Genomic DNA, 57671 nt, shown 5'->3' with positions numbered 1-57671 from the left:
CCCACAGCCCCCCACCGTCCCCGCACCGCCGCTTCCGCATCGCGGGCGCCGATGTGTCCGCCTCGATCGCGGTCTTCCTGATCGCCCTGCCGCTGTCCCTCGGCATCGCCCTCGCCACCGGCGCGCCCCTCCAGGCCGGTCTCGTCGCCGCCGCCGTCGGCGGGATCGTCGCCGGGTGGGTCGGCGGTGCGCCGCTCCAGGTCAGCGGCCCCGCGGCCGGCCTGACCGTGGTCACCGCGGACCTCATCCAGCGCTACGGCTGGCGGACGACATGCGCCATCACCGTCCTCGCCGGACTCGCCCAGCTGGGTCTCGGCTGTCTGCGCGTGGCGCGCACCGCCCTCGCCGTCAGCCCCGCCATCGTGCACGGCATGCTCGCCGGCATCGGCGTCACCATCGCCGTCGCCCAACTGCACGTCGTCCTCGGCGGCACCCCCCAGAGCTCGGTTCTCGACAATCTCCGCGCTCTGCCCGCCCAGTTGGCCGGACTGCAGCCGGCGGCCGTGGCCGTGAGCGTCCTGACTCTGACCCTGCTGCTGGTCTGGCCTCGTATCCCCGGCCGGGTCGGCCGCCTGGTGCAGCGAGTGCCCGCCGCACTCGTCGCGGTCACCGGCGCCACCGCCACCGCCGCTCTCGCGGGCCTCACCCTGCCCAAGGTGGACCTGCCGTCCTGGAGCAGTCACGCGCTGGCGGGGCTGCCCGAGGGACCGGTGCTCGGACTCATGGCCGCCGTCCTCACCACCACCCTGGTGTGCAGCGTGCAGTCGCTGCTCGGCGCGGTCGCCGTGGACAAGCTCATCGCCTCGCGGCCGGACCTGCTCAGCGCCCGCTCCACCCGCGTCGGCCGCTCCGATCTGGACCGCGAGCTGCTGGGTCAGGGCGCGGCCAACATCGTCTCCGGAGCACTCGGCGGGCTGCCGGTGGCGGGCGTGGCCGTGCGCAGTTCGGCAAATGTCCGAGCCGGTGCCGTGAGCCGGAACTCGACGATGCTGCACGGCGTTCTCGTAGTAGTCGCCGCGCTGCTGATGGTCCCGATCCTGGATCTCATCCCGCTCGCCTCACTCGCCGCCCTGGTGATGGCCGTCGGCATCCAGATGGTGTCCCTGCACCACATTCGCACGGTGACCCGCCACCGTGAGGTGCTGGTGTACGCCGTCACCACCCTCGGCGTGGTCGTCCTCGGCGTCCTGGAGGGCGTGACGCTCGGCATCGCCGTTGCCGTGGCCGTCGCCCTGCACCGCCTCGCCCGCACCCGGATCACACACCACGAGAAGGAAGGAGTCCATCACGTACACGTAAGAGGCCAGCTGACGTTCCTCGCCGTGCCACGGCTGAGCCGCATCCTGCATCTCGTCCCCCAAGCCACCCATGTCGTCGTCGAGTTGGACGGCTCCTTCATGGACCACGCGGCATACGAGGCCCTACAGGACTGGCAGAAGACACACACCGCCCGGGGTGGCTCCGTCGAACTGACCGGCCGCCGCTCCGGCACGGCGCTCGACACCGATACGGACGTCGAGGCGGACACCGAGGCAAGCGTCGGCTCCCGCAGCAGTACCGGCACCGGCGTCAGCGCCGGCCTCGCCACCAGCGCCGGCCTCGCCACCAGCGCCGGCCTCGGCACCGGCACCGGCACCGGCACCGGAGAAGGTGGCTCGACCGCTTCCCCAGCTCTCGATGCGCCTCGCGCCGGCGAGGTTCCGATCGCCGACTGCCGCTGCCGTCCCTGGACACCCTGGCGCAACCACCAGTGCGAAGTACCACGGGAAACGACACAGACCCCACAGACCCCACAAACACCCCAGGCATCGACACCGACACCACCGTCAGAGCAGCCTTCAGAGTCGACCGACGCAGCACGCCCAGCGGAAGCGACAGCTACAGGGGCGCCCGGGACAGCCCAAAGGGGGGAGACGACGGAGTCCACCGAGTCAGCGAAGCCAAGAGAGCCGAAGCAGCCGCAACAGCCGAAGCCTGGCCAGCCTCAACAGCCGGGCCAGCCAGGCCAGCCGGGCGAGGAACGGCGGCCGGGGGTATCCGTCGAGCCGAGTGGGCATCAACTGGTGCGTGGCATCAGCGCGTTCCAGCGCAACACCGCACCGCTCGTGCGGGGAGAGCTGGCGCGGCTGGCCCGGGAGGGGCAGCGACCCACCCAGCTCTTCCTCACCTGCGCCGACTCGCGGCTGGTCACGTCGATGATCACCTCCAGTGGTCCGGGCGACCTGTTCGTGGTGCGCAACGTCGGCAACCTCGTGCCGCCGCCCGGCGAGGAAAGCGGGGACGACTCGGTGGCGGCCGCGATCGAGTACGCGGTGGACGTACTGAAGGTGCGGTCCATCACGGTGTGCGGGCACTCCGGATGCGGCGCCATGCAGGCACTGCTCGACACCGAACCGGGCGGTGCGCGGACCCCGTTGCAGCGGTGGCTGCGGCACGGTGTGCCGAGCCTGGAGCGAATGGCCGACGACGGGCGCCCCCACGCCCGACTGGCCGGGCGGGCGCCGGTGGACGCGGTCGAGCAACTCTGCCTGACCAACGTGGTCCAGCAGTTGGAGCACCTGCGGGCCCACGAGTCGGTGACCCAGGCCCTGCGGAGCGGGGCGCTGGAGCTGCATGGGCTGTACTTCCACGTGGGCGAGGCGCAGACGTACCTGCTCACCGAGGCGGCCTCGGGCGACGGCGAGTTGTTCGGTCATGTGGGAGAGGCGGGCGTGCCGGCCTGAACCGGCGCGACGCCTCCCGATGTATCGCGGCGCGGGCGGGGATGTGAAAGGCGTTACACCGGCTGAACTCCGCCTGTTGCGTGTCCGTGGATACGGATGCCCCCTGGGTAGGCCCAGGGGCATCCCCTGGCCACCATGAATCGGGGTCGAGAAGCTGCGGCCCCGATAGGTCTAAACCAATTTTTGGTCGGGCCTTGTCACCGGACCCCTGGGTCTGATGAGCTGTGGCCTGGGACACAACGGACACGGACACCCTTCGAGAGGGAGATGTCGTGAGCAACGAATCCTTGGCCAACCTGCTCAAGGAAGAGCGCAGGTTCGCGCCGCCCGCCGATCTGGCGGCCGACGCCAACGTCACGGTGGAGGCGTACGAGCAGGCCAAGGCTGACCGGCTCGGTTTCTGGGCCGAGCAGGCGCGTCGGCTGACCTGGGCCAAGGAGCCGACCGAGACGCTGGACTGGTCGAACCCGCCGTTCGCCAAGTGGTTCAAGGACGGCGAGCTCAACGTCGCCTACAACTGCGTCGACCGGCATGTGGAGGCCGGCAACGGGGACCGGGTGGCCATCCACTTCGAGGGCGAGCCCGGCGACAGCCGCGCCATCACCTACGCCGAGCTCAAGGACGAGGTGTCGAAGGCCGCCAACGCCCTGCTGGAGCTGGGGGTGCAGAAGGGCGACCGGGTCGCCGTCTACATGCCGATGATCCCCGAGACGGCGATCGCGATGCTGGCCTGTGCCCGGATCGGCGCCGCGCACTCGGTCGTCTTCGGCGGCTTCTCGGCGGACGCGCTGGCCACCCGTATCCAGGACGCGGACGCCAAGGTCGTCATCACCTCCGACGGCGGATACCGGCGCGGCAAGCCGTCCGCGCTGAAGCCGGCCGTCGACGACGCCGCCGACCGCGCGGGCAACGTCGAGCATGTGCTCGTCGTGCGGCGCACGGGCCAGGACGTGGCCTGGAACGGCGAGCGTGACGTGTGGTGGCACGAGATCGTCGAGCGCCAGTCGGCCGAGCACACCCCCGAGGCGTTCGGCGCGGAGCACCCGCTGTTCATCCTCTACACGTCGGGTACCACGGGTAAGCCGAAGGGCATCCTGCACACCTCCGGCGGCTACCTCACGCAGACCGCCTACACCCACCACGCGGTCTTCGACCTGAAGCCGGAAACGGACGTCTACTGGTGCACGGCTGACGTCGGCTGGGTCACCGGGCACTCCTACATCGTCTACGGGCCGCTGGCCAACGGCGCGACGCAGGTCATGTACGAAGGCACCCCGGACACCCCGCACCAGGGCCGCTTCTGGGAGATCGTGCAGAAGTACGGCGTGACGATCCTCTACACGGCGCCGACCGCGATCCGTACGTTCATGAAGTGGGGCGACGACATCCCCGCCAAGTTCGACCTCTCGTCCCTGCGCGTGCTCGGCTCGGTCGGTGAGCCGATCAACCCCGAGGCCTGGATCTGGTACCGCAAGCACATCGGCGGCGACCGGACCCCGATCGTCGACACCTGGTGGCAGACCGAGACCGGCGCGATGATGATCTCGCCGCTGCCCGGCGTCACCGCCACCAAGCCCGGCTCCGCACAGCGGCCGCTGCCCGGCATCTGCGCCACCGTCGTCGACGACGAGGCCAACGAGGTGCCCGACGGAGGCGGCGGCTACCTCGTCCTCACCGAGCCGTGGCCGTCGATGCTGCGCACCATCTGGGGCGACGACCAGCGCTTCCTCGACACCTACTGGGCACGCTTCGAGGGCAGGTACTTCGCCGGCGACGGCGCGAAGAAGGACGACGACGGCGACATCTGGCTCCTCGGCCGGGTCGACGACGTCATGCTCGTCTCCGGCCACAACATCTCCACCACCGAGGTCGAGTCCGCGCTCGTCTCCCACCCGGCCGTCGCGGAGGCGGCCGTCGTCGGCGCCGCCGACGAAACCACCGGACAGGCCATCGTCGCCTTCGTCATCCTGCGCGGCACGGCCGACGCCGAGGACGAACACCTCGTCGCCGACCTGCGCAACCACGTCGGCACCACCCTCGGCCCGATCGCCAAACCCCAGCGGATCATGCCGGTCGCGGAGCTGCCGAAAACCCGCTCCGGCAAGATCATGCGCCGACTGCTGCGCGACGTCGCCGAGAACCGCCAGCTCGGGGACGTCACCACGCTGACCGACTCCACCGTCATGGACCTCATCCAGGCGAAGCTCCCCGCCGCACCCAGCGAGGACTGAGCAGGTCAGGGAAGGGCACCCGGCGACACCGCGCCGGGTGCCCTTTTCCCCCTTACCGTGGGGATCACCGGACTCCTCCTTGCGTACTTTAGGTAGGCTAAAGAAAAAGGTGCGCCGGGAAGTCTGGTCGGCATGTGCTCAGTGCTGCCCACCGACCGGAGGCCCCCACCGTGTCCGCCCCCCGCAACACCGCCCCCCGCAAGGTCTTCGGACGGCTGTCCCTGCCCGAGCGGAACTTCGTCGCGGAGGCGTTGCGCGCCGAAACCGTCGGCGGTGTGCTGCTGCTCGTCGCCGCCGTCGCGGCGCTGATCTGGGCGAACGCACCCGGGCTGCACGACAGCTACGAGAGCGTCAGCCACTTCCACTTCGGACCCGCGGCCCTCGGACTGAACCTCTCCGTCGCGCACTGGGCGGCCGACGGCCTGCTCGCGATCTTCTTCTTCGTCGCCGGTATCGAACTGAAGCGAGAACTCGTCGCCGGCGACCTCAAGGATCCCAGGGCCGCCGCGCTCCCCATGGCGGCCGCGCTGTGCGGGATGGCCGTACCCGCGCTCGTCTACACGCTCACCAGCCTCAGCGGCGGTGGCTCGTCGGCCGGTTGGGCGGTGCCCACGGCCACCGACATCGCGTTCGCACTCGCCGTGCTCGCCGTCATCGGCACGTCCCTGCCGAGCGCGCTGCGCGCCTTCCTGCTCACTCTCGCGGTCGTCGACGACCTGTTCGCGATCCTGATCATCGCGGTCTTCTTCACGAGCACCATCGACTTCGTGGCGCTGGGCGGCGCGGCCGTCGGCCTCCTCGTGTTCTGGCTGCTGCTGCGCAAGGGCGTGACCGGCTGGTACGTCTACGTACCTCTCGCCCTCGTCATCTGGGCGCTGATGTACAACAGCGGCGTGCACGCCACGATCGCCGGCGTCGCGATGGGCCTGATGCTGCGCTGCACGACGCACGAGGGCGAGAAGCACTCCCCCGGCGAGCGGATCGAGCACCTCGTCCGGCCCCTCTCCGCAGGACTCGCGGTGCCCCTGTTCGCCCTGTTCAGCGCCGGTGTGGCGATCTCGGGGAACGCGATCGGGGACGTCTTCGGCAAGCCGGAGACGCTCGGCGTCGTCCTCGGTCTCGTCGTCGGCAAGACGATCGGCATCTTCGGCGGGACCTGGCTGACCGCCCGCTTCACCCGCGCCTCGCTGAGCGAGGACCTCGCCTGGGCGGACGTCTTCGCCGTCGCGACCCTCGCCGGCATCGGCTTCACCGTCTCGCTGCTGATCGGAGAGCTCGCCTTCGAGGGCGACCCGGCCCTGACCGACGAGGTCAAGGCAGCCGTCCTGCTGGGCTCGCTGATCGCGGCGGCCCTCGCGACGGTCCTGTTGAAGCTGCGCAACGCCGAATACCGCCGGATGTGGGAGGCCGAGGAGCGCGACGACGACCTCGACGGCATCCCGGACGTGTACGAGGAGGACGACCCGGCCTACCACCTGCGGATGGCGGAGATCTACGACCGTAAGGCCGCAGAGCACCGCCGCCGAGCCGAGGACATCGCCCGCGAGAGCGGCCGCGAGGACGCTCTCGGAGAGGCTCAGGGGGAGCCCGGGGAGAAGCCGACACGCGCCACGGGCCTGCCGAAGTGACGGGCGGGGCAGGCGGGGAGGGCAACCGTCCGGCATGATCTGACGGGACGGTACAAAAGAAGCCAGAAGCAGCACCGCAGCAGAAGAGGGAGAACGCGATGAGCGCACCCGACGGCAGCCCGGTCGGCGCCGAACGCAGCATCGGCCAGCTGTTCGCCTCGGCGACGACCGAATTGTCGGCGCTGGTGCACGACGAGATCGCGCTGGCGAAGGCGCAGCTGAAGCAGGACGTCAAACGGGGAGCGACGAGCGGTGGGGCGTTCTCGGTGGCCGGCGCGGTTCTGCTGTTCTCGCTGCCGATGCTCAACTTCGCGCTGGCGTACGGCATTCGGACCTGGAGCGACTGGAACCTGGCGATCTGCTTCCTGCTCTCCTTCGCGGCGAACGTGCTTGTCGCGCTCGTCCTCGTCCTGATCGGCGTGGTCTTCGCGAAGAAGGCGCAGAAGGGCAAGGGACCGCAGAAGGTCGCCGCGTCCATGAAGGCGTCGGCGGGCGTCCTCCAGAACGCCAAGCCGCACCCGCGGCCCGAGCTCCCGCAGGACCGGGTCCCGGAGGCCATCGAGGCTGTGGCACGCTCGTCGTCATGACGGACCCCGCCACTACTCCTCCGGCCCAGCCCGCTTCGGTCGTACGGCCGGACGCCGTCTGCGGCGTGCAGGTCACCCATCGCGAGGTCGCCGCGAACGGTGCCCGCTTCCACATCGCCGAGGTCGGCGACGGTCCGCTGGTCATGCTCGTCCACGGTTTCCCGCAGTTCTGGTGGACGTGGCGGCATCAGCTGGTCGCGCTGGCCGACGCGGGCTTCCGGGCCGTCGCGATGGATCTGCGGGGCGTGGGCGGCAGCGACCGTACGCCGCGCGGCTACGATCCGGCCAACCTCGCCCTCGACATCACCGGTGTGATCCGCTCCCTGGGCGAGCCCGACGCCGCGCTCGTCGGCCACGACCTGGGCGGCTACCTGGCGTGGACTGCGGCCGTGATGCGCCCCAAGCTCGTCCGCAGGCTCGCCGTCGCCTCGATGCCGCATCCCCGGCGCTGGCGCTCGGCGATGCTCGCCGACGTCCGGCAGACGACCGCGAGCTCCCACATCTGGGGGTTCCAGCGGCCGTGGATCCCCGAGCGGCAGCTCACCGCCGACGACGGCGAACTGGTGGGCCGGCTGATCCGGGACTGGTCCGGGCCGCGGCTGCCGGAGGACGAGGCGGTGGCGACCTACCAGCGCGCCATGTGCATCCCCTCCACCGCGCACTGCGCCGTCGAGCCGTACCGGTGGCTGGTGCGCTCGATGGCCCGGCCGGACGGCGTCCAGTTCTACCGGCGCATGAAGCGGCCCGTGCGCGTGCCCACGCTGCATCTGCACGGGTCGCTCGATCCGGTGATGCGCACCCGGAGCGCGGCCGGCTCCGGGGAGTACGTCGAAGCGCCGTACCGCTGGCGGCTGTTCGACGGTCTCGGCCACTTCCCGCACGAAGAGGATCCGGTCGCTTTCTCCACCGAACTGGTCAACTGGCTGAAGGATCCCGAGCCCGATCGGTGACCGATCCATCACGCCCGACGCCCGGTCCTGAACGTCTGTACGACGAACGGCCAAATGCCCGGCGCATAGGCCAATTGGCCGCTCTGAGAACGGTTATCGACCTTGGGGCAGGGGCAGACGTCGGTGTATGGGCTGGACGCACGACTACAGTGACGCACCACGCAACCGCCGCTCGGCCAACGGCCTGAGCCCCCACCAACGAGGTGCCGACCCGCAACTGCCGGGCTCAGACCTCCGGGTGGGTATTCCGCGCATCCTGCGCCGCCGGGCCCGCTGGGTCTCGGTCCGCCTGCGTCACCCTCGAGGCTGACCCGGCAGAGGATCACCGAGGGGGCCCTGTGCGGGCCCCCTCGACTCCCCTCAGGGGAGAGCGTGCTCCCGACGGCTTCTCAAAGGGCGCAGCTGTCGCTGTCCACCTGCTGGCCCGCGCTACGCCCCTCGGTGATGTCCTGCTGGATCTCGTCCGCGGTGAGGGCATAGCCGGTGTCGGCGTCGTCGAGGGACTTCGCGAAGACCACGCCGTACACCTTGCCGTCGGGGGTGAGCAGCGGGCCTCCGGAGTTGCCCTGACGGACCGTCGTGAACAGCGAGTACACGTCACGGCGCACGGTGGTGCGGTGGTAGATGTCCGGCCCGTTGGCCGTGATGCGACCACGCACACGCGCGGCACGGACGTCGTACGACCCGTTCTCCGGGAACCCGGCGATGATCGCGTCGTCGCTGCTCACCGCGTCCTTGGTGGTGAACTGCAGCACGGGCGCGTCCAGATCCGGTACGTCCAGGACGGCGATGTCGCGCTTCCAGTCGTACAGGACGACCGTGGCGTCGTACTTGCGGCCCTCGCCGCCTATCTGGACGGTGGGTTCGTCGACGCCGCCCACCACGTGCGCGTTGGTCATGACACGGCGCTCGCCGAAGACGAAGCCGGTGCCCTCCAGGACCTTGCCGCAGCTCTCCGCGGTGCCCATGACCTTGACGATGGAGCGCTGCGCGCGCTTGGCCACCGCGCTGTTCGCCAGGGCCGGGTCGGGCGGCTGGACGTCGGTGATCGGCTCGTTGGAGAACGGGCTGAAGACCTGCGGGAAGCCGTTCTGCGCGAGGACGGACGAGAAGTCGGCGAACCAGGTGTCGGCCTGGTCGGGCAGCGCGTCGGACACCCCGTGCAGCACCTTGGAGCTACGGACCTCCTTGCCCAGCGTGGGCAGGGTGGTGCCGGCGAGAGCGGACCCGATGAGCCACGCCACCAGCAGCATCGCCACGACGTTGACCAGCGCGCCGCCGGTCGCGTCGAGCGCGCGGGCCGGGGACCAGGTGATGTACCGGCGCAGCTTGTTGCCGAGGTGGGTGGTGAGGGCCTGACCGATCGAGGCGCAGACGATCACGACGATGACCGCGACGACGGCGGCCGTGGTGCTCACCTCTGAGTTGTCGGTCAGCCAGTCCCAGATCACGGGCAGCAGGTAGACGGCGACTAGGCCGCCCCCCAGGAAACCGATCACCGACAGGATGCCGACGACGAAGCCCTGGCGATAGCCGACGACCGCGAACCAGACGGCCGCAACCAACAACAGGATGTCCAGCACGTTCACCGCTTCGCGCCTCGCCTCATCAATTCGCGGTCACCACAGGTCGGCCGGGGGTCCGACCCGCCGCGAAGCGGCGATGGGGCAGAGCTTCCCCCGGGCAGACACAGCACGGTGGACACCCTGTCATGACCGCCAGTCGAGCGGGACCTGCTTCTCGCGGTCCCAGGGGTGCTCCCAGCCCGCGAAGTGCAGCAGGCGGTCGATCACCCCGGCCGTGAAACCCCACACAAGGGCGGATTCGACCAGAAATGCCGGGCCACGGTGGCCGCTGGGGTGCACGGCCATGGCGCGATTCTCCGCATCCGTGAGATCCGCCACGGGAACGGTGAAGACGCGGGCCGTCTCCGCCGGATCGACGACGCCGACCGGGCTCGGCTCGCGCCACCAGCCCAGGACCGGGGTGACGACGAAGCCGCTGACCGGGATGTACAGCTTGGGCAGCACGCCGAAGAGCTGGACGCCGGCCGGATCGAGCCCGGTCTCCTCCTCGGCCTCGCGCAGGGCGGCCCGGAGCGGCCCGTCACCGTGCGGGTCGCCGTCCTCCGGATCGAGGGCGCCGCCCGGGAAGGAGGGCTGGCCCGCGTGGGAGCGCAGGGAGCTGGCGCGCTCCATGAGCAGCAGCTCCGGCCCGCGTTCGCCCTCACCGAACAGGATCAGGACGGCCGACTGGCGCCCCGCGCCGTTCTCCGGGGGCAGGAAGCGGCTGAGCTGGAGCGGCTGGACCGTCTCCACGGCGTGCACCACCGGGTCCAGCCAGGCGGGCAGACCCTCCTTGCTGAGCGTCACCGCACCGCCCTGCGTGTTGCTCGCGCGTGTCATCGCCACACCACCCCCCGTTCTGCCCTGTCCAACGCCCGGGAACCGACAGATCGTTCCGCGGGCCGCCCCGCGATCGCGCGGATCCTGAGTGTCGTCCTGCGTGTCTTGCGTGTCCTGTGTGTCCTGCCGGTCGTTCGGGTCGCGCGGGCCGTACGTGTCCTGCGGGCCGTACGTGTCCTGCGGGTCGTACGAGCCATGCGGGGCGTGCCTGCCCTGCGGGTCGCACGGGTCGCGGACACGCGTAGGTAGGGGTGCCCCGAACCGACCCTCCGTCCCTCGTCGGTCCGTAGAGCCTGCTCGGGGCCGGCCGCCTCGTCGGTCCGTGCGGCCTGCTCGGGCCGGGCCGCCCGTTCGGTTCGTGCAGCCCGGTCGGTGCGGGCCTCCGTCAGCCCTTCCGTCATCCGGCCCCCAGCGGCGGGGCGGGCCTGCCGCCCGCGTCCAGGTAGGCCTGGGGCGGGTTCAGGCGCTGGCCGGGGAAGCCGCCCTTCTCGTACTTCAGGAGCTTCTTCGCCTTCTCCGGGTCCGTCTCGCCCTCGCCGTACGCCGGGCAGAGCGGGGCGATGGGGCAGGCGCCGCAGGCCGGCTTGCGGGCGTGGCAGATACGGCGGCCGTGGAAGATCACATGATGCGAGAGCATCGTCCAGTCGCTCTTGGGGAAGAGCGCGCCGACGGCCGCCTCGATCTTGTCGGGCTCGGTCGCCTCGGTCCACTTCCAGCGCCGTACGAGCCGCTGGAAGTGCGTGTCCACGGTGATCCCGGGCCGGCCGAACGCGTTCCCCAGCACCACGAAGGCGGTCTTGCGACCGACGCCGGGCAGCTTGACCAGGTCCTCGAGCCGACCGGGGACCTCCCCGCCGAACCCCTCCACCAGGGCCTTGGAGAGACCTATCACCGACTTGGTCTTGGCCCGGAAGAAGCCTGTGGGGCGGAGGATCTCCTCGACCTCCTCGGGGTCGGCGGCGGCCAAGTCCTCGGGGGTGGGGTACTTGGCGAAGAGTGCAGGGGTCGTCTGGTTCACCCGGAGGTCGGTGGTCTGGGCGGACAGAACCGTGGCGACCACCAGCTGGAAGGGGTTCTCGAAGTCCAGTTCGGGGTGCGCGTAGGGGTAGATCTCGGCGAGCTCGCGGTTGACCCGGCGGGCACGACGGACAAGAGCGGTGTGGGACTCGGGCTTCCTGACTACGACACCCTTGCTCGCGCCTTTGCCTGCGGCGCCCTTGCCCGCGGCGCCCTTGCTCACGGCTTCCTTGTCCGCGGGGGCCCTGCTCGCACCGCGCCCGGCCGCGACCTTCTCGACGGCCGCATTCCCGCTGTCGGCCGCTTTACCGCTGTCGACCTCTGTCCCGCTGTCGGCCGAGTTACCACCGTCGGCCGCTTTCTCCGCAGGCATTTCGTTTGTCACCTTTGCCGTTTTCCTACCGCCGCCGGGGTCCTGTTCGCCCACAGCGGAAACGCGACGTACAACCACCCGCCCAGCCCCCTTGGCCTGTGCTCTCACCGGCGATTTGGACACTCGGCCAGCCTAAAGCCCGGCACCGACATCCGCCCCGGACCCTGAAGATCGGCCCCCAATTGGACCCCTGCCGCTTACCTCGGGACACGTGTGCGGCATCCTTGTGACAGATCACACTGTTTGGACCGTCCAGCAAAATGGGGAACACGGTCCCCTGGTAAGCGGGGGAGCAAGATCCCCTGAGCAGGTCGACAAGGAGAGAACTCGTGGACGACGTTCTGCGGCGCAACCCGCTCTTCGCGGCACTCGACGACGAGCAGGCCGCGGAACTGCGCGCCTCCATGAGCGAGGTGACCCTGGCCCGTGGTGACTCCCTCTTCCACGAGGGCGACCCGGGCGACCGGCTCTATGTCGTCACCGAGGGCAAGGTCAAGCTCCACCGCACATCCCCGGACGGCCGGGAGAACATGCTGGCCGTGGTGGGTCCCAGCGAGCTCATCGGAGAGCTGTCGCTCTTCGACCCGGGTCCGCGCACGGCGACGGCCACCGCCCTCACCGAGGTCAAGCTCCTCGGTCTCGGCCACGGCGACCTCCAGCCCTGGCTGAACGCCCGGCCCGAGGTGGCCACCGCACTGCTGCGCGCCGTCGCCCGGCGCCTGCGCAAGACCAACGACGCCATGTCCGACCTGGTCTTCTCGGACGTCCCCGGCCGCGTGGCCCGCGCCCTGCTGGACCTCTCGCGCCGCTTCGGCGTGCAGTCCGAAGAGGGCATCCACGTCGTCCACGACCTGACGCAGGAGGAGCTCGCCCAGCTCGTCGGCGCGTCGCGCGAGACCGTGAACAAGGCGCTGGCGGACTTCGCCCAGCGCGGGTGGCTGCGCCTGGAGGCGCGGGCGGTCATCCTGCTGGACGTGGAGCGACTGGCCAAGCGGTCCCGCTAGACGCCGCCCGCTGTACGAGGGCTGGGGCCGGCGGTGTGACCGTCTCTGGGGGCTACCGCGCCCCCAGGCCCCCGCTTCGGCCCCTGAGGGGCTCGTCCTGAGGAGCCTCGCCCGCAAGCGCCGGGCGGGCTGGTTGGCACAGTGGTCCCATGACTGCAGCGTTTTCCTCCCGAGGGCTCGACTCGCAGGGACACATCGCCCGCGAAGGCTCCCTCGCGCGCGTGGCGGATACTTTTCGGCCGGTCGTCGCGGCGGCTCGGGACCGGATCCCGGGCGTCTTCGGAGCCCGGCTGCACAGCGCGTACCTCTACGGGTCGATTCCGCGCGGTACCGCGCGTGAGGGCCGCAGCGATCTGGACCTTCTGGTGGTCCTGCGTGAGGAGCCGACCGACGCCGACCGGGCCGACGGCCGTGCGCTCGACGAGGCCCTCGACAAGGAGTTCCCGCAGATCGACGGCGGCGGCACTCTGCTGGTCGGCCACGCGCGCGTGCTGAGCGACCTGGAGCGGCACGACCTGGGGTGGTTCCTGGCGTGCCTGTGCACGCCGCTGCTCGGGGAGGACCTCGCCGAGCAGCTCCCCCGCTACCGTCCGGACTCCCTGCTCGCGCGCGAGACCAACGGCGAGCTCGCCCTGCTCCTGCCGCGCTGGCGTGAGCGCATCGCCTCGGCAGGCGAATCCGAGGAGGTCCTGCGGCCTCTCGTCCGGTACATGTCCCGCCACCTCGTGCGCACCGCGTTCACGCTCGTCATGCCCCGCTGGAACGGCTGGACGAGCGACCTGCACGAGATGGCCGAGGCCTTCGGCGCCTACTACCCGCAGCGCGCGGAGCAGCTACGGGCGGCGGCCGTCATCGGGTACGAGCCGAGCGGCGACCGCGTTGTCCTCTCGTCCTACGTCGACGACCTCGGCCCCTGGCTCGCCGAGGAGTACGCGCGCGTGCACGGCGTGAAGGCCGACAGGCCGGAGGAGTCCTAGAGCGGACCCTGGATGAGCCCGTGCTCCCTCAGGTACTCCAGCTGCGCCCGCACGGACAGCTCCGCGGCCGGCCACAGGGAACGGTCGACGTCGGCGTACACATGGGCGACGACCTCGGCGGGGGTGTGGTAGCCGTTCTCGACGGCCGTCTCGACCTGGGCGAGGCGATGGGCCCGGTGGGCGAGGTAGAACTCCACGACGCCCTGTGCGTCCTCCAGGACGGGTCCGTGGCCCGGCAGGACGGTGTGGACGCCGTCGTCGACCGCGAGGGACCTGAGCCGCCGCAGGGAGTCCAGGTAGTCGCCCAGACGGCCGTCGGGATGCGCGACGACGGTCGTGCCACGGCCGAGGACCGTGTCGCCGGTCAGCACGGCCCGGTCGGCCGGGAGGTGGAAGCAGAGGGAGTCGGCGGTGTGGCCGGGCGTCGGGACGACCCGCAGCTCCAGGCCGCCCACCGTGATCACGTTCCCGGCGGCCAGGCCCTCCTCGCCCAGCCGCAGCGCCGGGTCCAGGGCCCGCACCTTCGTGCCGGTCAGCCCGGCGAAGCGGGCGGCGCCCTCGGCGTGGTCGGGGTGGCCGTGCGTCAGCAGGGTCAGGGCGACGCGCTTGCCGGCCCGCTCCGCCGTGTCGACGACCGCGCGCAGGTGGCCGTCGTCCAGCGGGCCCGGGTCGATCACGACCGCCAGGTCGGAGTCGGGCTCGGAGACGACCCAGGTGTTCGTGCCGTCCAGGGTCATCGCGGACGCGTTCGGCGCGAGGACGTTGACCGCGCGCGGGGTGGCCGGGCCGGAGAGGACTCCGCCTCGCGGCTGGCCGGGGAGAGCGGCTGCGTCGGTCATGCGAAGGGGCCTTCCATAGGGCTGGACGGAACATCACCTCGGCGGCGGACGGCCGGCGCGGCACATCGAGGCGCTCCAGGCGGCACGAGGGGGGCGCGAAGGACCCGCCCCCCGCCGGGCGGTCGGCTTCGATGACCGCCCGCGCCCGTCCGCCCACGGATGTCCGTCATGCGGTGCCCCCGCGCGTCGCGTCGATCACGCCGGTCGCATCGGCCGCGCCAGTCGCATCGGCCGCGCCGGTCGCCCCGATCGGGATGTGCTTGGTGAACTCGTCGTGCCCCGGCCACGACAGCACGACCTCGCCCTCCTCCAGGCGGGCCTCCGCCAGGACGGGCGTCAGGTCACGGTCGGGGGCTGCGGCGAGCGCCTCGGCGGCCGTGCCGTACGGGACGAGCCTGCGCAGGGTCGCGATGGTGGGCGGCATCATCAGCAGCTCGCCCTTGTCGTACGAGGCCGCCGCGTCCGCCGGGCGGATCCACACCGTGCGGTCGGCCTCGGTGGAGGCGTTGCGGGTGCGCTGGCCCTCGGGGAGCGCGGCCACGAAGAACCAGGTGTCGTAACGACGGGACTCGAACTCCGGGGTGATCCAACGCGTCCAGGCGCCGAGCAGGTCGGAGCGCAGGACCAGGCCGCGGCGGTCGAGGAATTCGGCGAAGGACAGTTCACGGGTGGCCACGGCGACCCGGTCCGCCTCCCAGTCGGCGCCCGTGGTGTCCCCGACGACGGAATCGGGCGTGAGCCCCGCAAGCAGGACGCCCGCCTCCTCGTAGGTCTCCCGTACGGCCGCGCAGACGATCGCCTGGGCCGCCGTCTCGTCGACACCGAGCCGCTCGGCCCACCACGCGCGCGTGGGGCCCGCCCAGCGGACGTGAAGGTCGTCGTCGCGCGGGTCGACGCCGCCGCCGGGATAGGCGTACGCGCCTCCGGCGAAGGCCATGGAGGCGCGTCTGCGCAGCATGTGGACGACAGGGCCGCCGTCGGTGTCCTTCAGGAGCATGACGGTGGCCGCGCGCTTCGGGACGACCGGGGTGAGGGTGCCGTCCGCGAGCGCGCAGATGCGTTCCGGCCAGTCCTGGGGGAACCACTGCCCATTCGCCATGGGCGCGAGGCTATCCCGTGGTGCGCGAATGTTCGAGAGGCACCCGAGGTCAGAGCGCGTCCACGGGGCGCCTGCGGGGACCCCCCGGGATGCCGGCGCGGCACCCGGGAGAGGCGTCCGCAAGGCGCCTGCAGAGCGAAGGCGCCTACAGGGCGAAGGCCCACGGGACGGGAACGACTACGGGACGAGTTCCACCTGGATCTCGACCTCGACGGGCGCGTCCAGCGGCAGCACCGCGACGCCCACCGCGCTGCGCGCGTGCACGCCCTTGTCGCCGAGCACCTCGCCCAGCAGTTCGCTCGCGCCGTTGAGGACGGCGGGCTGGCCGGTGAAGTCCGAGGCCGACGCCACGAAGCCGACGACCTTCACCACGCGCGCGATGCGGTCCAGGTCGCCCGCGACCGACTTGACGGCGGCCAGGGCGTTCAGCGCGCAGGTGCGGGCCAGCTCCTTGGCCTCCTCGGGGGTGACCTCGGCGCCGACCTTGCCGGTGATCGGCAGCTTGCCGTCCACCATGGGCAGCTGGCCGGCCGTGTACACGTACGGACCGGACTGCACGGCCGGCTGGTAGGCCGCGAGGGGCGGCACGACCGCCGGCAGGGTCAGCCCCAGCTCGGCGAGCCTCGTCTCGACCGCGCTCACGCCTTCGCCCGCTTCAGGTAGGCGACGAGCTGCTCCGGGTTGTTCGGCCCGGGCACGACCTGGACGAGCTCCCAGCCGTCCTCGCCCCAGGTGTCCAGAATCTGCTTCGTTGCGTGGACGAGCAGCGGCACGGTTGCGTATTCCCACTTGGTCATGGGGCCGACTGTATCCGCTGTGACCCGAGGGCCCGTTCCACAGGCCATGTGGCCGATATCGACCCCCCTTGTCCACAGCCTCCCGATTGCCTCGGGCGCCGAATGGTTACGCTCGAAGACGTGAGCAGGCTCCAGGTCGTCAGCGGTAAGGGCGGGACCGGCAAGACGACGGTCGCCGCGGCCCTCGCGCTTGCCCTCGCCAAGGCAGGGAAGCGAACGCTTCTCGTCGAGGTGGAGGGTCGGCAGGGCATCGCACAGCTCTTCGAGACACAGGCGTTGCCCTATGAGGAACGCAAGATCGCCGTCGCCTCGGGGGGTGGTGAGGTATACGCACTGGCCATCGATCCCGAACTGGCCCTTCTGGACTACCTCCAGATGTTCTACAAACTGGGAGGCGCCGGACGCGCCCTGAAGAAGCTCGGCGCCATCGACTTCGCCACCACCGTCGCGCCCGGCCTGAGGGACGTCCTCCTCACCGGCAAGGCGTGCGAGGCGGTACGGCGCAAGGACAAGAACGGGCGGTTCGTGTACGACTACGTCGTCATGGACGCCCCGCCCACGGGACGCATCACCCGCTTCCTGAACGTCAACGACGAGGTCGCCGGCCTGGCCCGGATCGGCCCGATACACAATCAGGCACAGGCAGTGATGCGGGTGCTGAAGTCGTCGGAGACGGCCGTGCACCTGGTGACGCTGCTCGAGGAGATGCCCGTCCAGGAGACCGCCGACGGCATCGCCGAGCTGCGGGCGGCGAAGCTGCCGGTGGGGCGGGTCATCGTCAACATGGTGCGGCCCGAGGTGCTGGACGAGGACGGTCTGGAACTCGTACGGACCGTGACTCGTTCTTCCGTTGCCCGGTCGCTGTCCGCCGCCGGGCTCGGCGGGGCGCGGCGCGGCGGGCACGCCGAGCGGCTGGTGGATCCACTCCTCCAGCAGGCCGAGGAGTACGCCGAGCGGTACGCGCTGGAGCACGAGCAGCGCGCGGTCCTCGGCGAACTCGACCTGCCGCTGCACGAACTGCCTTTGCTCGCCGAGGGCTTGGACCTCGCGGGCCTGTATCAGCTCGCCAACGAACTGCGGAAGCAGGGGATCGCATGAGTCCGGACCAGGCTCACGACCAGGGAAGCACCCGGCGCCGTCTCTCCCCCGCGCCCGTGCTGGACCTCGATCCGCTGCTCGACGACCCGGCGACCCGCATCGTGGTGTGCTGCGGCTCCGGCGGCGTCGGCAAGACGACCACGGCGGCGGCGCTGGGACTCAGGGCGGCCGAGCGGGGCCGCAAGGTGGTGGTCCTCACCATCGACCCGGCCCGCCGGCTCGCCCAGTCCATGGGCATCGACTCGCTGGACAACACCCCGCGCCGCGTCAAGGGCGTCGAGGGGGATGGCGAACTGCACGCCATGATGCTCGACATGAAGCGCACCTTCGACGAGATCGTCGAGGCGCACGCGGACGGCGACCGGGCGGCCTCGATCCTGGGCAACCCGTTCTACCAGTCGCTCTCGGCGGGCTTCGCGGGCACGCAGGAGTACATGGCGATGGAGAAGCTGGGGCAACTGCGCGCGCGGGACGAGTGGGACCTGATCATCGTCGACACACCGCCGTCCCGCTCGGCCCTGGACTTCCTGGACGCGCCGAAGCGGCTCGGGTCGTTCCTGGACGGCAAGTTGATCCGCGTCCTGCTCGCGCCCGCCAAGGTCGGCGGCCGCGCGGGAATGAAGTTCCTGAACGTCGGGATGTCGATGATGACCGGCGCGCTCGGCAAGCTGCTCGGCGGGCAGCTGCTGAAGGACGTACAGACGTTCGTCGCGGCGATGGATTCGATGTTCGGCGGCTTCCGCACGCGCGCGGACGCCACGTACAAGCTGCTCCAGGCGCCCGGCACGGCGTTCCTGGTGGTGGCGGCTCCCGAGCGGGACGCGCTGCGGGAGGCCGCGTACTTCGTGGAGCGGCTGGCCGCCGAGGACATGCCGCTGGCCGGCCTCGTGCTGAACCGCGTGCACGGCAGCGGTGCCGCCCAGCTGTCCGCCGAGCGGGCGCTCGCCGCTGCGGAGAACCTCGACCTCGTCCCTGCACGGGCGGCGGAAAATCTTGAAGATCCCCGCATTGTGGATCAGGACGGCGGGAAAGCTGGTCTTCGTAACTCTCCCAACGCGTACGGCAGTTCAGAATCTCCCGCAACCGATCCGGAGCGCGACGCCTCCACCGGCGCGAACCGGCACACGGCCACCGACACGGACCGGACAGCGAGCGCCGACGGGAACACCGGCGCGGACGCGGACCGGACCGTGGACGACCTCACCGCAGGCCTGCTGAGGCTGCACGCGGAACGCATGCACCTGCTCTCCCGCGAGCAGCGCACGCGTGACCGCTTCACCGCGCTGCACCCCGAGGTGGCGGTGTCCGAAGTGGCCGCACTGCCCGGCGATGTGCATGACCTCACGGGGCTGCGGGACATCGGGAACCGGCTCGCGGCCAACCGGCCGGAGCTGCCCGAGGCTGCCGACGCCTGAGCCGAGGGTTTCCCTCAGCCCACCGCCGCGTAGTTCTCGTAGATCTCGTCGTCGTCGAGCGGCAGGATGCCGGCCCCACGCTCGTACTCCGAACGCGCCGTCTCCAGCAGGCGGCGCCAGGAGGTCACAGTCGGACGCCTGCGCAGCAGTGCGCGGCGCTCGCGCTCGGTCATGCCTCCCCACACGCCGAACTCGACGCGGTTGTCGAGCGCGTCGGCCAGGCATTCGGTGCGTACCGGGCATCCGGTGCACACCGCCTTGGCCCTGTTCTGCGCTGCTCCCTGAACGAACAGTTCATCCGGATCGGTAGTGCGGCAGGCAGCCTGCGCACTCCAGTCGGTTACCCAGCCCATACCGGCGCCGTCCTCTCCCGAATCGAGGCTCCCCCACGGCGGCAGCGGCATATTCACCGCCGCCAGTTGAGGACGTTACGGAAGGTGGGCACAGCGCAACACCCCCTTCGGGCCCAATCTTGAATGGCCCGAACGGACTATGCGTAAGCGGCAGATCACCCGGGGGAGTGAGCCCGCGACATATGCGACTTTCCCGGCAACCGGGACAGTTCAGTTGAGTCACAACGGACGCCGGGTGACACACAAGGCGGATTCGGACACGTCCCCACCAAAAAAGTCGGGGAACCTCCGGAACGATTCGGGGTCGCCGGACGTATTGATACGTAGCCCTGCTGCTGTGACAGTTGAGAGCAGCTTAGGCCAAGGCATTGACGCGTGTCCGGCGAATGAGAACGTAGGCTGCCCTCATGCCAAAGAAGCGCTCGGGCGGTGGTCTGTCGCCAACGCAGCAGGCCGCCAAGTTCCTCGGTGTCAGTGTGCTCGCGGGAGCCGTGCTGGCCGGTATCGCCCTGCCCGCGTTCGGCGCGCTGGGCCTCGCCGCCAAGGGGTCGGTGGAGTCGTTCGACGAACTCCCGGCCAACCTCAAGACGCCCCCGCTGAGCCAGCGCACCACGATCCTCGACGCGGACGGCGACCAGATCGCCACGGTCTACTCGCGGGACCGCACGGTGGTCGACCTCAAGAACATCTCGCCCTACATGCAGAAGGCGATCGTCGCGATCGAGGACTCGCGCTTCTACGAGCACGGCGCGGTCGACCTGAAGGGCATGCTGCGCGCGCTCAACAAGAACGTGCAGAGCAGCGGGGTCTCCCAGGGCGCCTCCACGCTCACCCAGCAGTACGTGAAGAACGTCTTCGTGGAGGAGGCGGGCGACGACCCGACCAAGGTCGCGCAGGCCACCCAGCAGACCATCGGCCGCAAGATCAAGGAGCTGAAGTACGCGATCCAGGTCGAGGAGGAACTCGGCAAGAAGAAGATCCTCGAGAACTACCTGAACATCACGTTCTTCGGCGAGCAGGCCTACGGCGTCGAGGCGGCCTCACAGCGTTACTTCTCCACGCACGCCAAGGACCTCACCCTCCCCCAGGCGGCGCTGCTGGCCGGCATCGTCCAGTCCCCGACCGTCTACGACCCGGTCAAGGACGACGTCACGGCCACCAACCGCCGCAACGTCGTGCTGAAGCGCATGGCCGAGGTGGGCGACATCACCGAGGCGGAGGCCGCCAAGGCGCAGAAGTCGCCGCTGGGCCTGAAGGTCAAGCAGCCGAAGAACGGCTGCATCACCGCCGTGAAGGGCGCCAGCTTCTTCTGCAAGTACGTGGAGCGCGTCTTCCTCAGCGACCCGGTCTTCGGCAAGACCAAGGAAGTGCGGGCCAAGCTCTGGAACCAGGGCGGCCTGACGATCCGGACGACGCTCGAACCGCAGTCCCAGAAGTCCGTCCAGGACTCGCTCAAGGACCACGTCTACAAGTCGGACAAGGTCGCCGCGGCCGCCACGCTCGTCGAGCCCGGCACCGGCAAGATCCTCGGCATGGGCCAGTCGAAGCCGTACGGCTACGGCAAGAACGAGACCGAGTACAACTACTCCGTCAACGCCTCCATGGGCGGCTCGAACTACGGCTTCCCGACCGGCTCGACCTTCAAGCCGTTCGTGGCCGCGGCCGCGCTGGAGGAGGGTCGCCCGGCGAACCAGAGCTACCCGGCGCCGTACGAGATGCCGTACCCGGAGACGGTCCAGACGTGCAGCAGCAAGCCGTGGACCAACCAGGGCAACGACAAGCTGGAGAACGAGAGCGAGTCCGAGAAGGGCCCGTACCAGCTGAAGAAGGCCATGGAGCTGTCGGTCAACACCTACTTCGTGCAGATGCTCGCCGACATCGGCATGTGCCCCGTGGTGAAGATGACCGACAAGCTGGGCGTGGTCCAGGGCAACGGCGACAAGGTCCCCGAGGTGCCCTCGTCGATGACCCTCGGCTCCACCGGCCTCTCCCCCCTGACGATGGCGACCGCGTACGCGGCCTTCGCCAGCCGGGGCATGTACTGCACCCCGGTCGCGATCGAGTCGATCACCCAGACCGTGGGCGGCACGAAGAAGTCGCTGGAGGTGCCGAAGTCGACCTGCTCGCGCGCGATGAGCGAGAAGACCGCGGACACCATCAACACGCTGCTGAGCGGTGTGACCGACTCCGGTACCGGCAAGCAGGCCGGTCTGTCCGGCCGCGCCAACGCCGGTAAGACGGGTACGACGGACTCCCGCAAGAACGCCTGGTTCGTCGGCTACACCCCGAACCTCGCCGGCGCCGTCTGGGTCGGCAGCGCCACCCAGAAGGTGGAGATGAACAACATCACCATCGGCGGCGTCTACCACTCCCAGGTCTACGGCGGTGACACCCCCGGCCCGATCTGGCGCGATGCCATGACCGGCGCGCTCGAGGGCAAGGAAGCCCCGTCCTTCAACCTCGTCAACATCCCGAAGCCGCCCGACAAGGACCGCGGCGACGAGAACGACGATGACGACAACGGTGACGACAACGGCGACACCGGGGGCAACGACGACGGCTTCCTCACCGGTCTGCTCACCAACGGCACGACGAACGGCGGGAACTCGACCGGCGGCACCGACGGAGGCACGTTCTTCCAGGGCCAGACCAACGGAAACGGCAACGGCGGCGGACGCGGCTGAGTCCGGTCGACGCCGGCCGGTCCGGCGGTAGGGAACATAGCGAACGGCCCCTGCTTCTCGTACGGGAACTCTTCTCGTACGGAGAGGCAGGGGCCGTTCGTCGTGCGGGGCCGGTGACGCTCGGCGGAGGCTGACGCTGCGCGGAGGCGCGTGGCCGTCACATGGACGGGGTCAGGCCGTCAACCCGCGAGCAGCTTCTTGACGACCGCGGCGACGCGGCCGCCCTCGGCCAGGCCGGCCACCTTCGGGTTCACGATCTTCATGACGGCGCCCATCGCCCGGGGCCCCTCGGCGCCGGCCGCCCTCGCCTCCGCGACGGCCTGGGCGACGATGTCGTTCAGCTCCTCGTCGCTGAGCTGCTTGGGCAGGTAGGTGGCGAGCAGCTCACCCTCCGCCTTCTCCCGCTCGGCCGACTCGGCCCGACCACCCGCCGCGAAGGCGTCCGCGGCCTCACGGCGCTTCTTCGCTTCCTTGGTGATCACCTTGAGCACCTCGTCGTCGGAGAGCACGCGCTTCTCCTTGCCCGCGACCTCCTCCTTGGTGATCGCGGTGAGCGTGAGCCGGAGCGTCGAGGAGCGGAGCTCGTCGCGCTCCTTGATCGCGGCGTTGAGGTCTTCCTGAAGCTTCGACTTGAGCGTGGTCATGGGTTTGATTGTCGCAGGTGTCGGTGGCCGCACGCCCGCCGATTTAAGGGGCGGCGGGGCAAAGGCTTCTGACGGCGTCTGACACGATGGACGTATGCGCGCGCGATACGGAGTTCCCCTGTCCATTGCGGCGGCCGGCGCCGCCGGTCTGGTGTACGCGGCGGGCTTCGAAGCCCGCTCCTTCCGCCTGCGGCGGGTGACGGTCCCCGTCCTCCCCGCCGGAATGCGCCCCCTGCGCGTGTTGCAGGTCTCCGACATCCACATGGTCGGCGGCCAGCGCAAGAAGCAGCGCTGGCTGCGTTCCCTGGCCGGCCTGCGCCCCGACTTCGTGATCAACACCGGGGACAACCTGTCCGACCCGGAGGCCGTGCCCGAGGTACTGGACTCTCTCGGCCCGCTGATGGAGTTCCCGGGCGCGTACGTCTTCGGCTCCAACGACTACTACGGCCCGACGCTGCGCAACCCCGCCCGCTACCTCTTCGAGAAGGCCCAGGGACGCCACGGCCTGAACGGCAACGCGCCCGCCGTCGACGTGGTCCACAACCCGTGGGAGGACCTGCGTGACAGCTTCGACGCGGCGGGCTGGCTGAACCTGACGAACACCCGGGGCGTGCTGAAGGTCGAGGGTGCGTCGATCGAGCTGACGGGCGTGGACGACCCGCACATCAAGCGCGACCGCTACGCGCGGGTGGCCGGTGGCCCGTCGGCGTCGTCCGACTTCTCGATGGGCGTCGTGCACGCGCCGTACCTGCGGGTCCTGGACCCCTTCACGGCGGACGGCTATCCCCTGATCCTGGCCGGCCACACCCACGGCGGCCAGCTCTGCATCCCCTTCTACGGCGCCCTGGTCACCAACTGCGACCTGGACACGGAACGCGTGAAGGGCCTGTCCACGCACACGGCGGAGGGGCACACCTCCTACCTGCACGTGTCGGCGGGATGCGGAACGAGCCGCTACACGCCGGTGCGGTTCGCGTGCCCGCCCGAGGTGACCTTGCTGACGTTGGTCGAGAAGGAGTAGAAGGAGTAGGGCGAGGAGCGAGAAGGGGCGGCGGAGGTTCCCCCGAACGGCCCACCCATATCGCCCCTTCTGTCACGGTTGCCTAGCTTGAGGGCATGACCGCGCCGATACCCAGGGACATCCCGGATCTGCCCGCGATCCCGCGGACCCACGCGCTACTGCTCTCCTCCGTCCCCGCCTCGGCGGTGGTCGCCCCCGTGCGCCGTCCACTGGCCGCCGTCCTGCGCCTGCTGCTGGCCGCTACGGCGGCCGCGGGCGTGACGCTCGCCCTCCTGCTCGGCAGCCCCGTGCGGGTTCTGAGCCACTTCGCGATCCAGAGCAACATCCTGCTGGCACTGGTCGCGCTGCTGTCCGCCCGCCGCGCGTGGACGGCCCGCCGCCCCCTCCCCGCCGCCCTGACCGGGGCCGCACTGCTCTACGTCACGATCACCGGCCTCGTCTACCACCTGCTCCTGACGAACGCGGCGACCCCCTTCTCGGTGACCGGCACGACGGCCGCCCCCACGGGCTGGCACCTGGTCGCCGGACACCTCATCCACACGGTGACACCGACAGCCGCCGTCCTTGACTGGCTGCTGCTGACACCCCCGGGCCGACTGCGCCTGCGCCGGGCAGCCACCTGGATGATCTACCCCGTGGCCTACCTGGCCTTCTCCCTCGCCCGCGCCCAGCTGATCCCGACCGGCACCCCGGGCCGCTACCTCTACCCCTTCTTCGACGCCGAGACCCACGGCTACAAACACGCCCTGGCCAACGCCCTCCTCCTCGGCCTCTCCTTCTACGCCCTCGCGGTCCTCCTCGTGGCCCTCGACCACGCCCGCCCGAACCCGATCAGCCACCGCGCCAAAACCGGATTTCGTCTCGGGCCACCGGTGGGCTAAAGTAAACGACGTCGCCGCGACAAGCAGGACAAGCAGCGACATCGGGGTGTAGCGCAGCTTGGCAGCGCGCTTCGTTCGGGACGAAGAGGTCGTGGGTTCAAATCCCGCCACCCCGACAGCCAAATAGCAGATCAGAGGGCCCTTACCGAATCGGTAAGGGCCCTCTGGCGTTGCTGCCTGACGAGTAGCGCGTGGCGGCGGCGCGAGACCGTCGGGCAGGGCGGGGTGTCGGGACGAGTCGTTGTGCGGGTTTCGGCGCAGGCCTAACCCGTTCCTTCCGCGGCGGACGTCGGGGCGCGGGCGGGGGGTGCGATCTGGGCCTCGGCGGAGGGGGACGCTGGGGCCTCGGGGGACGAGGGGGTGGTTGTCGGTGTGGGGCCGGTGGTTACCGTGATGCTGGTGCCGAGGGGGATCCGGGCGTAGAACCACTGGGCGTCCTCGGTGCTGAGGGCGATCACGCCGGCTGTGACGTCGTAGTCCCCGCGGGCCTCGATGTCCGGGGCGAAGGCGCCGACGTAGAGCAGGCCGCCCTTCGCGTCGCGCAGCCGGACCGCGTACGCGACGTTCACCACAGTGGCGCCCTTGGAGGGCAGGTCGGCGGCCAGCGCTATCCGGACCGGCTTCGCGACCACCGTCATCGGGGTCGTGCTCGTGGGCGCGGGTGAGAGGTCGAACGTCGAGAGGATCGGCATCTCCCGGTCGCCGAACCTGAGATCGCCCCCGGGCAGGTCGAGCGTGCCGGAGACGGGTACCGGGGTGGCCACCGACGACGGGGCGGAACCTGAAGACGCCGCGGCGGAGGTTCCGCGTCCGGCCGGGTGGTCCTGGTCCTCGCCGAGACGCAGGGTCAGGGCGAACCCCAGCAGCGCGAGGGCCGCGGTCCCCGCGCCCAGGGTCGCGGCGGCACGGCGGCGGCGCCTGCGGCGCATCGCCCGGGCACGTGTCGCCGGGCCGCCGACGATCGGAGCGGTCGCCCGGGCGGCGGCCAACTCACGTAGCGCGGCGGAAAGTTCATCGGACACGGCGGCTCTCCTTTCGGACCGGCCCGTCGGCCTCGTCGACGCGTCCTTCGGCGTCGTCCTCCGCGAGTCGCTTCGCCAGTTCTGCCCGTCCCCGGAACAGCCTCGCCTTGACCGTCCCCACGGGCGCGCCGGTCTCGGAGGCTACCTGCTCCACACTCAGGTCGCACAAATGGTGCAGTACGATCGCCATCCGCTGGGCCTGGGGCAGTTCGCGCAGGGCGGCCACGAGCGCGGTGTGCTCCGGGCCCGGGCCCGGGGTGGATTCGGGTGGCGCAGTGCGCCGTACGAGTTCCAGCCAGCGCCTCGCGCGCCGCCAGCGGCTCACCGCCAGCCGCATGGCCACCGTGCGGATCCACGCCTCGGGAGCGCTGTCCGACAGGAAGTGCTGTCGCCGGTCCCAGGCCCGTACGAACGCTTCCTGCACGACGTCCTGGGCCTCGCCGTGGTCTCCGGTGAAGGCGTAGAGCTGTCCGGTCAGCCGGGGGAACGCGGTCGCGTAGAAAGCGTCGAACTCGTCCTCGGTCATGCCCCCACCGGAATCTCTGCCCTTTCCTTGCAACCTCGCCACCTCCGTCGTGCGTACAGGTCGCGTAGGTCGCAGCCGGCGAAGCGCAACCCCACCGGGAAGAGGGCGTACACGGGTTCCAGGCTCCCTCTCCCCGACGGCGTTGGCTCAGTGCCTGCTCAACCTACTTGCACGACCGAACGGTTGCCCGACCAGGACGGACGGCCCCATGCGTCCGGCCACGACCGAGTTCCCGAGCCGAAGGACCGCCCACGTGCCACCGACCCCCGACGTACTCCCCGCCCACCCCGTCCACTCCGTCCGTCCCGTAGAACTCGCCGCCGCAGGCCACGACTTCGCCGCGTACGCCCGGACGCACTGGTCCCGGTTGCTCGTGACCGCTCGGCTGCTCACCGACGATCCCGGTGCCGCGGAGGACCTGGTGCGGAGAACGCTGGTGCGGATGTGCGCGCGGTGGCGACGCGTTCCGCGCAACGACGTGGATTTCCATGTGCGGCGCTGTCTGGTGCGCAACCACCTGCGCCGGCTGCGCGGACGACGGGCCGCGCGCCGACGTGCCGTTGTGGTGCTGCGGGTCTGGGAGGGGCTGGCTGACGCGGAGATCGCCCAGCTGCTGGGCTGCTCGGTGGGGGCGGTGCGGGCCCATGCCAGACACGGTCTGAAGGAGGCCGGCACCGACCCCGGGCAGCTGCGCGAGGTGTTCACCCGTGCCGCCGCCCGGAACCTCGTCCCGTCCGAGGTGCCTCTTGCCGACATCCAGGCAGGGGGCCGCATCCGACGACGACGTCGCCTTGCCGTGGCCTCGGCCGCCTGCGCGGCCCTGCTCACACCCGTCGTCCTCCTCGCCGCCGACCGTCCCGGGGGCGGTGGTGCGCAGGACGGGACGTCCGGAGCCCGGCCGGGTGACGGCAGTCGTCAGGCCACGAGCCCGATCCGGGTCGTGGCGCCGGGCGAGCGGGTGACCGCCGGGGCGGGGATACGGATCTGGCTGACGGCCGACGGCGCGCACTGGTCGGTGCCCCTCCCCGGGAACGACAGCGACCGCCCCCTCGACGAACCGGGCGTCTCCCTCCGGGTGGACAGCGTGACCGGCGGGTTCTTCCTGTCGGGCCTCTTCCACGGCCTGAGCGGCGAGCCGGGCCGCGTCGAGGTGAGAACCGGCGACGGCGGCAGCACCATCGCGAAGGTCCTCGTCCTGGCGGGCAGTCCGGGGTGGGGCATCTGGTACGCGAGCACGCCGCTGCCCAGCAAGGACGTGCAGGCGCTCCTCTCCCTGGACGGCGACGATCGGATCGTCACGGTGTACGACACCTCGGGCAGGGTCGCCGCACGGTCGGACCGCGAGTGGTGGCGGATATGAACCTGATCGAGGACGGCAACGGCGGCGGGAACGGGGACGGAGACGGCAACGAGGACGGAGGCCCAGGCAGGGGCGGGGACGGGATCGGGGGCGGGCCGGACAGGGTGCCGCGACCGGGGCGCGCGGCCCGGCGGCCGAGGAAGGCGAAGGCGAAGGGGAAGGCGAAGGGGAAGGGGAAGGGGAAGGGGATGCTCTCGGGGCGTCGGCACCGTGAGCGGGCGCCGCTGCGGATCCGGTTCCGGCGCAACCGGGGCCGGCGGCTTCGCCGGCTCTTCTACGCCTTCCTCACCCTGCTCGCGACGCTGTGCGCGGCGGCCGTCGTGGCGTACCACCTGACGTCCATTCCGAAGCCACACCCGGAGACCGTCACCCAGAGCACCGTGTTCCTCGACGCGGACGGCTCCTATCTGGGCCGGCGCGGGCCGGTCGACCGGCAGGACATCCCGCTGTCCGCGGTCCCCCGGCATGTGCAGGAGGCGGTGATCGCCGCGGAGAACCGTTCCTTCCGTACGGACAGCGGGATCTCGCCGCGGGCCATCACACGGGCGACGCTGGCGACGCTGACGGGCGGCGACCCGCAGGGCGGCTCCACCATCACCCAGCAGTACGTGAAGAACGCGCTGCTGAGCCCGGAACACTCGCTGGCCCGCAAGGCGCGTGAGGCGCTCATCGCGATCAAGCTGGACCGCACCCGCACCAAGGACGAGATCCTCGAGGGCTATCTCGACACCGTGTACTTCGGGCGGGGTGCCGCCGGGATCCAGTCCGCCGCGCGCAACTACTTCGGCGTGGACGCGAAGAGCCTGACGGTCGCGCAGGGTGCCGCGCTGGCGTCCATCCTCAACATCCCCTCGTACTACGAGAAGGCGGGCTCCGATCCGAAGGTGACCGCGAAGCTGGAGAACCGCTGGGAGTGGGTGCTGGACGCGATGGCCGCGAGCGGGAGCATCACGGCGAAGCAGCGGGCCGCGGCGCGTTTCCCGGCGTTCCGGTTCTATCCCCCGGGCGAGACCGAGGGGCAGCGGCAGTACTTGATCGACGTCGCCGCGAAGGAGGCCGCCGACCGGCTCGGCATCACCGAGGACCGGCTCGCGAGCGGCGGCTACAGCGTGACGACCACCTTCGACCTGGCGCTGCAGGACAGCGCCACCCAACTGGTACAGCAGCATCCGGGGGGCAAGAAGGGCGTGCGGGTGCACACCGCCGTCGTGGGCATGGTGCCCGGCGACGGAGCGGTGCGGGTGCTGTACGGGGGCTCGGACTACGCGCGGCAGTCGTTCAACGACGCGGTGAGCGGGGCGGTGGAGGCGGGGACGGCACTGGATCCGTTCAGCAAGGTGGAGCACGCGGGCGAGCCATTGGGCAAGCTGCTGAAGATGCCGGCGCCGACCCCGCTGGACCTGGCATCGGCCTACGCGACGGTGGCGGCGGACGGCAGGTACACCACCCCGTACACCGTCGCTCGCATCACACGGGACGGCCGCACCGTCTACCGGGCGCAGCCCGATGTGCGGCAGGTCCTGGACGAGAGGGAGGCGCTGGTGGCGGGCGCGCGATCGGGGGCCGGACCGATGCCCGTCGCCGTCGCGGTCGACGGCGATGGCGGTGGCGGTGGCGGTGGCGGTGGCGGTGGCGGTGGCGGTGGCGCCGCAGGATCCTCGGAGGTGAAGGGCTTCGCCAGCGCCGGGGCGGGCGGCGGGATCACTCGGCGGACCGTGTGGACCAGCGGGTACGACAGCCGACTCGCCCTGACGGTCGCGCTGTTCGCCGACCGGGCAGGCAGCAAGAAGGGCACGACGGTGCCCGCGCAGCTGCCGAACGAGCCGTCGCCGACGGAGTTCGCGCAGCGGGTGGCGGCGGGGATCTGGGATGCCGCCACCGCGAAGGGCGGGTCGAGCGGCGGGTCGAAGGGCGGGGCGACGAGTGACGCGGAAGGTCACGCGGCGAACTGACGTGGAGAGTGCTGGCGAGCCGGGGCCGGCCCTGACCTTCGTATCGCTGTCGGAGCGCTTCGACGCAACGCGCGGGCAGCGCCTACTTTCCGGTCGCCGTCCAGGGCGCCCCGCACCGGAGGCGGGCCGCGACGGCGAGGGTCGCGACCGCGCCGGCGACGAGCAGAGGGTGCCCTACCAGCCATGTCTGCGTGCCCTCGAACGGGTCGCCGGTGGTCAGCTTCGCGCGTTCGAGCATCCAGGACACCGAGAACACGAGCCCGATGACGGCCACCCCGACGCGGAACGCGGGGTAGACGGTCGTGCGGGACAACAGGATCAGCGACGGCATGATCAGGGCGACGACGAGCAACTGGGTCAGTTCGATGCCCAGGTTGAAGCCCAGCAGCGTGGTCACGAGCGACCCGCGGTCCAGGCCGAGGTCGCCGATGAGCGAGGCGAACGCGAGGCCGTGGACGAGCCCGAAACCCGCGGCGATGAGCACCTCGCCGCGCGCCACCAGCGGCCGTATCGCGTGGACCGCCGAGACCGCGATGGAGAAGGCGATCAGCGTCTCGACCGGCCGTGACGGGACATGGATCACTCCCGAGGCGGCCAGGGCGAGGGTGAGCGAGTGACCCAGGGCGAACGCCGACACGACGTGCACGACGCGTACGAGACTGCGGCGCGGCGAGGTGACTCCGGTGGCTCCGGCGTCTCCGGTGCGCCATCGGCCGGCGGTGGCCACCAACGGGGCGGGGATGAGCAGCATCAGCAGGAACAGCAGGTGGTCCGCGCCCTCACCGACATGCTCGATGCCGAGCCCCGCGGTGGTGACGAAGCCCTTCAGCCAGGAACCCTCGTCGGCCGGGACCCGCAGGCTCTTGGTGTCCCAGTCGAGGACGCCGAGGGTCTCGGCGTCGTCCGTCTTGAGGATGCCGCGGTCGAAGTCGTACCGGACGGTGGCGATGACCTTGTGGGTGAGGAGTTCCTCGACGATGACGTCGTAGCGCAGACGGAAGTCGGTGACCTGTCCGTCCGGCGGGCGGATGGTGAGCGGGTAGACCAGGTGCGCCGTCCCGTCGATCGTCCGTACCGACCCCGTGCCGAGCCCCACGGTCCAGGGAGCGCCGTCCGCGCCGACGGCGCTGATGTGCCGCGCCGTATAGCGCTTGAGGAAGGTCCGGTCCTCGCCGAGCACGCTGGTGCGGGTGAGGTCGCGGGCGACGGCGATCGCCAGGCGGTCGATGGGCAGCTGTACCTCGCCCTCGACCCGGTCTTCACGGATGTCGAGCAGGACGGCCGAGGTGCTCATCGGATGGGCGGCGGCCGGCGACGCGAGGCCGCCGACCAGCAGGAACGCCGAGAGCAGCAGGGCGGAGACGAGACGGCGCACGGACGTCACTCCCAGCCGTAGTCGGAGGTCTCGTCCCGGAAGATCGTGTGCTGGTGGATCTCGTCGGTCGAGGCGCCGGGCTGGTTGGAGAACTCGATCCAGGCGGAGGGCCCGTCGAGACGGACGTACGTCTGGTCGTTGTCGATGGTGGTTCCGCCGCTCCAGCCGATGTACGTCTCGTCGTACTCGGCGACGTACTTGGCCAGGAGCCGCGCCGCGGCCTTCTCGTCCAGGTCGTCGACCCAGGTGCGCAGCATCGCGGTGACCTTCGCCTGCTGCTTCTTGGTGAGGCTGCTGACGAGGACGCCCTCGGGTTCGGTCGGGAAGGGGCCGTCGTTGCCCGGGCCGAGGTAGAGGTCGTCGAAGCTGCCGTCGATCTCGGCGGCGGCCAGTTCGTCGGCGGTGAGCGACTGGACGGCGCCGATGGTGGCGGCCCGCTTGTCCGCGAGCGGGGCGTAGGCCTTGTCGTCGAGGATGAACTCCTCCGGCTCGACCGCGGTCAGGGTGGGTGACATGGTCACGTTGTTCCCGGCGTAGGTGATGTTGTACGCCGCGTGGTGACCGCCGTACTGGACGGTGAACTCCCCGGTCCTGCTGGGCTGTCCGAAGAAGGAGAGGTAGTACCACTCCGAGCCGAAGTTGGCGCCGCCGCCTCCGCCGCCTCCACCGGGGCCGCCGGGGCCGCCGGTGGCGCCATCGGTCGGGGCTCCGGAGGGAGGTGTGCGGGTGGCGGTGGGGGAGGCCGACGCGCCGTCACCGGTGTCCTCGCCGTCCGACAGTGACGCGAGGTAGTCGTCCGCCTTGCGGATCTCGACGAGCTCCTCGTAACCCTGCTTGCTGAGCGCCGCCTCCATGACCTTCATGGCCGCCGCGTCCTGCGCTTCGGTGAGGTCGCCCAGCTTCAGGCCGTTGCGCTCGACGACGGGCGTAGGGAAGTTCGACCAGCCGGTCTTCTTCGCCGCGTCGTCGAAGTCGTAGAGGGCGGCGTCCTTCTGTTCGTCGGAGAGCGTCGCGAGGAAGGCGTTGGCGGCCTTCACGACCTCGGCGGTGTTGGCGCCACCGGCTCCGGTGCGGGCCGCGGAGGCCGGGACCGCCTGTTTGGCGACCGTCGCCGAGGCGGACCCCGGGTCGAACGCGAGATAGCCGACGGTACCGAGGGCGACGCTGAGGCACGCGGCGAGCACCATGGGCCGGCGCAGAACGGGGCGGGTGTGGGAGGACATGGGACTCCTGTGGCCTGAGGGTGGTGGGGTCCTCCATCGTGGGAGAGCGGTCTCAGAGCGCGGCCGGAGCCAGTCCGGAATTGGATGAGAAGGGGCTCACAGAACGCTGTGCGAGCATGCGCGCATGCCGGAATGTGTCCTCGTCGCCGACGACGATCGTGCCGTCCGTGAAGCCGTCGAGCGGGCGCTGGAGCTGGAGGGGTACGACGTCGTCACCGCCGGCGACGGGGTGGAGGCCCTGGTCCTGGCCCGCAGGGAGTCCTTCAGCGCGCTCGTCCTCGATGTGATGATGCCGCACATCGACGGTGTGGCCGTGTGCCGTGTGCTGCGCGCCGACGGTGACCGCACCCCCGTGCTGATGCTCACCGCACGGGCCGGGATCCCCGACCGGGCGAACGGTCTGGACGCCGGCGCCGACGACTACCTGCCCAAACCCTTCGAAGTGCCCGAACTGCTCGCGCGTCTGAGGGCGCTCCTGCGTCGGGCCGTGCTGACGGCATCGCCCGCCTCGCCGGCCGAGAAGAACGAGGAGGGCGACGAGGGCGAGGAGGGCTCGCGCTCAGGTGACGTGCTGCGGATGGCGTCGCTGCGCATCTCCCCCGGTACACGACGCGCATGGTGGGGGGCGGCGGAACTCCGGCTGACCAGAACCGAGTTCGACCTGCTGGAGCTTCTGGTGCGCGACGAGGGGCTCGTCCTGGAGCATGCGGCGATCTACCGGAGCGTCTGGGGTCCCGACGCCGGTGTCGACGCGAAGAACCTCGCCGGATACATCGGCTACCTGCGGCGCAAGCTCACCGACGCGGGGGCACCCGACCTGATCCGCACGGTACGCGGCGTGGGTTACGCGGCTCGGCGGCCATGAGCCTGCGCTCGCGGTTCACGCTCGCCTTCGCCGCCGTCGGTGCCGTGGTGGCGGTGACGGTCGGTGCGCTGAGCTACCTCGCCGCCTCCGACAGCGTGTTCGCGGAGGTCGACCGGACGCTGCGGTCGACCACCGTGGCCCTGACCCGTGGCATGGAGAAACGCCAAGGGGCAGACTCCGGCCGATCCGGTCAGCCAGAACCCTCCGGCAGCCAGAGTCCTGTCGGTCAAAGCCCGGGCGGCCAGAACCCCGGCGGCCGGGATCCCAGCGGTCGGACCCCCGCCCCCTTTCCCGGACTCGACCTGCCCGCCCCGGGGGGCGAAGCTGCACCGCAGCCGGTCCTGCAGGCCGTGGGCCGGGACGGTACGCCCGTCCGCCTGAGCGGCCCGCTGACGAAGCTGCCGGTGTCCGACGCCGCGCGCGCCCTCGCCGCCTCCGGCGAGGCCGGGCAGTCGGACACCACCGAGATCGACGCGGGCGGTCACAGCTACCGCCTGCTGACGACGGCACTCGGCGAGAGCCGTGGCGCCCTGCAGGTGGCCGTCCCGGTCGACCAGACCCGCCAGGTGCTGGCCGGCATGGCGCGACAGATCGCGGCGGTCAGTCTGGCGGTCATGCTCGTCGCGGCGGCCGCGGGCCGGCTGCTCGCCGGACGCGTCACCCGACGGCTGGCCCGGCTGACCGAGGTCGCCGAGGAGGTCAGCACGGACGGCCGGGTCGCTCACGACGCCACGGAACCGGTGGGCGGACGCGACGAGGTCGGGCGGCTTTCCGCGTCCTTCAGCAGGATGCTCGGCCGCATGGTCGCCGCCCGCGAGGCCCAGGAACGGCTGGTGCACGACGCCGCCCACGAGCTGCGGACCCCGCTGACCAGCCTGCTGGCCAACGCCACCGTGCTGCATCGCGTCGCCGAGCTGTCCCCCGACTCCCGCGACCGGCTCCTCGACGACGTCCAGCACGAGACGCGCGAACTCGGTCACCTCGTCGACGAACTCGTCGAACTGGCCCTGGCGGGCGGCCGCGAGGAGACCGAGGAATCCGTGGATCTGGCCGAGGTGGCGCGGCGAGCGGCGCGGCGCCTGTACCGGCGCACCGGACGCCTGGTCCATGTCGACGCCGACGACTGCGTGGTCCGCGGCCGCCCCCAGGGCCTCGAACGCGCGGTGGGCAATCTGCTGGAGAACGCCGCCAAGTTCGACGCCGACGGCGACGAGCCCCTCGAGGTACACATCCGCCAGGGGGCGGTCACCGTCCACGACCGGGGGCCCGGCATCACCGCCGACGACACGCGGCGCGTGTTCGACCGCTTCTACCGGGCCGACAGCGCTCGCGGTCTGCCTGGCTCGGGACTCGGCCTCGCCATCGTCCACGACGTCGCGCAGGCCCATGGCGGATCCGTGTCGGCGGGTACCCGGCCCGGCGGGGGCGCCACGGTGGGCTTCACGGTGAGCCGGTCACGTCTTCTGCCGGCCTCCCGCCCACCGACGGAGGCCGCGGCGGCGGACTGACCGCACCGCGTCACCGGCGACGGGGGGCGGCCCGGCCCGCCCGCGTCCATGCGCCCGGGGAGGACACCTCAGGGGTGCGGCGCCGGGGGTGGAGTCGTCCGCGACCGCCGTCGTGACGGTCGCCGGCCGCGGGTCTTCCCCGGAGTCGGTGGAGACAGTCCAGGGCCCGGTCCCGGTCCCGCGACGGGCGTCCCGGAGCGGGCATAGTGGAAGGCGGCGATGCGGTCACTGTGCTGCGAGTTGAGCCGGTGGATGAGGAACACTCCGACGGCGATCAGCGCGAGAATCACGATCACGGTCACGAACGTCTCCACGGTCCTCACCTCACCATCGGCTGATGCGGCCGCGCGGCGGTGCCGACCGGGACACGGGGACGTGCGACCCGGTCGCCGGCCTCGTGCCCCCCTTCGGAATCCCAGACCGCTTCCACGGCCCGGTCGGACTCGGACGCCGTCCGCAGGCGCGCCGCCTCCTCGATCAGCCGGCTCGCGGTCGATGTGCCCCGTGGGTCGCTCGCGGCGGACATCAGCCAGGCGGCCGAGGCGGGATCCGTCCGCGGCGGGACCACCAGGAGGTTCCAGCGGCCCAAGCGGTAGGAGAGCAGCAGCAGTTCGTGCGGGTCCTGCTCGGACAGGAACCAGCCGACGTTCACCACGTGCCCGGCGACCGCCACCTTGCGCGGGACGACCGGCCAGTGGGTGGGATTCACCGTGACCCGGGTGATCCGCCCCCACCGCGGCTCCAGTACGGCTGCCAGCGAGGGGAGTTCCGCCGCCAGATCGCGGGACCGGGGCCACCAGGCACCGTCCAGCAGCGCCGGGGCGGAGCCGGCGGGAGCGAGCGACAGACGGGGAGAGGACGAGGAGGACCGGTCTTCGGCTTCGGGTGTCGGCGAGAGGGAAACGGTCGCAGTCATGACGCGAACCCTGCCCCGGGCCGGTGGCGACCGGCCCGGCATAGTGAATCGCCGAAAACGACACGGGCAGGAGAGCCGGTGCGCGAAATATCCTCGGTCATTCCAGGCTACTCCTCGGACAAGACGAACGGGCTTCCCCGGCCGGTCCGCAGGCCGCTCCGCCGTCCGCTCCGCCCTCCGGTCCGTCTCGCCGGGCCGCCGTCGGTCGCGCCGGGCCGTCCGCCGGTCGATGTCAGGCGTGAGCGACCGCCGCGGCCGCCATGGACAACTGCGCGGCCCGCTCGGTGGCGTCCGGGGGGACGACCAGCAGATCCCAGCGGCCTTGGCCGGGCGCGAGCAGGACGACGGTGTCCGGGGCGGATGCCGTCACCGTTCTGCGCAGTCGTACGACCTGGTTGCAGACCAGGGTCCGGCCGGGCGTCGCGGACCACTTCGACCCGCTGACGGTGACGCTGGTGATCTGGCCCCACTCGGGCGGCAGTCCGCCCAGGAGACGGGGGAGTTCGGCGAGCAGGTCGTAGGAGCGGGGCCACCAGGCGCCGTCGATGGGCCGCGGCATGGTGCCGCGGGGCGCCAGGCTCAGGCGGAGGAGGGGGTGGGAGGGAAGCGGGGGCTCCAGTGCGATGGTCATATCTGCTCCTGTCGGCTGCCGTACGGCGGTCGCATCAGTGGGGCGGTGGGCAGTGGCTGGTGGGCCAGTACTCGGGCGGACGGGTTCGGGCGGACGGGTCCGGGTCCGGCGGGCGGCGATCCAAGCCGCAGTCGGCCTGGGTCGGCCGGAGCGGGCAGACGCACGTCGTGCACGCGGTCGAGGCGTTCGAGTAGGCGGATGACGGCGGCGAGCTCTTTGGCCTCGGCGGACATGAACCCGCCGGGACCCATCGGCCTCGGCAGGCGCGAACCGGCCGGGACCCTTCGGCCTCGGCAGGCTCGGGCCCGCCGGGACCTTGGGCGTCGGCAGGCGCGGGCCCGCCAGGACCTTGTGCGTCGGTGGGCGTGGACCGCCGGGAACGGGGCCTTGCGCCTCGGTGGGCGTTTCATCCGCTATCCGCCGGACTCTTCGGCCTCGGTCGGGGGTAGCCCCTCCGGCGAGGGCGCGGTCGGGGGAAACGCTGCCCCTGCCGGAGGGGGACGGGGGTGCCGCGGGGGCGGCGGTCAGCGGGTTCTGCCGTCCATGAACGGCTGTCCGCGCGAGCCGTCGGCGTCGCGCCCCGGAGGAGAGCTGCCGGTGTCGTCACAGGCGAAGAACCAGCGGAGCGCGTCGGCGACCTGCCGGGCGACCGCCGGGTACGACGACACCCCCGGCGCGGCCGGGGCACGATCGGACCGGTGAGCGGCTTCGGCTGCCATAAGGCGGAACCTGCCTCGAGCGCGGAGCACCCGGTGTGGTCGAACCAGGAGGACGAGACCGGCCTGAACGCCGGTGTACGAAGGATCCTCGCTCCCCCAACCTACTCCCCCGCGCCCCAGGACGACGCGGGTCCATGACGACGGCCCGCTCCGGGACCTCGGACCGGGGCCTGTCGCTCCGCGACCGTTGCGGCGGCTCGGGGGTGAGCTGCTACCCGTCCTATGACGGAGCGGAGTTCGAGCTTTCCCTTGCTCTTCGTACCGGGCAACCGCGGGGGCAAGGACGTCCTGGTGCTGGGGGCGGACCTGGCCCGACAGTTGCTCATGCTCAGGGCTGGTGCCACCCGGCCGGTGCGGGGTGCGGCTGTGCGCCACCTCCGCCCCGGCCGGGACCGCACGCCTTCAGGCCGCTTGGGCGGGCAGTCGCCCCTCCTTGACGGCGGTGACGAGTGCCTCGTGGTCGCGCTCGTTCTGGTCGGCGTACTGCTCGGCGAAGGTCACCAGCGCCCGGTCGAAGCTGTCGCCGCCGCCCAGATAGGCGGCGATGGCGATCCGGTCGCCGGATCTCGCGTGGGCCCGGGCCAGCGTCGCGCCGCACAGTGCGCCGAAGGTGCGCATGCCGCGGGGCACCATGTCCTCGGCCACGGCGACCCACTTCCAGTCCCGCAACTGCCGTACGTAGAAGTCCCGTCGCCGGCCGTCGATGCCCTCGACGCGCTCCCAGCCCAGGAAGATGTCGCTGGTGGCCTGCATCAGCCGTTGTCCGGCGACCACCCGCTCGCCCTGCGTCCGGTACGCGCTCACCCCGGCGAAGGGCGCAAGGACCGACTCGTCGGCCTCCTTGGCCTGGAGGAACAGCGGATCCTCGTCGTCCCTGCCGAGCAGCAGCACGATCCAGCAGCGGGTGCCCACGCTGCCCACGCCGACGACCTTGCGGGCCATGTCGGCCACCCGGTACTGCTCCAGCAGGTACCGCCGGTCCGACTGGAGGGACTGGCCGTAGCGCTCGATCAGCCGGCGGATGCCCTTCTCCACGTCGCCACCGCGGCCTTCACCGGGCAGCAGGTCGTCGAGACGGGTGATGAGCGGGGGGTCGGGGGCGATGAGGCGCCTGCCGTCGACGACATGGGTGAGCTTGTCGAAGACCTGGAGGGTGTCGTGCGAGAGCGCCTTGGTCACGGCCTGCGCCCACCGCTCGCGGCCCCGCGCGGACAGGTCCGCCCCGAACCGGTCCCGTACCCAGTTGACGTCGAACTGGGCGTACCAGACGGCCAGGTTGCCGAGTCCGGCGAAGGACCGCATGCTCTCCCGGTACGACCGCACGGTGGCCCGTACGATCGAGGCCCGCTGTTTGGTGCTGAAGCCGTTCGCCCGGCCCGCGATGACGAGGCTCGCGGCCAGGCGCTTGACGTCCCACTCCCAGGGGCCGGGCAGCGTCTCGTCGAAGTCGTTGATGTCGAACATCAGGCGCCGTTCGGGTGAGGCGAGCAGCCGGAAGTTCAACATGTGGGCGTCACCGCACAGTTGGGTGCGCAGCCCGGTGGTCGGGGTGTTCGCGAGATCGGACGCCATGATGGCGGCGGCCCCCCGGTAGAACCGGAACGGCGACTCGGACATCCTGCTGTAGCGGATCGGTACGAGGCCGGGCAGCCGGGTCGCCGACTGCTTCTCGATGATCTTCAAGGGGTCCGGCCGCTTCGGTCCGGGCGCGAACTCGGCGTGGCTTGAGCGGGGCGTGTTCGCCCGCGCGGCCTTGCCGAGCGCGGCCCGCTCCTTCGGGGCGCGGTGCCGCACGTCGTGTCCGTCCAGTTGGTTGTCGGTCATGGCTGCGGCTCCGTGGGGTGGTCTCGCCGGACGCCCGTGACGCCGACGAAGGTCATGGCCATGGCGAGCTTGCGGGCTCCCTTCGGTCGATCACGAGCGGTCCGCGCGCCCGCGCCTCGACGGGTCCGCGCGCCCGCATCTCGACGGGTCCGCGTGCCCGCATCTCGACGGGTCCGCGTGCACGCGCCTCGACGGGTCCTCGTGGCCGCGCCTCGGCGGGCGCGCGGTCGGCGTCGGCCGGTGCGAGCGCCCGGACGCCCGCCGCAACGCCGGTGTGTCTGCTTCCAGGGCACCAGGGATCCACGCCGCAAACTTCACCCGCCTCGGGTGATCTCCCGGCCCCGGCCACGCCACAGGCTCGGAGAGGCTGCTCGGAGAGGCAGTGCCGCACATCGCGTATCACCGACGAAGTGAGGAATCCGCCATGAGCACGAGCACGGTGCACCACAGGTCGTCCGCGTCCGAGGCGACCGCCGGCGGGCTGGTGACGTTCGCCGGCGTGATGCTGTTCATCGCCGGTGTCCTCGATCTGTTCCGGGGCATCATGGCCATCGCCGACGACGACATCTACGTCTCCACCCCCAACTACGTCTTCAAGTTCGACCTGACGAGCTGGGGCTGGATCCAGCTGGTCCTCGGCGTGATCGCCATCGGCGTGAGCGTCGGCCTCTTCTCGCGTGCCACCTGGGCGCGGGTGGTCGCGGTCGGCATCGCGGGACTGCTGATCATCGCCAACTTCCTGTCGATCCCGTACTACCCCGTCTGGTCGCTCACCCTGATCGCGCTGTACGCCTTCGTGATCTGGGCCCTGTGCACGGTCCCCCGGGAACGCTGACCCCGGGGCAGCCGGGGCGGCCGGGTCGCGGCGAGTCCGGCGAGCCGCCACCCGGCTGACTCCCGGGCGGGTCGCGGACGCGTTCCAGGTGACCGTGGCGAGAATGCAACCATGCCCCCCACAGCGGATGCGCACGGGAGTTCGAAAACAGCGCGGATCGTCCTGCTGACGCTCGCGGCGGGCCAGTTCCTGATGGCGCTCGACAGCTCCGTCATGAACGTGTCGATCGCGACGGTGGCCGAGGACGTGGACTCGACCGTGACCGGCATCCAGGGCGCGATCACGGCGTACACCCTCGTGATGGCGATGCTCATGATCCCCGGCGGCAAGGTCGGCGCGCTGATCGGCCGCAAGCGGGCCTTCATGATCGGCTGCGTCATCTACGGATGCGGGTCGCTGACCACGTCGCTCGCCCCGAACCTGCCGGTGCTGATGATCGGCTGGTCGCTCCTGGAAGGGATCGGGGCGGCGCTGATCCTGCCCGCGATCGTGGCGCTCGTCGCCGGCAACTTCGCCGTGGAACGCCGCCCCGCCGCCTACGGACTCGTCGCCGCCGCCGGAGCGGTGGCCATCGCGCTGGGGCCGCTGATCGGGGGCGTGGCCACCACGTACTTCTCCTGGCGCTGGGTGTTCGCCGGGGAGGTGATCCTCGTGCTCGGCATCGTGGTGCTGGCCCGGCGGGTCGCCGACGCGGTGCCCGACCGGCGGCCGCGCATCGACCTCTTCGGCGCCCTGCTCTCCGCCCTCGGGCTCGGGACCTTCGTGTTCGGCGTCCTGCGCTCGTCCCAGTGGGGCTGGTTCCGGCCGAAACCCGACGCACCCTCCTGGCTGGGAGTCTCGCCGGTCGTCTGGCTGATGCTCGCGGGCCTGTTCCTGGTCTGGGTCTTCCTCCGCTGGGAGACCCGGCTCGTCGGACGGGGCAGGGAGCCGCTCGTACAGCCGGCCCTGCTGGGGAACAAGCAGCTCACCGGCGGCCTGACGATGTTCTTCTTCCAGTACCTCGTGCAGATGGGCGTGTTCTTCGTCGTACCGCTCTATCTGTCGGTCGCGCTCGGCCTGTCGGCGCTGAAGACCGGCGCGCGCATCCTGCCGCTCTCGCTGACCCTGCTGGCCGCCGCGATCCTGATCCCGCGGCTCCTCCCGGACGTCTCACCGCGCAGGGTCGTGCGGTCCGGGATCCTCGCGATGTGCGCGGGGGCGGTGATCCTGATGGCCGCGCTCGATGCGGACGCGGGCGCGGAGATCGTCACGATCCCGCTGCTGCTGATCGGTCTCGGCATGGGCGCGCTGGCCTCCCAGCTCGGCTCGGTCACCGTCTCCGCGGTGCCGGACGAGCAGAGCGCGGAGGTCGGGGGCGTCCAGAACTCCGTCACCAACCTCGGCGCCTCGATCGGTACGGCCCTCGCCGGGTCGATCATGATCGCCACGCTGACCACCTCGTTCCTGACCAGCGTCGAACAGAGCCCGGCGGTCCCGGACCGGGTCAAGAGCGAGGCGGCCGTACAGCTGCAGAGCGGTGTGCCCTTCCTGTCGGACGCCCAGCTCAAGACCGTCCTCGAGGACACCGACGCGACCGCGGCCGTGACCGACGCCGCGCTCGACGCGAACGCGGAGGCGCGACTCGACGGCCTGCGCGCCGCCCTCGCCATCCTCGCGCTCGCCGCCCTCCTCGCCCTGTTCTTCACCCACCGGATCCCGACGACCCAGCCGGGCTCGACCCAGCCACGATCGACCGAGTCGCGATCGACCGAGCGGTAGCGGGGAGCGTCCGTGTCCGCGCTACGGGCCTGCCTCCCGGTGTGGGGCCGGGGGGCGGTCACCGTCGTGTCCGTCGTCTCCGTCGTGTCCGTCGTCTCCGTCGAGACCCGAGGACCGTCACACGCCGCACCGTTGGCCACCGGTCCCTCCCCTCGTGCGGACCGGTGACGAACGGTGCGGGCGGAGTCGACCACGCCATGACGGCGCGGTTCGCGCGCCGAGCGCGCGGTCGCCCGCGTTACGCCCGGTTCATGCGCTTCTGCCTCCGGATCCTGCCAGCTGAGGCCCGAACCGAGGAGGACCCGATGTCCGGTCAGCCACTTAACCGCAGGTCAGCCATATAAAGTAATTTTTCCGGTCCGGATTGCAGGTGCGGGGGAAGTAAGGGGTGGAGGCCTTGAGTTCCGACTCGGGCGCACGCACAGCCTTCGCGGAACGACTCGCGCTGCTGTACAGGGAGGCCGGCAACCCTCCGCTCAAGCGCGTGTCCGAGACGGTCGCCCGACTCCAGCGGGTCGACGAGCGGGGACGGCCCGTAAGGGTGTCCACCCAGCGGATCAGCGACTGGCGACGGGCCAGGAACGTACCCGCCCAGTTCGCCGCCCTCGCCGCCGTGCTGCACGTCCTGATACCCGAGGCGCGGCGCGCGCGGCCCGCACCGGTGTCCACCGGGCTGTACGACCTCGGCCAGTGGCAGCGGCTGTGGGAGCGGGCGGTGGCCGATCCGGTCGCCGGCGATGTCCCCGTCGCCCCGGTGACGGAGGAGGCCGGCGAGCGCCCGGCGGCCGAGGCTCAGGGTGTCCCCGGTGGGGTGTGCCCCTACCGCGGGCTCGCCTCGTACCGCGAGCAGGACGCCCGTTGGTTCTTCGGCCGGGAGCGGAGCACGGACGCCCTCGTCGCCCAGCTTCGCGCGGCGGAGCGGACGGGCGGCCTGGTCATGCTGGTCGGCGCTTCCGGGGCGGGCAAGTCCTCCCTGCTCAGCGCCGGTCTCGTGCCCGCCCTCCAGAACGGTGCGGCGGCCGACCGGCACCGCGGCGGCCGGGCGGCGAAGGCCGGCGACTCCGCGCGGGTCCTGCAACTGGTGCCGGGCGCCGACCCGCTCGCCGAGCTGACCAGCCGTATCCCCGAACTCGCCCCTTTCACCACGTCGACTGCTGCTTCTGCCTCTGCGTCTGCCTCTGCTTCTGCCTCTGCGTCTGGCTCTGCCTCTGGTTCTGCGTCTTCTTCCGCGTCTGGCTCTGGCTCGACCTCAGCCACGACCACAGGCGCAGCCGCAGCCGCTACCGCTGCCGTCGGCGGGAAGCCCGGCACCCCCGGCTTCGCGCGGGCCGTACGGGAGGCCGTCACCGCCTGGGCGCGACAAGACGCTGCCGCCCCTTCCGCGCCTTCCGGCGCTTCCGCCTTCTCCGAAGCTTCGGGCCCCTCCGACGCCTCCGGCCTCCCCACTCGCCCCGTCATCATCGTCGACCAGTTCGAGGAGGCCTTCACCCTCTGTCCCGACGAGGCGGACCGGCGCCTCTTCATCCAGCTCCTGCACGACATCTGCACCCCCGCCGCCCCTGTCGCCCCCGGTACGGCCGGTACCCCGTTACCACCCCCCGCCCTCGTCGTCCTCGGTGTCCGCGCCGACTTCTACGAGGAGTGCCTCAGCCACCCCGAGCTCTCCGACGCGCTCCAGCACCGGCACATGGTGTTGGGGCCGTTGTCCACTTCGGAGCTGCGCGAGGCGGTGACCGGGCCGGCCAGGGCCGTGGGGCTGGAGCTCGAGCCCGGACTGGCGGAGCTGATCATCCGTGAGGTGACCGTCGACGGCCCGCGGGGAGCGCACGCGGGCGCGCTCCCCCTTCTCTCGCACGCCCTGCTCGCCACCTGGCAGCGCCGGAAGGCGGGACGGCTGACGCTGGCCGGCTATCGCGCGGCGGGCGGCATCCAGGGCGCGGTGGCGGCGACCGCCGAGCGGGCCTGGTCCGGGCTCGACCCGGCGGCGCGTACGGCTGCCCGGCTGCTCCTGATGCGGCTGGTCCGGCTCGGCGAAGACACCCAGGCCACCCGGCGCCGGGGCACCCGTCGGCAGCTGGCGGAGGAGTCGGCCGACCCCGGCAAGACGGAGGAGTCGCTCGAGGCTCTGGTGCGCGCCCGGCTCGTGACCCTCGACGCGGAGACCGTCGAGATCACCCACGAGGCGCTGCTGCACGCCTGGCCGCGGCTGCGCGACTGGATCGACGAGGACCGCAGCGACCATCTGCTGCGTCAGCGGCTGGAGGAGGACGGCCGGGCCTGGGACAGCTCGAACCGTGACGCGGCGCTGCTCTACCGGGGCTCCCGGCTGGAGCAGGCCCGCAGCTGGGCGAAGTCCGCCGGCGACACCTTCCTGACCCGCAGCGCGGTGGAGTTCCTGGCCGCGTCGGTCAGGCTGCGCAGGCGCATCGTGTGGATCAGCCGGGGCGCGGTGTCGGCGCTGGTGGTGCTGGCGATCCTCGCCGTCGGCGCGGCCGTGGTCGCCTGGCAGCAGCGCAACGACGCCGTGTTCGAGCAGGTGGTCGCGGAGGCCGACCGCGTCCAGTACACGGATCCGTCGCTGTCCGCGCAGCTCGACCTGGTGGCGCACGACCTGCGGCCGGGCGACGCGGGCACCAACAACCGCCTGATCTCGATCGTGAACGCGCCGCTGGCCACACCGCTCCTCGGCCATACCGGTGCCGTCTACCTCACCTCGTTCAGCCCGGACGGCAAGGTGCTGGCCACGGCCAGCTACGACCGGACCGTCCGGCTCTGGGACGTCGCCGACCGGTCCCGTCCCAAGCCGCTGGGCAAGCCCCTCACCGGCCACCGGAGCTGGGTGAGCAGCGCGGTGTTCAGCCCGGACGGCCACACCCTCGCCAGCGCGGGCGACGACGGCACCGTCCGGCTGTGGGACGTCCGGGATCCCGCCCACCCGCGCCCGCTCGGGAAGCCCCTGACCGGCCACACCGGCACGATCTACCTGCTCGCCTTCAGCCCGGACGGGCGGACCCTGGCCTCCGCGGGCGAGGACCACACCGTACGGCTGTGGGACATGACCGCACCGGGCCGGCCGACGGCGCTCGGCGCGCTGACCGGCCACACGGCCGCCGTGCGCTCCGTGGCGTTCAGCCCGGACAGCCGTACCCTCGCGGCCGGCGGCGACGACAACACGATCCGGCTGTGGAACACGGCCGATCCGCGCCGGCCGGAGCGGATCGCCAAGGTCCTGGCGGGTCACACCGACACCGTGCACTCGCTGGACTTCAGCCCCGACGGGGACACCCTCGCCAGCGGCAGCACGGACGACACGATCCGGCTGTGGGACGTGACCGACCCCGGCCGGGCGACCCAGCTCGGCCCGCCGCTCACCGGGCACACCGGGCCCGTGTGGTCGGTCGCGTTCAACCCCGCCGGGACCGTGCTGGCCGCCGGCAGCGCGGACAGCACGGCCACCCTGTGGAACGTGAGCGACCCGGCGTACCCCTCGCAGGTCGGCGAGCCGCTCGCGGGGGGCAGCGGCGAGATGTACGCCATCGGCTTCAGCCCCGACGGCCGGACCCTCGCCACCGGCAACGGCGACAGCAAGGTCCGGCTCTGGTCCGTCCCGACGGCGGACATGATCGGCCGCAGCGGCGCCTTCCGGCCGGACGGACGGGTGCTGGCCACGGCCGCCCGCGACGGCAGGGTCCGGCTGTGGAACGTGGCGGACCCCGACCGGCCCGTGACGCTGGGCGCGCCCTTCATGCCCGACGACGGCAGCGAGCGCACGCTCGCGTTCTCGCCCGACGGCCGTACGCTCGCGGTGCTGACGGCCAACCGGGCGGTGTACCTGTGGGACGTCACCGACCCGGCCCGGCCGGTCTCCGCGGGGCCGCCCGTCGAGTTGCGCACCCGGTTCCTGGGCCCCGACGCGCTGGCCTTCGCGCCGGACGGACGCACGCTGGCGACCGCCTACGACGACCGCACCATCCAGCTGTGGGACGTCGGCGACCCGGCCCACGCCACCGCGCTCGGCTCCCCGCTCACCGGGCACAAGGGGTTCGTCAACGCCCTCGTGTTCAGCCCGGACGGACGCACCCTCGCCAGCGGCAGCGCGGACCACACCGTACGGCTGTGGAACGTGACCGATCCCCGGCACACCACGCCCGTCGGCAAACCGCTCACCGGGCACGTCGGCCCGGTCAACGCGCTCGTGTACAGCCCGGACGGCCACACGCTGGCCAGCGGCAGCGACGACGACACGGTACGGCTGTGGAACGTGACCGACCCGGCGCGGGCGTCCCGGCGGGGCTCGCCCCTCACCGGCCACACCGAGGCGGTGGTCTCGCTGAGCTTCAGCCAGGACGGCGACACCCTCGCCAGCGGCGGCAACGACAACACGATCCGGCTGTGGAACGTGACCGACCCGACCGGGGCCTCCCCCATCGGGCAGTCGATGAGCCCGAACGCCAAGACCGGCAACTTCCTGTCCTTCAGCCCCAACAGCCACATGCTCGGTGTCTCCAGCGGCGCCGACACCGTACGGCTGTGGAACCTGGACGTCGACGAGGCGATCAGCCGTATCTGCGCGACCACGCGAGGCGTGCTGACGGCCGACAAGTGGCACGAGTACCTGCCCCGGCTCTCCTACGAGCCCCCGTGCGAGGACTGACCGGGAGAGTGATCCCGATCACAACGACAGAGCAGCTGAGAAGTCGGCTCCCGCCGACCCGGCAGCCTTGTTAGCCTTGGCCATAGCCCGGTCGCTGGTGCATCCCCCGTCGCCAGCGACCGGGTCTTTCCCTGCCCGGTCACGCCTTGGCGAGCTCTCCATGAGGCGCCGGTGACCGCGGTCGCAGGCCTGGTGACATGCCCACGCCCTACACCGCCCGTGCGGAAACATGTTGAGTGCCGTCGCGAGCCGACGCATCGTCATAGTCATCGCCGTGCACGCCCCTTCGGCCCGGTAACCGCCCGAGGCCTACGAGTCGCTGCGCACCCAGGAGTTACCCGCCGGCCGGGACTGGCAATGGGCGATCCAGGAGGACGGCACGACGGACGAGGTGGCGCCCCGCGTGCCCGACGACAGCCGGGTGACTTCCGTCAGGGGCGCCCGGGCGGGCCCGGAGTCGCCCGCACGATCGCGCTCGCGCACGCCGAGGGCGAGTACGTGAAGGTCCTGGACGCCGACGACCGGCTCGCGCCCGGCACCCTCGCCCGCGATCTGGCCGCCCCGGAGCGCGATCCGGGCCTCGGCTGGGCGACCTCGAGGGCCCTGGACCTCCTGCCGGACGGCTCCACGATCGGCTTCCCCGGCGATCCCGCCGAGGGGCTGATCGAGCGGGGAGCCGTGCTCGGCCACTGGAAGGCGAACGACTTCCGCGCGCCGGTGCACCCCGCGAGTCTCTTCGTACGGCGCGACCTGCTGACCGCGCTCGGCGGCCGGATGGCCCTGCCGGCCTCCGAGGACACCGGCGTCCTGGTGGCGCTCAACTCGGTCAGCCGCGGCTGGTTCTCGGCGCGGACCGGGCTGCTCCACCGGAAGTGGGACGGTCAGGTGACGGGCCGGTCCGCGCATGTCGACCCCGCCGAACGGGAGGCACGCATGGCGGCGGTGGGGGCGCGGACCCGGGCGCTGGAGTCCTTCCGCTGGGGCTACCCGCCCCGGGGCACCGCTAGAGGCTGATGGCCTGCGACGGGCAGCGCTCGGCCACCTCCCGCACCTCCGGGTCGTCGCCCGTGTCCTCGCGTCCCGGGACGACGGCTCCGAAGCCGTCGTCCGTCGCGGTGAAGACGGCGGGCAGGCGGAAGGCGCACTCGCCGGAGCCGTAACAGAGTGCGCGGTTCACGGAGACCGTCATACGACGTGTCTGCCCTGCGGCCTCCTCACTCAACCGGCCCGCCGGCCAGGGCCATCCAGTGGGCGACCCTGCGCAGCGTGGCCTCGTCCACCTGGTCGACCAGGGTCCGGACGGCCGTCACGTCGTCCGGCGCGAGATCGTAGAGGCCCGCCTTGCTCAGGCCCGCCATGAGGACCTGGTGCCGGCGGTCCTCCATGCGTTCCGCGAGCTTGGCGTGGCCGGGGCGTGCGGCGCCGTCGCCCGGCGGCGCAGGCGCGGCCTCCGGCGCGGCCGCGGCCGGGGACGGGTCGAAGCGCTGCCACTCACCGTCCTTCGGCCCCCACAGGGCGACGGCGACCTCGTCCCCCCGGGCCCGTTTGACCTGCGTCATCTCGCCGATCGCGTACAGCACCGGCGTGCGGTCGGGGGATTCGGCGCCCGGCCGCCAGGACGTCGAGGCCGGGTCGTAGAACATCGCCACCCAGCGGGGAACGCCCGGCGGCTGCGGGCTCCGGGGAGGACGGGTCGGACGATCCGGTTCGGTCTCCAAGGCGCTCGCCCCTTCCGTATCGGCAACGACGTCGGCGTCGGCATGGGTGATGGCTTCAGCACGCCAGGGCGACCATAACTGACGGACCGTCAGCTATCCAGACGGCCGGGGCGGATCGCCGGACGGGCGGGGCGGGTGCCGGGCGGGCGGGACAGGTCGAGGGCGCCGGGCAGCCGGGCAGCCGGGCGGGTGACTGCCGACCGGCACGACCACAGGGGGCCTCCAGGACAGACTCCACCCTCCGAACGGCACCGGCTGAAGGGGGCCTCGGAGGTCTAGATGCCGCCGGCGCTCTCGCGGGTGAGCGCCACTTCCCGGTGCTCGTTGCAGCGCGGAAGGGCGGTGAGGTCCACGTCCGGGTGCCTCTGGTGGGCCTGGAGAGCGGCGCTGACCAGCGTCATGAGCAGGTCGATGTCGGTCTCGCACTCCAGATGGACGGTCAGCCAGGGCGAGCCGGGCAGCAGCCGGATCGCGCTGGAGTGCCTCAGGTCCCTCTCGAACCGGTGGATCGCCTTGCCGGTGAGATGCAGGTCGACACTCCGGTCGGAGTGGAAGTGCGCGATCTCGACCCCGCCCGAGCGCAATGCCCGACCGGTGCCGCAGCTGGGCCGGACCTCCGCGAGGTCGGGCCAGGTCGCCAGTCGTGTCAAGGCACGCGAGGCCGCCGTCATGGCCCCCATCATGAGGCGCTCACCGCCCGGCCACCAGGGGTTGAGGGAGCCTTAACCGGGCTGTAGCGGTCGAACCGTCGGTGAGGGGCCTCGTCCGGCCGTGCCACGTCGAGTTTCGAGGGGCATACGCCCTCAGTTGTTCCACGACTCGTCGTAGGGATCCCGAGGGACCGGGGTCGGTGTGGCGGTGGTGACCTTGATGAAGGGGATGGGGCCGTTGTTGACCGGGTCGTGGGTGGTGCGAGGGGTGTAGGTGCCGGTGATGGTCAGCCAGGTGTCCGGCTGGAGCACCGGCGGGATGTCGCCGGTCAGGCCGACCTTGACCGGCTGGGCGTCGGCGGCGCAGCAGTTGAGGGCCATGCGGACCAGGTAGGGCGTGCCGTCGTGGTCCAGGGCCACGAAGCCGGTCAGGCGGACCTCGCGGCCGGTGAGGGTGCGGCCGTGGTCGTATACGGCCCGGCCCGCGTAGTCGACGACGCTCAGGGGCAGCGGGTCCGTGGCGGGGAGGGCCGGGTAGGCGAGGGGCTCCTGGAGGGCCGTGCCCGTGCGGGTCGCGCTGTACGAGCCCAGGGCCGGCGGGGCGACCAGGATCAGCGCCAGGAGCGGGAGGATCAGGAGCCAGGAGACCCGCGTTTCGGGGTGGGCGTGCTCGGCGTGGACGTGTTCGGCGTGGACGTGTTCGGCGTGGACGTGTTCGGCGTGGACGTGTTCAGAGGCGGCGGGGGTTTCCGCGTCCGCTGTCTGCTGTTCCTGTTCCCGCTGTTCCAGTTGCTGCTGCGCATGCTCCTGCTGCTCCTGCTTGCGCTGCGTCTTCGCCTTCGTCCTGCGGTGTTCGTACCACGCCGTCGCCAGCGCCGTGACGATCAGGATCGCGCCGGACGCCAGCAGCAGCGGGCGCAGGCCCGCCTTGACGTAGCGGAGGTAGAGGTCGGTGGTGCCGGCGTGCAGCAGGGCCGCGCCGAGGAGGAAGAGGACGGCCGCCTGGGACTGTCGGTTCACAGCAGGACCCATCCCGTCAGGACCGCCGACACGATGGCCAGCGCGAAGGTCGCCGGGGCGAAGCGCAGCGCGAAGGCCCGGCCGAAGGTGCCCGCCTGCATCGCGAACAGCTTGAGGTCGATCATCGGGCCGACCACCAGGAAGGCGAGCCGGGCCGTGAGGGAGAACTGGGTCAGGGACGCGGCGACGAACGCGTCCGCCTCCGAACAGATGGAGAGGACCACCGCGAGGACGGCCAGCGTCAGGACGGCGACCGCCGGGTTCTCCGCGGCCGTGCGCAGCCAGCTCTCCGGGGCGACCGCCTTCAGGGTGGCCGCCGCCATCGCGCCCAGGACCAGGAAGCCGCCGGCGTGCATCACGTCGTGCCGGACCGAGTCCCAGAACGCGGCCCCCTTGCTCTCCCCCTCGTGCGGCGCGTGGGCCGGCAGCCGCAACCAGTCCGTGCGGCCCAGCCGTTGCCACAGCCAGCCCATCGCGCACGCCACGAGCAGACTGGCGACGAAACGGGCCAGCACCATCTCGGGGTTGCGGGGGAAGGCCACGGCCGTCGCCGTCAGCACGATCGGGTTGATCGTCGGGGCGGAGAGCAGGAACGCGAGGGCCGCGGCCGGGGTCACGCCCCGGCGGACCAGGGCGCCGGCCACCGGGACCGACGCGCACTCGCAGCCGGGCAGCAGCGCGCCCGCGACCCCGGCGACCGGAACGGCGAGTCCGGGGCGGGACGGCAGGGCGCGGGCGAAGAAGGAGGGCGGTACGTAGACCGCGATCGCCGCCGACAGCAGCACCCCCAGCACCAGGAACGGCAGCGCCTGCACCACCACCGCCACGAACACCGTCATCCAGCTCTGCATCACCGGGGCGGACAGCGCGCGGCGGATCGGGCTCTGCAGCAGCACCATCAGGAGCAGCAGCATGGTCAGGACCAGGGGCGAGGTGAGCCGCCCGGGCTCGTCGGGCGGCGAGGACGGCGCGGGAGGTGCCTGCGGACGGTCCCGGTGGGCGTCCTCCTCGTGCGGGGCCGCTCTGGTGATGGCCACGGGTCGCGCACCTCCGGCTTCCGTGTTCTCCCTGATGCCTGTTTCTCGCATTCCCTCCCCTTTCATACGAGAGTTCCGTACGGGGTGTTCACCTCATCCGTGGAACCTCCCGTCCCGGTGAGGCAGTCTTCTCCCTCGTGGGGAGCGTTCCGAATCAGGGTCAGCCGCCGGGCACCACCGGCGCGCACATGGTGGTGTGCGGTGACGACGGTCTCGCGCACCGGCTCGCCGCCGAACTGCGGGGGGTGTACGAGGAGCAGGTCACGCTCGTCGTGCCGCCCGCCGAACGGACGGTACGGCCGCCGGTCGTGGGGCGGGCCCGGGCCGTGTCGGCGGCGCTGCTCGACCGGGTGGTGAGCGCGGCCGTCAACCGGGCGGCCGGCAACGGCACACCCGCCGCCCCGAGCGAACCCACGGGCGGACAGCGGACCCTGGAGGCCATGGAGGCCACCGAGGCGGTGCTCGCCGAGGCGGGTGTGGAGCGGGCCGCCGCGCTGGCGCTCGTGTACGACGACGACGAGACCAACATCCGCGCCGCCCTCACCGCCCGCCGGCTCAACCCCCGGCTGCGACTCGTCCTGCGGCTCTACAACCGGCGGTTGGGCCAGCACATCGAGGAACTCCTCGACCAGGCGGCCGCGTTGGCCGCCGAGAGCGCGGGCGCGACGGGGGACGCCTACGACGTCTCCCCCGGTGACGCCTCGACCACCGTGCTGTCCGACGCCGACACCGCGGCCCCCGCGCTCGCCGCGACCGCCGTCGTCGGCACCAGCAAGGTCGTCCAGACGGACGGGCTGCTGCTGCGCGCCGTGGAGCGGCCGCCGGCCGGCCCCGGGGACTCCGACCCGCCGGGCCTGCCCACGCTCGCGCTGCTCTCCGCGCTCGGCAGCGACCCGGCCTTCGCGGACGGTTCCGAGGCCAGCGGTGAGCAGGGGCCGCTGCTGTTGCCCGACGCGGCGGCCGTACGGGAGGCGGCCGCGTCCGGGAGGCGCGGGTCCGTCGTCCTGGAGCAGGTCTCCTACTCCGCCGGGCCCGCGTTGCCGGCCGGGCGGGGCGTCGGGGTGGTGGTGCCTTTCGCCTCGCTGTTCTCGCGGCGGCTGCGGTGGTCGCTGGCCGGCCTTGTCGGGTGTGTGTTCGCGCTGGCGGTGGCGTTGTGGCTGGCGACCGGCATCCATCCGCTGGGCGCGCTGTATCTGACGCTGCTGGATCTGTTCGCCATCAACGACCCGGCCGTCGGGGCCACCACCGAACGTCAGGTCCTTCAACTCCTCTCCGGACTGATGGGGTTGCTGCTGCTGCCGGTGCTGCTGGCGGCGGTGCTGGAAGCGCTCGGCACGTTCCGCGGGGCGGGGGCCCTGCGCCGGCCGCCCCGGGGTCTCGGCGGGCATGTCGTGCTGCTCGGGCTGGGGAAGATCGGCACGCGGGTGCTGATCCGGTTGCGTGAGCTGAACATCCCCGTGGTGTGCGTCGAGGCCGGGCCGGAGGCGCGCGGGCTCGCGGTGGCGCGGCGGTTACGGGTGCCGGTGGTGCTGGGGGACGTCACGCAGGAGGGGGTGCTGGAGGCCGCGAAGATCCACCGTGCGCATGCGCTGCTCGCGGTGACCAGCTCCGACACGACGAACCTGGAGGCCGCGTTGTACGCGCGGTCGCTGCGGCCCGATCTACGGGTGGTGCTGCGGCTGTACGACGACGACTTCGCGACCGCCGTCTACCGCACCCTGCGGGCCGCGCATCCGCAGGCGCTGACCCGGAGCCGGAGCGTGACGCACCTCGCGGCGCCGTCGTTCGCCGGGGCGATGATGGGGCGGCAGATCCTGGGGGCGATCCCGGTGGAGCGGCGGGTGCTGCTGTTCGCCGCGTTGCAGGTCGGGGGGCATGCGCAGTTGGAGGGCAAGACGGTCGGGGAGGCGTTTCGGGCGGGGTACTGGCGGGTGCTGGCGCTGGACACCGGGCGGGAGGGGCAGGGTGGGTCGGGGCTGGTGTGGGACCTCTCGGACGCGTATGTCCTGCGGGGCTCGGATCGGGTGGTGCTGGCTGCTACGCGGCGGGGGCTGGCGGAGTTGCTGCGGCGCAGGGGGCGAGGCGGGTCGGGGGGCTAGCCCCCCACCCACTTGGGCGCGCCCCCGCCCCTCTGGGCTGCCGCTCCCGCCCGGGGGCGCCCCGCTTCCGCCCGTCGTGGACCGGCTGCCGCCCGGAGGGTTTTCGCCCCCGCCGCCCCTACCCTTCCCGTCCTCGGGGGCTCCGCCCCCGAACCCCCGCTCCTCGAACGCCGGAGGGGCTGACAAATGAGCAGGGGCAGGGGTGGAGCCGGGGTGGAAGCCGGGCTCAGCGGGGCAGGTGGCGTTCTGCGAACTCCAGTTCCAGTCGTACCTGCTTGATGCGTTCGTCCACCACGAGCGAGCCGTGGCCCGCGTCGTAGCGGTACACCTCGTGCACCGCTGCTCTCGCCTCCAGGCGCCTGACGTAGTTGTCGATCTGGCGGATGGGGCAGCGGGGGTCGTTCACGCCGGCCGAGATGTAGACGGGGGCCCGCACCTTGTCGACGTACGTCAGCGGGGACGAGGCCTCGAAGCGCTCCGGGACCTCCTCGGGGGTGCCGCCGAGCAGCGTGCGGTCCATCGCCTTCAGGGCCTCCATCTCGTCGTGGTAGGCCGTGACGTAGTCGGCGACGGGGACGGCCGCGATGCCCACGGCCCACGCGTCGGGCTGGGCGCCGAGGCCGAGGAGGGTGAGGTAGCCGCCCCAGGAGCCGCCGGTGAGGATCAGCCTGGCGGGGTCGGAGAGGCCGGAGCTGACCGCCCATTCCCGGACCGCCTCGATGTCCTCGAGCTCGATCAGGCCCACCCGGTGCTTCAGGGCGTCCGTCCAGGCGCGGCCGTAGCCGGTGGAGCCGCGGTAGTTGACGCGGACGACCGCGTAGCCGTGGTCCACCCAGGCCGCCGGGGCCGCCGCGAAGGCGTCGCTGTCGTGCCAGGTCGGGCCGCCGTGGATGTCGAAGACGGTGGGCAGCGGGCCGGTGGCACCGGCGGGCCGCTGGACCAGCGCGTGGATGCGGCCGCCGGGTCCCTCCACCCACACGTCCTCCACCGGGACCGAGCCGGGGGACTTCATGCCGGGCGGGTCCAGGACCACTTCGCCCGTCGTCGAGCGGACCGCCGGCGGCCGGGCCGCGGACGACCACAGGTACTCCACGCTGCCGTCCGGACGGGCCGTGGCCCCGGAGACCGTGCCGGGCGGAGTCGTGATCCGCTCCAGCGCGGCGCTCGCGAGGTCGTAACGGAACAGTTCGCTGCGGGCCTCGAAGCTGTGCACGATGAGCAGGCCCGAGCCGTCCGGGTACCACTCGGCGCTGACGTCGCCCGGCAGGTCCAGGTCCAGGTCCGTCTCCAGGCCGGTCGCCACGTCCCAGACCAGAGGCTCCCAGCGGCCGCGGCGCTGGTGGCCGATCAGCAGCCGGGTGTCGCCGTCGACCGGGGCGAAACCCAGCACCTCCAGGCCCAGTTCCTCGACACCGCCCTTCGTGTCGTCCAGCTCGGCGACCTTCGAGCCGTCGGGGCGCAGGACCCGCAGCGCGGAGTGCATCGCGTCGCCGTGCTCGGTGTGCTCGACGGCGATGAGGGAGCCGTCGTGGGAGAGGTCGCCCACGCCCGCGGACTCCCGGTGGCGGTACAGCTCGAAGGGGGGCTCGCCGACCCGCGCCACATGGATCGTCGTGCCCTCCTCGTCGGTGGAGCGGCCGACCACCGCGGTACGGCCGTCGCGGCCGAGGGCCAGGCCCGCCGGGTAGGAGGCGTCCAGGCCCGGGGTGGCGGGCTCGTCGGCTCCGCCGCCGAAGGGCTGACGGCGCCAGACGCCGAACTCGTCGCCGTCCTTGTCGTCGAACCACCAGATCCACGCGCCGTCCGGGGAGAGCACGCCGTCCGTCGTGCCGTTGGCCCGGTCGGTCACCTGGCGCTGGTGGCCCGTGGCCCGGTCCCAGGCGTACAGCTCGTACGTCCCCGTCGCATTGGAAACGAACAGGGAGCGGTCCGGCGCGTCCTCCGCCCAGTCGGGCAGCGACACCCGGGGCGCCCGGAAGCGCTTCTCCCAGTCCGGCATCTCCTCGTACTGCTCGGGTGCGGCGGACCCGTTGCTCTCAGTCATGACCCCATACTGCCTGCCCGCGAGGGCAACGGGACGCCAAGGTCCCCAGGCTGTGGATAACTTCCCACCGACTTCGCACCTCGTTCCCACCAATGAGCCCCGCCCGAGCGCCACCCGAGCCCCACCCGACCCTCGCCGGCGTCCCGCCCGACCCTCACCCCGCGGGTCGGCGCCCGGCGCCCGCCCCGTACCGTGGAGGGCGTGTACCGGTTCCTGCTGACGCCCCGCTGGTGGGGGATCAACGTCTTCGTGCTGCTGGCCATCCCCTTCTGCGTGTTCATGGGGTCCTGGCAGCTGAGCCGGTTCGAGGCGCGGGTGGACGACCACCGCAGCGCGAAGGAGCAGGCCGAGTCCGCCCGTACACAGGCCGCGCGGCCGCTCGCCGAACTGCTGCCCGTGGACAAGTCCACCTCCGGCCGGCGCACCACCACCACCGGGCGCTACGGCAAGCAGTTGCTGGTGCCCGACCGGCAGCTGGACGGCAGGGACGGGTACTACGTGCTGACCCTGCTGCGCACGGACGGCGGCAAGGCACTGCCCGTGGTGCGCGGCTGGCTGCCCGGCGGCGCCGACTCCGCCAAGGCCCCGAAGCCGCCGGCCGGCCAGGTCACCGTCACCGGCACGCTCCAGGCCTCCGAGACGCCGGGCGACAACGGGGTGAGCGCCCAGGGCGGCCTGCCGGCCGGGCAGACCTCGGCGATCAGCACCGCGTCACTGGTCAATCTGGTGCCGTACGACCTCTACGACGCGTGGGTCACGCTCGACACCGCCGACTCGGGGATGACGGCGGTGCCCGCGACCGCGGCGGCCGACACGGGGCTCGACCTGAAGGCGTTCCAGAACCTGGGCTACACCGGCGAGTGGTTCGTCTTCGCCGGGTTCGTGGTGTTCATGTGGTTCCGGCTGCTGCGCCGCGAGGTGGAGTTCGCCCGGGACGCGGAGCTCGGCATCTTTCCCGAGGAGCCCGGGGAGCCCGGCGCCGGTTCGGCCGATCGCCCCGAGCGGGTTCAGGACGACGCCAGCACGCCCGTCCGGTAGATCGTCCCGGCGCACGCGTCGGACACCGTCACCACGCTCGTCGGGGAACCGCTCTCGGCCGTGTAGGACACGTTCACACTGCCGTCGACCGTGCCGTCCTCGGTGTACAGCTGGGCCGAGGTGCCGGAGGTGGTCTCGCCCGTCGTGCTCGACTGCTCGGTCGGAGTCGGGGACGGGGACGCCGAGCCGCCGCTGTCGCCGCCGCTGCTGCCGCCCGTGGTGGGGCAGGTCTCGGAGGGCACCCAGGCGAACTTGACCTCGTAGGCCGAGCCGGGCGCGAGCGCGTGCTGGGAGACGTAGAGGGAGGGGTCGGGCAGGCCGGCCGCCACGTCCCCGGCGGCGTGCTCCACGACGGTGATCTTCGAGGCGTCGGCGGCGCCCTGGGCGCCGAAGGTCACGGAGACGGCGCCGCTGACGGTGCAGGTGGCGCTGGAGGCGTTCTGGACGCGGAAGGTGCCGTAGACGGTGCCGGCCGAGTCGGGGACGTCGACGCTCGGAGTGCCGGCATCGAGCTGGTCCGCCGTACAGGCGGTCGCACTCGCCGCGGACTCGGAGGTGGGGCCGGTGCCGCTGGAGGCGGTGCCGCCCTCGGACTCCTTGCCCTGGCCGGAGTCGGTGGCGCCGCCCTTGCCCTGCTCACCGGTCTTGCCGGAGGAGTCGCCGACCTTGCCCGAGGAGCCGCCGTCGGGGTCCTTGCCCTGATCCGTGCCCCCCTGCGCCTGTGAGGCCTGGCCGGCGATGGAAGGGTTGGCATCGGAGCCGCCGGAGTTCGAGACGTGCAGCACGGCCGGGACGGCGGTGCCGAGGAAGAGAGCCGCGGCCGCCATGCCGACGGCCGCCTGCCGCTTGCGGGCCCGCCGGACGGGGACGGCCCGCCGCAGGTGGTCCAGCGAGCCGTCGCGCGGCTCCATCTCCTGGACGGCGTCGTGCAGCATCCGGCGCAGTGCCAGCTCGTCCGAGTCGAACCCGTCGGGGCTCTGTTCGTCGAGGTGGTGGTTCACGGTTGAGTTCCCAGCGTGCGATTGCTTCGGCTCTTGTGTGGACGACGAGGACGTCGGCTCGTGCCACGCGAACGGCTCGTGGCGCTCGTGACTGTCGTGACCGCCGTGTGAGCCCTGCCCTTCGGCTTCCCCGCTCACGCCGACGCCTCCATGGCTATGCGCAGGGCGGCGATACCGCGCGAGCCGTAGGCCTTGACCGAGCCGAGGGAGACGCCGAGGGTCGCGGCGACCTGGGCCTCGGTCATGTCGGCGAAGTAGCGCAGCACGAGGACCTCGCGCTGCCGGCGCTGGAGGCCTTTCATCGCCTTGATGAGCGAGTCGCGCTCCAGCTGGTCGTAGGCGCCTTCCTCCGCGCTGGCCATGTCCGGCATCGGCTTGGAGAGCAGCTTCAGGCCGAGGATGCGGCGGCGCAGGGCGGATCGGGAGAGGTTGACGACCGTCTGACGCAGGTAGGCCAGGGTCTTCTCCGGGTCGCGGACGCGTTTGCGCGCGGAGTGGACGCGGATGAAGGCCTCCTGGACGACGTCCTCGCAGGAGGCGGTGTCGTCGAGGAGGAGGGCGGCGAGACCCAGCAGCGAGCGGTAGTGCGCCCGGTAGGTCTCGGTGAGGTGGTCGACGGTGGTGCCGGCCGCCTCGGCGGTCTCGGCGGCGACGGTCGCTTCGGCGGCTTCGGCGCCGTCACGCTGGCTGGGGACGCGGGCGGGCCGCGCTGCGGGCATGGGCGCGATCACCGGCACGCCGCCGGGCGCGCCGGGCATGCGGGGTCGGAGGACGGCTCGCGGCGGCCGAAGGGCCGCGCCGCGGGGCGCCACTGGGAGTTCGAGTACCTCTGCCACGCCAGTTGGACACACTTCCCCCCGTGGGGGTTGTACGCGTTCGGCGTCACTTTTGCGTCGACCAAGGCCCCGCGCACCCGTCTCATGTGTCCCGCTCTTCCCCTATATGCCATATGAACGGGCGTCCCCACGCCCAGATCACCGCGTCCCCGAACGCTGTGATCGTTCACACGTCTGCGCACACCCCGCAGGGTGTCTGCAAAGACGCTCCCCGCCCTGCGCACGGTTGCGGAGAGCGGGGAGGAAAATCTTCGGATGCCAAAGGTGTCCGATACAAGTGGTTCGGACCATCGACCCGCTCACATTGCACTGAAGATCCTACAAACCCACCAAG

47 protein-coding genes, 1 tRNA gene and 1 pseudogene (1 of these 49 only partly in view) are annotated in these 57671 nt (G+C 71.7%); 24 read left to right on the top strand and 25 right to left on the bottom strand.

Features of this window, described 5'->3' with window-relative positions; translation table 11 throughout:
• From ACFVYS_RS13250 to ACFVYS_RS13225, 6 genes are all read left to right on the top strand, one after another.
• Nucleotides 1-2723, top strand: the 3' portion of a protein-coding gene (locus ACFVYS_RS13250) for a bifunctional SulP family inorganic anion transporter/carbonic anhydrase (protein ID WP_389501627.1). 61 nt of this gene lie to the left of the window's left edge; 2723 of the gene's 2784 nt are visible here — the last part of the coding sequence; its start codon lies beyond the left edge, outside the window; it ends in the stop codon at nt 2721-2723.
• A gap of 272 nt (nt 2724-2995) precedes the next feature.
• Entirely contained in the window at nt 2996-4954 is a 1959-nt protein-coding gene (gene acs, locus ACFVYS_RS13245) for an acetate--CoA ligase (RefSeq protein WP_389501626.1), read from the top strand.
• 170 nt (nt 4955-5124) lie between these two features.
• Nucleotides 5125-6582, top strand: coding sequence for a Na+/H+ antiporter NhaA (nhaA, locus tag ACFVYS_RS13240; RefSeq protein ID WP_389501624.1), 1458 nt, complete (start codon nt 5125-5127; stop codon nt 6580-6582).
• Between the two features lie 98 nt (nt 6583-6680).
• A complete protein-coding gene (locus ACFVYS_RS13235; protein ID WP_062651422.1) occupies nt 6681-7169 on the top strand; it encodes a phage holin family protein in 489 nt (162 codons plus the stop codon).
• Nucleotides 7166-8119 carry an alpha/beta fold hydrolase gene (locus ACFVYS_RS13230; RefSeq protein ID WP_389501622.1) on the top strand — a complete coding sequence of 318 codons (954 nt, stop codon included), beginning with the start codon at nt 7166-7168 and terminating at the stop codon, nt 8117-8119. The genes ACFVYS_RS13235 and ACFVYS_RS13230 overlap by 4 nt, the downstream gene beginning before the upstream one ends.
• A 127-nt stretch (nt 8120-8246) precedes the next feature.
• Nucleotides 8247-8429 (top strand): hypothetical protein, encoded by a 183-nt coding sequence (locus ACFVYS_RS13225; protein WP_078615678.1) that lies wholly within the window; start codon nt 8247-8249, stop codon nt 8427-8429.
• Between the two features lie 79 nt (nt 8430-8508).
• Here ACFVYS_RS13225 and ACFVYS_RS13220 read toward each other — a convergent pair whose 3' ends face one another.
• From ACFVYS_RS13220 to nth, 3 genes are all read right to left on the bottom strand, one after another.
• The gene (locus ACFVYS_RS13220; protein ID WP_389501620.1) at nt 8509-9708 is read right to left on the bottom strand and encodes a MarP family serine protease; all 1200 of its coding nucleotides are present in this window, start codon (nt 9706-9708) and stop codon (nt 8509-8511) included.
• A 120-nt stretch (nt 9709-9828) separates the two neighbouring features.
• On the bottom strand, nt 9829-10524 hold the full coding sequence (locus tag ACFVYS_RS13215) for an NUDIX hydrolase (RefSeq protein ID WP_389501618.1): 696 nt from the start codon (nt 10522-10524) through the stop codon (nt 9829-9831).
• A 397-nt stretch (nt 10525-10921) separates the two neighbouring features.
• A complete protein-coding gene (gene nth, locus ACFVYS_RS13210) occupies nt 10922-11914 on the bottom strand; it encodes an endonuclease III (RefSeq protein WP_389501616.1) in 993 nt (330 codons plus the stop codon).
• A gap of 329 nt (nt 11915-12243) precedes the next feature.
• Here nth and ACFVYS_RS13205 point away from each other — a divergent pair, with 329 nt between their 5' ends.
• Both ACFVYS_RS13205 and ACFVYS_RS13200 read left to right on the top strand, forming a co-directional pair.
• Nucleotides 12244-12918, top strand: coding sequence for a Crp/Fnr family transcriptional regulator (locus ACFVYS_RS13205; protein WP_020129286.1), 675 nt, complete (start codon nt 12244-12246; stop codon nt 12916-12918).
• 149 nt (nt 12919-13067) lie between these two features.
• Nucleotides 13068-13895 carry a nucleotidyltransferase domain-containing protein gene (locus ACFVYS_RS13200; RefSeq protein ID WP_389501613.1) on the top strand — a complete coding sequence of 276 codons (828 nt, stop codon included), beginning with the start codon at nt 13068-13070 and terminating at the stop codon, nt 13893-13895.
• On the opposite strand, the gene ACFVYS_RS13195 is transcribed toward ACFVYS_RS13200, so the two are convergent.
• From ACFVYS_RS13195 to ACFVYS_RS13180, 4 genes are all read right to left on the bottom strand, one after another.
• Nucleotides 13892-14734 (bottom strand): MBL fold metallo-hydrolase, encoded by an 843-nt coding sequence (locus ACFVYS_RS13195; RefSeq protein WP_389501611.1) that lies wholly within the window; start codon nt 14732-14734, stop codon nt 13892-13894. The two genes, ACFVYS_RS13200 and ACFVYS_RS13195, sit on opposite strands and share 4 nt — an antisense overlap.
• A gap of 166 nt (nt 14735-14900) precedes the next feature.
• Nucleotides 14901-15833, bottom strand: coding sequence for an NUDIX hydrolase (locus ACFVYS_RS13190; protein ID WP_389501609.1), 933 nt, complete (start codon nt 15831-15833; stop codon nt 14901-14903).
• Nucleotides 15834-16010: 177 nt separating this feature from the next.
• A complete protein-coding gene (locus ACFVYS_RS13185; protein ID WP_020129282.1) occupies nt 16011-16475 on the bottom strand; it encodes a RidA family protein in 465 nt (154 codons plus the stop codon).
• Nucleotides 16472-16630: a DUF4177 domain-containing protein gene (locus tag ACFVYS_RS13180; RefSeq protein WP_020129281.1), complete on the bottom strand. Its 159-nt coding sequence runs from the start codon at nt 16628-16630 to the stop codon at nt 16472-16474. The genes ACFVYS_RS13185 and ACFVYS_RS13180 overlap by 4 nt, the downstream gene beginning before the upstream one ends.
• 120 nt (nt 16631-16750) lie before the next feature.
• Between ACFVYS_RS13180 and ACFVYS_RS13175 the strand changes: the two genes are divergently transcribed.
• Together ACFVYS_RS13175 and ACFVYS_RS13170 are read left to right on the top strand one after the other, a co-directional pair.
• Nucleotides 16751-17728 (top strand): ArsA family ATPase, encoded by a 978-nt coding sequence (locus tag ACFVYS_RS13175; protein ID WP_389501606.1) that lies wholly within the window; start codon nt 16751-16753, stop codon nt 17726-17728.
• Entirely contained in the window at nt 17725-19143 is a 1419-nt protein-coding gene (locus ACFVYS_RS13170) for an ArsA family ATPase (RefSeq protein ID WP_389501604.1), read from the top strand. Before ACFVYS_RS13175 ends, ACFVYS_RS13170 begins: the two co-directional genes overlap by 4 nt.
• Nucleotides 19144-19157: 14 nt before the next feature.
• On the opposite strand, the gene wblA is transcribed toward ACFVYS_RS13170, so the two are convergent.
• Nucleotides 19158-19496, bottom strand: coding sequence for a transcriptional regulator WblA (wblA, locus tag ACFVYS_RS13165; RefSeq protein WP_020129278.1), 339 nt, complete (start codon nt 19494-19496; stop codon nt 19158-19160).
• Between the two features lie 407 nt (nt 19497-19903).
• Between wblA and ACFVYS_RS13160 the strand changes: the two genes are divergently transcribed.
• The gene (locus ACFVYS_RS13160; protein WP_389501602.1) at nt 19904-22180 is read left to right on the top strand and encodes a transglycosylase domain-containing protein; all 2277 of its coding nucleotides are present in this window, start codon (nt 19904-19906) and stop codon (nt 22178-22180) included.
• 179 nt (nt 22181-22359) lie between these two features.
• Here the strand turns inward: ACFVYS_RS13160 and ACFVYS_RS13155 are convergent, their stop codons facing one another.
• A complete protein-coding gene (locus tag ACFVYS_RS13155; RefSeq protein ID WP_389501600.1) occupies nt 22360-22824 on the bottom strand; it encodes a GatB/YqeY domain-containing protein in 465 nt (154 codons plus the stop codon).
• Between the two features lie 94 nt (nt 22825-22918).
• Here ACFVYS_RS13155 and ACFVYS_RS13150 point away from each other — a divergent pair, with 94 nt between their 5' ends.
• The 3 genes from ACFVYS_RS13150 to ACFVYS_RS13140 all read left to right on the top strand — a co-directional run bounded on the left by ACFVYS_RS13150 (nt 22919) and on the right by ACFVYS_RS13140 (nt 24842).
• Entirely contained in the window at nt 22919-23845 is a 927-nt protein-coding gene (locus tag ACFVYS_RS13150) for a metallophosphoesterase (RefSeq protein ID WP_389501598.1), read from the top strand.
• Between the two features lie 95 nt (nt 23846-23940).
• Nucleotides 23941-24726, top strand: a complete 786-nt coding sequence (locus ACFVYS_RS13145; RefSeq protein WP_389501596.1) for a Pr6Pr family membrane protein — start codon at nt 23941-23943, stop codon at nt 24724-24726.
• Nucleotides 24727-24768: 42 nt separating this feature from the next.
• Nucleotides 24769-24842 (top strand) — tRNA-Pro (locus ACFVYS_RS13140).
• Nucleotides 24843-24989: 147 nt separating this feature from the next.
• On the opposite strand, the gene ACFVYS_RS13135 is transcribed toward ACFVYS_RS13140, so the two are convergent.
• Together ACFVYS_RS13135 and ACFVYS_RS13130 are read right to left on the bottom strand one after the other, a co-directional pair.
• Nucleotides 24990-25748: a L,D-transpeptidase gene (locus ACFVYS_RS13135; RefSeq protein ID WP_389501594.1), complete on the bottom strand. Its 759-nt coding sequence runs from the start codon at nt 25746-25748 to the stop codon at nt 24990-24992.
• Nucleotides 25738-26274, bottom strand: a complete 537-nt coding sequence (locus tag ACFVYS_RS13130; RefSeq protein ID WP_389501592.1) for a SigE family RNA polymerase sigma factor — start codon at nt 26272-26274, stop codon at nt 25738-25740. The genes ACFVYS_RS13135 and ACFVYS_RS13130 overlap by 11 nt, the downstream gene beginning before the upstream one ends.
• Before the next feature lie 253 nt (nt 26275-26527).
• Between ACFVYS_RS13130 and ACFVYS_RS13125 the strand changes: the two genes are divergently transcribed.
• Nucleotides 26528-27634, top strand: a complete 1107-nt coding sequence (locus ACFVYS_RS13125) for a sigma factor-like helix-turn-helix DNA-binding protein (RefSeq protein WP_389501590.1) — start codon at nt 26528-26530, stop codon at nt 27632-27634.
• A gap of 188 nt (nt 27635-27822) precedes the next feature.
• Nucleotides 27823-29586: a transglycosylase domain-containing protein gene (locus tag ACFVYS_RS13120; protein WP_389501589.1), complete on the top strand. Its 1764-nt coding sequence runs from the start codon at nt 27823-27825 to the stop codon at nt 29584-29586.
• Nucleotides 29587-29668: 82 nt separating this feature from the next.
• Here ACFVYS_RS13120 and ACFVYS_RS13115 read toward each other — a convergent pair whose 3' ends face one another.
• Together ACFVYS_RS13115 and ACFVYS_RS13110 are read right to left on the bottom strand one after the other, a co-directional pair.
• Nucleotides 29669-30961 carry a HupE/UreJ family protein gene (locus tag ACFVYS_RS13115; RefSeq protein ID WP_389501587.1) on the bottom strand — a complete coding sequence of 431 codons (1293 nt, stop codon included), beginning with the start codon at nt 30959-30961 and terminating at the stop codon, nt 29669-29671.
• Between the two features lie 5 nt (nt 30962-30966).
• The gene (locus ACFVYS_RS13110; RefSeq protein WP_389501586.1) at nt 30967-32184 is read right to left on the bottom strand and encodes a DUF3500 domain-containing protein; all 1218 of its coding nucleotides are present in this window, start codon (nt 32182-32184) and stop codon (nt 30967-30969) included.
• A gap of 124 nt (nt 32185-32308) precedes the next feature.
• On the opposite strand from ACFVYS_RS13110, the gene ACFVYS_RS13105 reads away from it, so the two are divergent.
• Nucleotides 32309-33049: a response regulator transcription factor gene (locus ACFVYS_RS13105; protein ID WP_389501584.1), complete on the top strand. Its 741-nt coding sequence runs from the start codon at nt 32309-32311 to the stop codon at nt 33047-33049.
• Complete coding sequence (locus ACFVYS_RS13100; protein WP_389501582.1) at nt 33046-34557, top strand: ATP-binding protein; 1512 nt, start codon at nt 33046-33048, stop codon at nt 34555-34557. The genes ACFVYS_RS13105 and ACFVYS_RS13100 overlap by 4 nt, the downstream gene beginning before the upstream one ends.
• A gap of 319 nt (nt 34558-34876) precedes the next feature.
• On the opposite strand, the gene ACFVYS_RS13095 is transcribed toward ACFVYS_RS13100, so the two are convergent.
• From ACFVYS_RS13095 to ACFVYS_RS13080, 4 genes are all read right to left on the bottom strand, one after another.
• Nucleotides 34877-35473, bottom strand: coding sequence for a DUF5994 family protein (locus tag ACFVYS_RS13095; protein WP_389501580.1), 597 nt, complete (start codon nt 35471-35473; stop codon nt 34877-34879).
• A gap of 232 nt (nt 35474-35705) precedes the next feature.
• Nucleotides 35706-36104 carry a DUF5994 family protein gene (locus ACFVYS_RS13090; protein ID WP_389501578.1) on the bottom strand — a complete coding sequence of 133 codons (399 nt, stop codon included), beginning with the start codon at nt 36102-36104 and terminating at the stop codon, nt 35706-35708.
• A 524-nt stretch (nt 36105-36628) separates the two neighbouring features.
• Complete coding sequence (locus ACFVYS_RS13085; protein ID WP_389501576.1) at nt 36629-36823, bottom strand: hypothetical protein; 195 nt, start codon at nt 36821-36823, stop codon at nt 36629-36631.
• Between the two features lie 402 nt (nt 36824-37225).
• Nucleotides 37226-38647 carry a DUF2252 domain-containing protein gene (locus tag ACFVYS_RS13080; RefSeq protein WP_389501574.1) on the bottom strand — a complete coding sequence of 474 codons (1422 nt, stop codon included), beginning with the start codon at nt 38645-38647 and terminating at the stop codon, nt 37226-37228.
• 424 nt (nt 38648-39071) lie between these two features.
• Here ACFVYS_RS13080 and ACFVYS_RS13075 point away from each other — a divergent pair, with 424 nt between their 5' ends.
• From ACFVYS_RS13075 to ACFVYS_RS13060, 4 genes and pseudogenes are all read left to right on the top strand, one after another.
• Nucleotides 39072-39482, top strand: coding sequence for a hypothetical protein (locus ACFVYS_RS13075; RefSeq protein WP_389501572.1), 411 nt, complete (start codon nt 39072-39074; stop codon nt 39480-39482).
• A gap of 111 nt (nt 39483-39593) precedes the next feature.
• Entirely contained in the window at nt 39594-41240 is a 1647-nt protein-coding gene (locus ACFVYS_RS13070) for an MFS transporter (protein ID WP_389501570.1), read from the top strand.
• A gap of 388 nt (nt 41241-41628) precedes the next feature.
• On the top strand, nt 41629-45894 hold the full coding sequence (locus ACFVYS_RS13065; protein ID WP_389501568.1) for a hypothetical protein: 4266 nt from the start codon (nt 41629-41631) through the stop codon (nt 45892-45894).
• Between the two features lie 229 nt (nt 45895-46123).
• Nucleotides 46124-46908 (top strand): annotated as a pseudogene (locus ACFVYS_RS13060) (glycosyltransferase family 2 protein).
• Here the strand turns inward: ACFVYS_RS13060 and ACFVYS_RS13055 are convergent.
• From ACFVYS_RS13055 to ACFVYS_RS13035, 5 genes are all read right to left on the bottom strand, one after another.
• On the bottom strand, nt 46898-47083 hold the full coding sequence (locus tag ACFVYS_RS13055) for a ferredoxin (RefSeq protein WP_389501566.1): 186 nt from the start codon (nt 47081-47083) through the stop codon (nt 46898-46900). The pseudogene ACFVYS_RS13060 and the gene ACFVYS_RS13055 sit on opposite strands and share 11 nt — an antisense overlap.
• Before the next feature lie 25 nt (nt 47084-47108).
• On the bottom strand, nt 47109-47612 hold the full coding sequence (locus ACFVYS_RS13050) for a hypothetical protein (protein WP_389501564.1): 504 nt from the start codon (nt 47610-47612) through the stop codon (nt 47109-47111).
• A 275-nt stretch (nt 47613-47887) separates the two neighbouring features.
• Complete coding sequence (locus ACFVYS_RS13045) at nt 47888-48283, bottom strand: luciferase family protein (protein WP_389501562.1); 396 nt, start codon at nt 48281-48283, stop codon at nt 47888-47890.
• A gap of 132 nt (nt 48284-48415) precedes the next feature.
• Nucleotides 48416-49282, bottom strand: a complete 867-nt coding sequence (locus ACFVYS_RS13040; RefSeq protein ID WP_389501560.1) for a TIGR03943 family putative permease subunit — start codon at nt 49280-49282, stop codon at nt 48416-48418.
• Nucleotides 49279-50319, bottom strand: coding sequence for a permease (locus ACFVYS_RS13035; protein WP_389501558.1), 1041 nt, complete (start codon nt 50317-50319; stop codon nt 49279-49281). Before ACFVYS_RS13035 ends, ACFVYS_RS13040 begins: the two co-directional genes overlap by 4 nt.
• A gap of 188 nt (nt 50320-50507) precedes the next feature.
• Between ACFVYS_RS13035 and ACFVYS_RS13030 the strand changes: the two genes are divergently transcribed.
• A complete protein-coding gene (locus tag ACFVYS_RS13030; protein ID WP_389501802.1) occupies nt 50508-52418 on the top strand; it encodes an NAD-binding protein in 1911 nt (636 codons plus the stop codon).
• Nucleotides 52419-52644: 226 nt separating this feature from the next.
• Here ACFVYS_RS13030 and ACFVYS_RS13025 read toward each other — a convergent pair whose 3' ends face one another.
• Complete coding sequence (locus ACFVYS_RS13025) at nt 52645-54462, bottom strand: prolyl oligopeptidase family serine peptidase (protein WP_389501556.1); 1818 nt, start codon at nt 54460-54462, stop codon at nt 52645-52647.
• Between the two features lie 201 nt (nt 54463-54663).
• Between ACFVYS_RS13025 and ACFVYS_RS13020 the strand changes: the two genes are divergently transcribed.
• Nucleotides 54664-55500, top strand: coding sequence for an SURF1 family protein (locus ACFVYS_RS13020; protein ID WP_389501554.1), 837 nt, complete (start codon nt 54664-54666; stop codon nt 55498-55500).
• Here ACFVYS_RS13020 and ACFVYS_RS13015 read toward each other — a convergent pair.
• On the bottom strand, nt 55470-56501 hold the full coding sequence (locus tag ACFVYS_RS13015) for a hypothetical protein (protein ID WP_389501552.1): 1032 nt from the start codon (nt 56499-56501) through the stop codon (nt 55470-55472). The genes ACFVYS_RS13020 and ACFVYS_RS13015 overlap by 31 nt on opposite strands.
• 134 nt (nt 56502-56635) lie before the next feature.
• Nucleotides 56636-57259 (bottom strand): SigE family RNA polymerase sigma factor, encoded by a 624-nt coding sequence (locus ACFVYS_RS13010; protein ID WP_389501550.1) that lies wholly within the window; start codon nt 57257-57259, stop codon nt 56636-56638.
• Between the last annotated feature and the right edge of the window lie 412 nt (nt 57260-57671).

The sequence above is a fragment of the Streptomyces sp. NPDC058295 genome (genome assembly GCF_042880655.1).
GTDB lineage: Bacteria > Actinomycetota > Actinomycetes > Streptomycetales > Streptomycetaceae > Streptomyces > Streptomyces coriariae.
This window is presented reverse-complemented; position numbering and strand designations above follow the sequence as displayed.

What these genes read in the sequence shown, in the direction of transcription:
- ACFVYS_RS13230 (WP_389501622.1), top strand. Translation starts at nt 7,166, where the DNA reads ATGACGGACCCCGCCACTACTCCTCCGGCCCAGCCCGCTTCGGTCGTA.
- ACFVYS_RS13145 (WP_389501596.1), top strand. Translation starts at nt 23,941, where the DNA reads ATGACCGCGCCGATACCCAGGGACATCCCGGATCTGCCCGCGATCCCG.
- ACFVYS_RS13200 (WP_389501613.1), top strand. Translation starts at nt 13,068, where the DNA reads ATGACTGCAGCGTTTTCCTCCCGAGGGCTCGACTCGCAGGGACACATC.
- ACFVYS_RS13235 (WP_062651422.1), top strand. Translation starts at nt 6,681, where the DNA reads ATGAGCGCACCCGACGGCAGCCCGGTCGGCGCCGAACGCAGCATCGGC.
- ACFVYS_RS13105 (WP_389501584.1), top strand. Translation starts at nt 32,309, where the DNA reads ATGCCGGAATGTGTCCTCGTCGCCGACGACGATCGTGCCGTCCGTGAA.
- ACFVYS_RS13010 (WP_389501550.1), bottom strand. Translation starts at nt 57,259, where the DNA reads ATGCCCGGCGCGCCCGGCGGCGTGCCGGTGATCGCGCCCATGCCCGCA.
- ACFVYS_RS13155 (WP_389501600.1), bottom strand. Translation starts at nt 22,824, where the DNA reads ATGACCACGCTCAAGTCGAAGCTTCAGGAAGACCTCAACGCCGCGATC.
- ACFVYS_RS13085 (WP_389501576.1), bottom strand. Translation starts at nt 36,823, where the DNA reads ATGGCAGCCGAAGCCGCTCACCGGTCCGATCGTGCCCCGGCCGCGCCG.
- ACFVYS_RS13080 (WP_389501574.1), bottom strand. Translation starts at nt 38,647, where the DNA reads ATGACCGACAACCAACTGGACGGACACGACGTGCGGCACCGCGCCCCG.
- ACFVYS_RS13110 (WP_389501586.1), bottom strand. Translation starts at nt 32,184, where the DNA reads ATGTCCTCCCACACCCGCCCCGTTCTGCGCCGGCCCATGGTGCTCGCC.
- ACFVYS_RS13055 (WP_389501566.1), bottom strand. Translation starts at nt 47,083, where the DNA reads ATGACGGTCTCCGTGAACCGCGCACTCTGTTACGGCTCCGGCGAGTGC.
- nth (WP_389501616.1), bottom strand. Translation starts at nt 11,914, where the DNA reads ATGCCTGCGGAGAAAGCGGCCGACGGTGGTAACTCGGCCGACAGCGGG.
- ACFVYS_RS13190 (WP_389501609.1), bottom strand. Translation starts at nt 15,833, where the DNA reads ATGGCGAATGGGCAGTGGTTCCCCCAGGACTGGCCGGAACGCATCTGC.
- ACFVYS_RS13120 (WP_389501589.1), top strand. Translation starts at nt 27,823, where the DNA reads ATGCTCTCGGGGCGTCGGCACCGTGAGCGGGCGCCGCTGCGGATCCGG.
- ACFVYS_RS13160 (WP_389501602.1), top strand. Translation starts at nt 19,904, where the DNA reads ATGCCAAAGAAGCGCTCGGGCGGTGGTCTGTCGCCAACGCAGCAGGCC.
- ACFVYS_RS13100 (WP_389501582.1), top strand. Translation starts at nt 33,046, where the DNA reads ATGAGCCTGCGCTCGCGGTTCACGCTCGCCTTCGCCGCCGTCGGTGCC.
- ACFVYS_RS13150 (WP_389501598.1), top strand. Translation starts at nt 22,919, where the DNA reads ATGCGCGCGCGATACGGAGTTCCCCTGTCCATTGCGGCGGCCGGCGCC.
- ACFVYS_RS13025 (WP_389501556.1), bottom strand. Translation starts at nt 54,462, where the DNA reads ATGACTGAGAGCAACGGGTCCGCCGCACCCGAGCAGTACGAGGAGATG.
- ACFVYS_RS13180 (WP_020129281.1), bottom strand. Translation starts at nt 16,630, where the DNA reads ATGACCAAGTGGGAATACGCAACCGTGCCGCTGCTCGTCCACGCAACG.
- ACFVYS_RS13075 (WP_389501572.1), top strand. Translation starts at nt 39,072, where the DNA reads ATGAGCACGAGCACGGTGCACCACAGGTCGTCCGCGTCCGAGGCGACC.
- ACFVYS_RS13225 (WP_078615678.1), top strand. Translation starts at nt 8,247, where the DNA reads ATGGGCTGGACGCACGACTACAGTGACGCACCACGCAACCGCCGCTCG.
- ACFVYS_RS13070 (WP_389501570.1), top strand. Translation starts at nt 39,594, where the DNA reads ATGCCCCCCACAGCGGATGCGCACGGGAGTTCGAAAACAGCGCGGATC.
- ACFVYS_RS13095 (WP_389501580.1), bottom strand. Translation starts at nt 35,473, where the DNA reads ATGACTGCGACCGTTTCCCTCTCGCCGACACCCGAAGCCGAAGACCGG.
- ACFVYS_RS13215 (WP_389501618.1), bottom strand. Translation starts at nt 10,524, where the DNA reads ATGACACGCGCGAGCAACACGCAGGGCGGTGCGGTGACGCTCAGCAAG.
- ACFVYS_RS13130 (WP_389501592.1), bottom strand. Translation starts at nt 26,274, where the DNA reads ATGACCGAGGACGAGTTCGACGCTTTCTACGCGACCGCGTTCCCCCGG.
- wblA (WP_020129278.1), bottom strand. Translation starts at nt 19,496, where the DNA reads ATGGGCTGGGTAACCGACTGGAGTGCGCAGGCTGCCTGCCGCACTACC.
- ACFVYS_RS13170 (WP_389501604.1), top strand. Translation starts at nt 17,725, where the DNA reads ATGAGTCCGGACCAGGCTCACGACCAGGGAAGCACCCGGCGCCGTCTC.
- ACFVYS_RS13195 (WP_389501611.1), bottom strand. Translation starts at nt 14,734, where the DNA reads ATGACCGACGCAGCCGCTCTCCCCGGCCAGCCGCGAGGCGGAGTCCTC.
- ACFVYS_RS13045 (WP_389501562.1), bottom strand. Translation starts at nt 48,283, where the DNA reads ATGACGGCGGCCTCGCGTGCCTTGACACGACTGGCGACCTGGCCCGAC.
- ACFVYS_RS13030 (WP_389501802.1), top strand. Translation starts at nt 50,508, where the DNA reads ATGGTGGTGTGCGGTGACGACGGTCTCGCGCACCGGCTCGCCGCCGAA.
- ACFVYS_RS13090 (WP_389501578.1), bottom strand. Translation starts at nt 36,104, where the DNA reads ATGACCATCGCACTGGAGCCCCCGCTTCCCTCCCACCCCCTCCTCCGC.